Genomic DNA, 47115 nt, shown 5'->3' with positions numbered 1-47115 from the left:
CTCGACTTGCATGTGTTAGGCCTGCCGCCAGCGTTCAATCTGAGCCATGATCAAACTCTTCAATTAAAGTTTTGGTGTTTCCGAAGAAACGGCTCAGTGATTACTGATAAATTGACTGTGCCGATATAGCCGAAGCTATGTCGTATTGGTCACTCAGTTCACTGATAAATCTTTTGACTATCATTTCACGAGTGCCCACACAGATTGCATGGTCAAATTGTTAAAGAACTTGTTTTCACAACGTTTCTTTCGAACCGTTTTTCGTGACAACGGAGGCGCATTATAGGGAGATATTTTCCCGGCGCAAGGGGTTATTTTGATTTTTTTTATCAAAGATCACCAAGCGCACAAAAAACACCCAAAAGTGTGATAAATCGCACTTAAAACTGCTGAAAACGCTGCGCAAACTGCGAAACCTTGTCCCAGTCCGTGTATTCCACTTCTTTTCGGGTATCCGTTTCTCCGCCGGTTAATCGCATAATGAACTGAATCATCACCCGATCAAACCAACCGTATCGCGGGTAGCGCAAGGCGCCAGCGAATACTGCCTGTAGTTTGGGATGCCACGGCGACTTCTGCAGAAACTTCTTCATATAGACGCTGGTTTCCGGCGTATTCTTCCCTTCTTTGCGGGCCGTCAGATTGACGCAGAAAAAACCGGCTTTATGCGTTTCTAAAGCTTTTTGGTGGATATCGATGAATTGATACAGTTTCTTATTCAGATGACCATACCGGATCGAGGCGCCAATCAGCACTTTCTGGTAACCACTGAAATCAATGTCCGGGAGCGTGTTCAAATCCACCAGCTCACACTGGTACCCCTCACCGAGCGTCTGCTCTATATGGCGAAGAATTTTCACCGTCTGCCCATCGCTACTTGAATGAAGAAGTAACACCTTTTCCATTCTCTCTCCTTAGTTACGCCAGAATGTCGGCGTAAATAACACCAATAATGTAAAGATTTCCAAACGACCAAACAGCATGGCAATCACCAAGACCCACTTGGCCCCGTCATTAATTTCTCCAAAATGGACCGCAACCTGGCCAAGACCCGGCCCCAGGTTGTTGAGCGTCGCCGCCACTGCTGAAAAGGCCGTCAGCTCATCCAGCCCCGTAGCGATTAGCGCCAGCATACAAATCACAAACACCAGCGCGTAAGCGGAAAAGAATCCCCAGACCGCATCCACCACTTGTTGCGGCAGCGCCTTGCGGCCCACTTTAATGGTATAAACCGCGCGGGGGTGGACCAATCGCTTCAGCTCACGCTCGCCCTGCAGCATGAGCAGTAAAATTCGGATCACCTTAATGCCGCCCCCGGTCGAGCCAGCACAGCCGCCAATAAAGGAAGAGAACAGCAGCAGGACCGGCAGAAACAGCGGCCACTCCGAAAAACTGGTGGTGGTAAAACCGGCCGTGGTTGAAATCGATACCGTCTGAAACAGCGCTTGGTCAAACGTTTCAAATGTCGACCCGTAAGACTGGTGCTTGATCAGCAAGCCAAAGCAGATCAGGAACAGAATCAGCTGAATGCCAAGAAACGTCCGGAACTCCGGATCCCGCCAGTAGGTTCGCAGGTGTACCCCGCCATTGGCAAACGCAGCAAAATGCAGCGAGAAGTTACAGGCCGAAATCAGCAGAAATACAACCGTGATCAGGTTAATCGCCTGGCTGTCGAAATAGCCCATACTGGCGTCGTGGGTCGAAAACCCCCCGATGGCGATGGTCGAAAAACTATGTGAGATCGCGTCAAAAACCGTCATTCCGGCCAGCCAAAAGGCAACCGCACAACAGATGGTAAGCGTCAGATAGATGTACCACAGGGTTTTGGCGGTCTCCGCAATCCTGGGTGTCATTTTGGCATCTTTGACCGGCCCCGGGATTTCTGCCCGGTAAAGCTGCATCCCCCCGATCCCCAGCACCGGCAAAATGGCAACCGCCAGCACGATGATCCCCATGCCACCGAACCACTGCAGCAACTGGCGATAAAACAAAATCGCCTTCGGCAGTTCATCCAACCCCACAATCACCGTCGCCCCTGTGGTCGTCAGCGCTGAAAATGACTCAAAGAAAGAATCGGTAATGGATAAGTCGGGGGTTTTCGACAACAGAAACGGGATCGCCCCCGCACTGCCGATCACCGTCCAGAACAAGACAACAATGACAAAGCCGTCCCGGGCTTTCAATTCACGGCGGGAATGGCGATTCGGCAACCAGAGCAGGCCACCCCCGGCTAATAATAAGCAGAACGTGACGACGAACGGAAAACCGGCCCCGTCACGATAAATAAATGCCACCAGCGCCGGAGCCAGCATGGTGACACTGAAGAGGGCCAGCAACAGCCCGACGATTCTGATAATGGAACGAAATTGCATAGCCTACGCCGGCTCTCATCTGGTTATTCGGGTTATGATGTCGACACATGAGGTAACACAACCGGGCAGATCTGCCCACCGCTGCGGTTGGTCAGCTTGGCCATCAAGGCCGCCACGCAACGGCTATCCACTTCCATGGTCATCTCAATCTCTTGGCCAAAATCAGCAGTGAGCTGACGACCGGCATACTCGGCGAGCAATGACTCCACCAGCGACATCTGATTATACGCACAGCGCAGGTGAAGTACCGAAGTGATTACTTTTTCTTTGGTTTGCAGCACAGTTAGCGCTTGCTGGACTCCACCGCCATACGCTTTCACCAACCCGCCGGTGCCCAATTTAATGCCACCGGAATAACGGGTGACCACCGCGGTGATCTCACCGACGCCCGAGCCGCTCAGCTGCGCCAGGATCGGTTTGCCGGCTGTCCCCGACGGCTCGCCGTCATCACTGAATCCCCACGACATCGAGTCCGACGGCCGGCCGGCCACAAAGCCCCAGCAGTTATGACGGGCATCACTGTGCTTACTTTTGATCTGCTGTACGAACGTTTTGGCCGCCTCGATGCCCGGGGTATGCGCCAGGTAGGTAATAAAGCGGCTTTTCTTGATCTCTTCCTCAAATGTCACCGGCGCCGCCGGGACCGAATAAGGTTCCGATTCCATCTTTGTGATCACACTGCCAAGCGTAAAAAAATAATCGCTCAGGATAACACAACAAAGGCCTGAGCAAACTCACAATCCGGAATGCAACTTTCTTGCGCACCGGAAAAAGTTAAACATTTGTTTAAAATAAGTGTTGTAATTGTTTTTGGACGGGTTCAGACTATTCTTTAGCCTGACAACAGGTCAAACCAGTTAAATCAATTCGGCACAGAACCGGAATTCACGGAGATAGAACATGATTTACCAAGGTGAAACCCTATCCGTAAGCTATCTGGAAGATGGCATTGCGGAGCTTAAACTCAACGCCCCAGGCCCTATCAATAAGTTCGATTTAAAGACCCTGGAATGCTTCAACGAAGCCCTGAATGCCCTTTACCAACAGCCAGACCTCAAGGGCCTGCTGCTGACTTCGGTAAAAGATGCATTTGTTGTCGGTGCTGATATCAAAGAGTTTCTCGGCCTGTTTGCCAAACCTGCGGACGAGCTGTCGCAGTGGCTCACCTACGCCAATGACATTTTTAACAAACTGGAAGATTTGCCGGTCCCGACCCTGTCCGCCATTAACGGCCATGCCCTGGGCGGCGGCTGCGAGTGTGTGCTGGCGACCGACTTCCGTCTGGCAGACAACACCGCCCGCATCGGCCTGCCGGAAACCAAACTGGGGATCATGCCCGGTTTCGGCGGCACTGTGCGCCTGCCGCGCCTGATTGGCGCCGACTCTGCGATGGAAATCATTACGGCCGGTCAAGATAAGAAAGCCGCCGATGCCCTCAAGCTGGGGTTGGTCGATGGCGTAGTCGCACCGGAAGCCCTGAAAGATGCCGCCCTGGCCATGATCAAAGACGCCATTGCCGGCAAACTAAACTGGCAGCGTCGCCGCGCGCAGAAGAAAGCGCCGCTGACCCTGAACAAAATCGAAGCGACCATGAGCTTTACCATGGCCAAAGGCATGGTCAGCCAGGTCGCCGGTCCGCACTACCCGGCCCCGATCACCGCCGTGATCACCATTGAAGAGGCAGCCCGTTGCAGCCGCGATGAAGCGCTGGCCATTGAAAACAAACATTTCGTCACCCTGGCTAAGTCCGATGTAGCTAAAGCCCTGGTAGGAATTTTCCTCAACGACCAACTCCTTAAAGGCAAAGCCAAGCAGGCCGCCAAAGCGGGGAAAGCAACCCAAAAAGCAGCCGTCCTGGGTGCCGGGATCATGGGCGGCGGTATTGCCTACCAGTCAGCCCTCAAGGGCGTGCCGGTGCTGATGAAAGACATCGCCGATGCATCGCTGGATCTGGGGATGGGCGAAGCGGCCAAACTGCTCAACAAGCAGCTTGAGCGCGGCCGCATCGACGGCCTGAAGATGGCCAAAGTGCTCTCGGCCATCCATCCGAGCCTGCACTACACCGGCATTGAAGCCACCGACGTGGTAGTCGAAGCGGTGGTCGAGAACCCGAAAGTTAAAGCTGCGGTCCTGGCCGAAGTTGAAGCTCAGGTCGGCGAAGACACCGTAATTGCCTCCAACACCTCGACCATTCCGATCAACCAGCTGGCCCAGGCACTGAAGCGCCCGGAAAACTTCTGCGGCATGCACTTCTTTAACCCGGTCCACCGGATGCCGCTGGTCGAGATTATTCGTGGTGAGCACACGTCGGAAGCAACCATTGCCCGCGTCGTGGCCTATGCCGCCAAGATGGGGAAATCACCGATTGTCGTCAATGACTGTCCGGGATTCTTCGTCAACCGTGTCCTGTTCCCGTATTTCGCCGGGTTCAGCCTGCTGATGCGTGATGGCGCAGACTTCACCAAAATCGACAAAGTCATGGAGAAGCAGTTCGGCTGGCCGATGGGCCCGGCGTATCTGCTGGATGTGGTGGGGATTGATACCGCGCACCATGCTCAGGCCGTGATGGCCGAAGGCTTCCCGGATCGCATGGGCAAAGATTACCGCGACGCAGTTGATGTGATGTTTGACGCCGAACGTTTCGGCCAGAAGAACGGCAAAGGCTTCTATGCCTACACCCTCGATCGCAAAGGCAAGCCGAAGAAAACCGTCGATCCGGCAACCGCAGACCTGCTGGCCCCGGTCGTCAGTGCCACGGCAGAATTTGAAGCCGACGCCATCATTGCCCGAATGATGATCCCGATGGTCAACGAAGTCGTCCGCTGCCTGGAAGAAGGCATTATTGACAGCCCGGCAGAAGCCGATATGGCACTGGTGTACGGCCTGGGCTTCCCTCCGTTCCGTGGCGGTGTGTTCCGCTACCTGGATACCCTGGGACTGGCCAACTATGTCGCCATGGCCGAGCAATACGCGCACCTGGGCGCTGTCTATGAAGTTCCGGCCGGCCTGAAAGAGAAAGCCGCCAAGGGTGAAACCTACTACCACGTGCAGACCAACGCTTAAGGATGAGGGATAAGAAATGAATAACGTCGTAATTGTTGATTGTATCCGTACCCCAATGGGACGCTCGAAAGGCGGTGCGTTTCGCAACGTCAGAGCCGAGGATCTGTCTGCTCACCTGATGCAGGGGCTGCTGGCCCGTAACCCGCAGGTCGACCCGGCCGCGATTGAAGATATTTACTGGGGCTGTGTGCAACAGACCCTGGAGCAAGGATTCAACGTTGCCCGCAATGCTTCCCTGCTGGCTGGCATCCCACACACTGTTGGCGCAACAACCGTCAACCGTCTGTGTGGCTCTTCAATGCAGGCCCTGCATGATGCCGCGCGCACCATCATGGTCGGCGACGCTGAGATCTGCCTGATTGGCGGCGTGGAGCACATGGGCCACGTGCCGATGAACCACGGCGTCGATTTCCACCCGGGTCTGTCCAAGTCTGTCGCCAAGGCTGCCGGAATGATGGGCCTGACCGCGGAAATGCTGGGCCGGATGCACGGGATCAGCCGCGAGATGCAAGACAACTTCGCCGCCCGCTCCCACCAGCGCGCCTACGCAGCAACTCTGGAAGGACGCTTCAAGAATGAAATCTTGCCGACCGAAGGCCATGACGAACACGGCGCGCTGAAACTGTTCGATTATGATGAGGTCATTCGTCCGGAAACCACGGTCGAAACCCTGGCCGGTCTGCGTCCAGTCTTCGATCCGGTCAATGGCACCGTGACGGCCGGGACTTCCTCAGCGCTGTCTGACGGTGCATCGGCGATGCTGGTGATGAGTGAAGCCAAGGCCAAAGCCCTCGGTCTGACCATCCGCGCCCGGATCAAGTCCATGGCGATTGCCGGCTGCGATCCATCCATCATGGGTTACGGTCCGGTGCCGGCCACCCAGAAAGCCCTGCAACGGGCCGGCCTGACCATGAGCGACATCGATCTGGTCGAACTGAACGAAGCCTTTGCGGCCCAATCGCTGCCATGTGCCAAAGATCTCGGCCTGCTGGATCACGTCGATGAGAAAGTGAACCTCAACGGCGGCGCCATCGCCCTGGGCCACCCGCTGGGTTGCTCCGGCTCGCGGATCTCAACCACGCTGATCAACCTGATGGAGCATCAGGATGCTCAGTTCGGTCTGGCCACCATGTGTATCGGTTTAGGCCAGGGGATTGCCACCGTGTTCGAGCGCGTGGAATAAACCCAACTCAGTCGATGAAGCCCGCAACTGCGGGCTTTTTTTGATCTGGATTAACTATGCGCTTACCACATAGATCAGATGATTAAGTTTCATTTTTTTCATAGTTATTTGGCGTCTACACTCAAAGCCAATACAAGACGCTTAAAGATCTCGGAGCATCCCTATGTTTAAAGCTTTGGTACTGAACCAGCAAGACAAACAAACCCTGGCCGCCGTTGAGCAACTCGATGACAGCCAGCTGCCAGCAGGCAATGTCCTGATTGATGTCGACTACTCCTCCCTGAACTATAAAGACGGCCTGGCGATCACCGGTAAAGGTAAAATTATCCGCCAGTTTCCGATGGTGCCGGGGATTGATCTGGCGGGCACCGTGGTTGAATCGGAGGATGATCGCTACCAACCGGGCGATCAGGTGGTGCTGACCGGCTGGGGCGTCGGTGAAACCCATTGGGGCGGCATGGCAGAAAAAGCCCGTCTCAATGCCGACTGGCTGGTCCCGCTGCCGAAACACTTCGACGGCAAACAGGCGATGATGATCGGGACTGCCGGTTTAACCGCGATGCTGTGCGTCCAGGCCTTGGTCGATGCCGGCATTACCCCGGAATCCGGCGAAATCCTGGTCACCGGTGCCAGTGGTGGCGTCGGATCTGTCGCCGTCACCCTGCTGGCCCAATTGGGTTACCAGGTCGCTGCGGTGACCGGCCGGGCCGCAGAGAACGGTGAATGGCTCAAATCTCTGGGGGCCACCCGAATTGTTGAGCGCCGCGAGCTGGAAGAGCCGGCACGCCCGCTCGAGAAACAGCTCTGGGCCGGTGCCGTGGATACCGTCGGCAGCAAAGTGCTGGCCAAAGTGCTGGCTCAGATCGACTATCACGGCGCCGTCGCCGCCTGCGGCCTGGCGGGTGGATTCGACCTGCCGACCACCGTGATGCCATTCATCCTGCGCAATGTGTCGCTGCTGGGCATCGATTCGGTGATGTGTCCGTTTGATAAACGCCAACGCGCCTGGCAACGCCTGGGCGAGCTGCTGCCGGCAAGCTATTTTGAGCAGGCCTGCCGTGAAGTGAGCTTAGAAGAAGTAGCTGAGTGCGCCGAAGCGATCACCAACGGCCAAATCACCGGACGCGTGGTGATTAAGCCCTAAACGAATACCCACGACAACCATCAAAATGACGACCTTGGCCAGCTTCATGCTGGCCTTTTTGGCTGCGATCAGCCCTGACCATCAGCCTGCTCACCGGCCGTGTTCGACAGCCCCATCTCATCGACACGGCGGGCGATCAGCTTCCCGCACTCTTCCTTGATCAAATCCCGCAACCAGATTTGTGCAGCCGAATGCTCACAGCGCGGGTGCCAGATCAGGGAGTAGTCGAACGGCTCAAACGCGAACGGCAGCGGTTTGACCACCAGGTTGTGCTTTTCTGCTACCAAATAGGCCAAATCGGCCGGCACCGTCATGATCAACGGCATGGTCTCGACCACCGCCAGGGCGGCTTCTAGGTGATAGGCCCGCAGCGACAGTTTCCGCTCCGGGTAACCGCGCAGCGCCTCATCAATCAGTGCCTTCACTCCATCACTGATCGCGATCAACGCATGGGGATAGGCCAGGTAATCGGCCATGGTCAACGCCCGAGCGGCCAGCGGATGCTGCTGCGACAACAGGCAAGACACGCCAACCCGGCCGAGGTGCGCGCGACGCAGCGGCGCAATCGGCCCGGTCGGACGGCAAATGGCCATATCGCAGCCATCGGTGGTGAGCTGCGTAAGAATATGATCATGTTGCAGGGGAGCAAACTCCAGCGAGAGATGCGGGGCTTCCTGATAAATTCGAGGCAAGGCAAACGGCAGGATGGTTTGCATTGCATAGTCGGTGGTGGCAATCACAAACTGCTGCTCGCATACGTCGGGGCGAAAATCACTCGGCGTCAACAGGCTGCGCATCGCCTCAAGCGGCGCGTTCAGTTGCTCGCTCAGCTCCAGTGCACGATTGGTCGGGATCAGTCGTTGTCCCTGCCGGGTAAACAAGGGATCGCCCAGCAGCTCGCGCAGTCGCCCCAGGACTCGGCTCATCGCCGACTGACTTAAGTTCAGCCGTACCGCGGCTTTGCTGACACTACCTTCTTCCACCAGCACCTGGAGGGCGACCAGCAAATTGAGATCGCGGCGATAGATATCTTCCAGCTCCATATCACACCTGTACCCACTGCTAAACTGCCATTATCACCCGCCCCATAAAAAAAAACCCGCTATATAAGCGGGGAAGCCCAAGAAAACTGGGAGTGTAGTAGATGTGCAAATTCGTTAATTTTCTTCCTCGAGCTCGCTGGCATTGCTGAGCTCGAACCAAAGTCCTAGCGCGGCGGCAATCAGGCCCCCCAACGCGAAAATACTGGCATTGTCCGGTCCGCGGATCACAAGCGTACAAAACGTAATGAAACACAACAGACAATAAATGGTTAAGCGATCCATCTGAGTCAACATAGTTCCTCCTAATCCTTGAGAAGACGAACGTTAATGACTTGTTAAATACGTTACACGTTTTCGTTTGATTTGCCAAGCGTTATTGATTAATTCTTATCCATAAGTATGATTTGAGGCTTCGAAACCACCCGTATGAATTATGACTGCAACTTTTGACAACCCGACCCACAGCCTGGAAGCCCTTGGACTGCGCTGTCCTGAGCCTGTGATGATGGTCCGTAAGACGGTTCGGAAGATGGCCGAAGGTGAGACCCTGCTGATCACCGCCGATGATCCCTCGACTACCCGGGACATCCCAAGCTTTTGCCGCTTTATGGATCATACCCTGCTCGCCGCAGAGACCGATCAGCTCCCTTACCGGTACCTGATCCGCAAAGGCACCAACTAAAAAAGGCAGCTCAGAGAGCTGCCTTTTTCCTGTTTAACCCAATGGCTGGACCAATGCTGACAAACGCCCCGGTGGCGACCGTCGCCCAATACATTACTGATCAAAAGAATTACTGATCACGAGACGATTGCTTCGCACGCTCTAGCTCATGCCGCAGCTCGCGGATTTCCTTTTTCAGCGGCAACACATAGCGCAACCGCACCAGGGCGTCGACCGACAAGTAGGTCGTCACAATCGCCCCGACCACCATCGGCAACCACATCTCCGTCAGCACCATCCCCAGAATATTGAGCGCCAATGCGACGTGGAACAACCAGAACTGACTTTGGGGTGAAATTGCGAGAAAACGCGCCATAACTTCCTCCACGAACAGCCTATCGTAACTGGTTTTACCTTATCACGAGCCGGGCAGGCAGATTGCTGTTTGCTTCACAAATTGCAGTGATGTCATCGGGTTGTCACCTCCAGGGCTCCAATTGGTGTTTCACGTGAAACACCAACATCCCCCAGATCCCGAGTCCCCCAAAGACCAGGTTATAAGCCAAACACCGCAGCCAACGCCAGCGCGGCAAATAACGCAGCCGTCACCCGCCGGATCAGCCCCAACGGCATCCGATCAGCCGACAGCTTCCCAAGCAGGACCACCGGCACATTGGCCAGCAGCATCCCGATGGTGGTACCGACAACCACCAACAGCAGCCCGTCGTGAAACTTTGCCCCCAGCATAGTGGTCGCAACCTGGGTTTTGTCCCCGATCTCAGCAATAAAGAATGCGATAAAACTGGCAATAAAAGGACCGCGATTGGAAATTTTCTCGTCATCGTCGAGTTTGTCCGGCACTAAGATCCAACCGGCCATCAGGACAAAACTCACCACTAGGACCCATTTCAAGACTTCCGGGGTCAGATAGTCCGCAACCACGACACCGAGCCAGGCGGCCAGGGCATGATTGGCAAGTGTAGCGAGAAAAATCGCCAGAATGATGGGAACGGGTTTGCGATAACGGCTGGCCAGCAACAGGGACAGTAACTGGGTCTTATCCCCGATCTCAGCCAGGGCAACCGTAGTAATGGAAACAGCTAAAATGCTCACGACATGCTCTTGGGGGCGAGGATTATTTGTCAACCACGAGCAAACGCACATGCCCCACCCCGGTTCATGCTGGTTTGCCGATGGTCTCGCCAAACTCACACGTAGGGATATGTGAGTCATAATCGCCATGAAGATTTTGCTTCAATTATGTTGACGATTATCTCGTAGGTAGAGAGGCTACTCCCCAAAGGAGCAGGCATGATAAACAGAACCCTGAGCCAGATCAAGCCAGGAATTGTCGGGGCCGATCACAAGCACGTGTGCAAATACGCTGCCACCGACACTGCGGCGGCAGCAATACAGGCAAAGATTAAGACGTTGGGGACAGCACAATTTCAACCCGACGGTTTTCCGCCCGGCCTTGCTCTGAGCTGTTTGAGGCAATCGGGTGAGACTCGCCCATCCCTTTGGTGATCAGACGATTCGCTGCCACCCCTTCGCGCATCAGATAGTTGCTGACCTCACTGGCGCGAACCTGAGACAGGCGCTGGTTGTAAGATTCCGAACCGGAGCTGTCCGTAAAGCCATAAACATTCAGCATGGTCTTATCATACTCTTTCACCACCAGCGCGACATTCTTCAGCGCACTCATTGCGGCACTGCTCAGATCGGTCTGATCAAATCCAAAGGTGATGGCATTGGGCATGTTCAGCACAATGTTGTCCCCATCACGGCTCACGCTGATCCCGGTCGACTGGAGTTGCTGACGCAGTTTGGTTTCCTGCACATCCATGTAGTAACCCACGCCGCCGCCCAGCGCCGCGCCTGATGCCGCGCCAATCAAGGCGCCTTTGCCGCGATCGCTCTTGCTTGATGACGCCACACCAATGGCCGCACCGGCCAGCGCACCAATCAGGGCACCGCTGGAAGCTTTCGCCGTTTGCTCTTCCCCGGAATAAGGGTTCACCGTACTACAACCTGTTGCCGTCACGGCAGCTGCCGTGGCAAAAATAACATGCCGAACCCATTTGGCCGGCTTCTGTGTGATTTTGCTATCCATCATGGTTTCCATCTCTACTCGATTTCTGATCGATGTGATTGTTCTCGCCCCACCGCGTCAGGCGATGCAGCTGTGCCAAGATATTGTATTAAGTAGACGACATAGAACATCAGAGCAATGTCAAAAGATGATGAAATCTCACCGTTCAGCAGATTGAGCCAATCAATTGAGAGGAATGAAGGAAACACGGCCAAAAAACATGCAAGGACCCTACTCGGCCAAAGCCATGCAAGGTATACTGGATTGTTACATTGAATTCATTCATCCACTAATCTCGCGAAGCTGACAATGCAGAAATACGATATTAAAACCTTTCAAGGCATGATCCTCGCGCTGCAGGATTACTGGGGCCAGCAAGGTTGTACCATTGTACAACCCCTAGACATGGAAGTCGGTGCAGGTACTTCTCACCCGATGACCTGTTTACGTGCGCTGGGCCCTGAGCCGATTGCAGCAGCGTATGTGCAACCTTCTCGTCGTCCGACTGACGGCCGTTACGGTGAAAACCCGAACCGCCTGCAGCACTACTACCAGTTCCAGGTGATCATCAAGCCATCTCCGGACAACATCCAGGAACTGTACCTGGGCTCTCTGGAAGCACTGGGCGTTGATACCCAAATCCATGACATTCGCTTCGTGGAAGACAACTGGGAAAACCCGACCCTGGGTGCCTGGGGTCTGGGCTGGGAAGTGTGGCTCAACGGTATGGAAGTCACCCAGTTCACCTACTTCCAGCAGGTTGGTGGCCTGGAATGTAAACCCGTCACCGGTGAAATCACCTATGGTATCGAGCGTCTGGCGATGTACATTCAGGGCGTCGATTCGGTCTACGATCTGGTTTGGACCGATGGCCCGCTGGGTAAAGTGACCTACGGGGATATCTTCCATCAGAACGAGGTGGAGCAATCTACTTATAACTTCGAGCATGCTGATGTGGACTTCCTGTTCACCTTCTTCGACCAGTGCGAGAAAGAGTGTCAATCGCTGCTGGCTTTGGAGAAACCACTGCCGCTGCCTGCCTATGAGCGCATTCTGAAAGCCGGCCATGCCTTTAACCTGTTGGATGCCCGCAAAGCCATCTCCGTGACTGAGCGTCAGCGGTACATCCTGCGAATTCGCAACCTGACAAAACAAGTTGCCGAAGCCTACTACGCCTCCCGTGAAGCGCTGGGCTTCCCAATGTGCAAAAAGAACCCGTAAGGAAGTGGCATGAGCGATAAAAATTTCCTGATTGAACTTGGCACCGAAGAGTTGCCGCCAACGGCACTACGCACTCTGGCCGAAGCCTTTGCGGACAACTTTGCCACCGAACTGAATGACGCCGATCTGGCCCATCAGGGGATCCAGTGGTATGCCGCCCCACGCCGCCTGGCCTTGAAAGTGACCGCCCTGGCCGGCAGCCAGCCGGATAAAGTGGTTGAGAAACGCGGCCCGGCAGTCAGTGCTGCCTTTGACGCCGATGGCAACCCGACCAAAGCCGCACAAGGCTGGGCCCGCGGTAACGGCATCAGCGTTGAACAGGCTGAGCGCCTGGCGACCGATAAAGGCGAATGGCTGCTGTACAAGCAAGAAGTCAAAGGTCAATCGACCCAAGCCTTGGTCGCAGAGCTAGCGGCGAATGCCCTGGCGAAACTGCCGATCCCAAAACCAATGCGCTGGGGTGACAAAGACACCCAGTTCATTCGTCCGGTGAAAACCCTGACCATGCTGCTGGGTGACGAACTGATCCCGGGGACGATTCTGGGTGTGAATTCTGACCGCGTGATCCGTGGCCACCGTTTTATGGGCGAATCCGAGTTCACCATCGACCATGCCGATCAGTATCCGGCCATCCTGGAAGAGCGCGGCAAAGTCATGGCCGACTACGAAGCACGTAAAGCCCTGATCCTGGCTGACGCTCAGAAGGCAGCACTGGAAGTGGGCGGTACCGCTGATCTGGAAGATGACCTGCTGGAAGAAGTCACCTCACTGGTAGAGTGGCCGGTCGTGCTAACGGCATCTTTTGAGGAAGAGTTCCTGAAAGTGCCGGCAGAAGCACTGGTTTACACCATGAAAGGCGACCAGAAGTACTTCCCGGTCTACGATGACAACGGCAAGCTGCTGCCGAAGTTTATCTTCGTCTCCAACATCGTTTCCAACGATCCGAAACAAGTGATCGACGGCAACGAAAAAGTTGTTCGCCCACGCCTGGCCGATGCGGAGTTTTTCTTCAACACCGACCGCAAACGCCCGCTGGTGGAGCGCCTGTCTGAACTCGACAGCGTGCTGTTCCAGAAACAACTCGGCACCTTGCGTGACAAAACCGATCGCATCACCGCCCTGTCGGGTTACATCGCCCAGCGAATTGGTGCCGATGTTGAGCATGCTGAACGTGCAGGCCTGCTGTCGAAGTGTGACCTGATGACCTCGATGGTCTTCGAATTCACCGACACCCAAGGGGTGATGGGCATGCACTATGCGCGCCACGACGGCGAAGCAGAAGACGTTGCCCTGGCGCTGAACGAGCAATACATGCCACGCTTCGCCGGTGACAGTCTGCCGAGTACCGGTGTGTCTGCCGCCGTCGCTATGGCCGATAAGCTAGATACCCTAGTCGGTATCTTTGGCATTGGTCAGGCACCGAAAGGCAGTGACCCGTTTGCTCTGCGTCGTGCTGCCCTGGGTGTCCTGCGTATCATCGTCGAGAAAGGCTACAACCTGGATCTGATCGACCTGATTGCCAAGGCCCATGAACTGCTGGCAGACAAGCTGACCAACCGAAACGTAGAAAGCGAAGTGCTGGACTTCATGCTGGGCCGCTTCCGTGCCTGGTACCAGGACGAAGGCCACAGTGTTGACGTGATCCAGGCCGTTCTGGCCCGTCGCCCGACCCAGCCTGCAGATTTCGACAAGCGTGTGAAAGCGGTGAGCCATTTCCGCTCGCTGGATGCCGCAGAGTCTCTGGCTGCGGCCAACAAGCGTGTGGGGAATATTCTGGCGAAATTTGACGGTGAGCTACCGACCCACATCGACAGCAGCCTGCTGGTTGAACCTGCCGAGAAAGCGCTGGCCGAGAAAGTTGAAGCCAAACTGGCTGCTCTGGCACCGGTCTTTGCCGCTGGCGATTACCAGCAAGCACTGTCAGAACTGTCGACCCTGCGTGAATCCGTCGATGCGTTCTTCGATAGCGTGATGGTGATGGCTGAAAACGAGCAACTGAAAGTGAACCGTCTGACCATGCTGAACCTGCTGCGGAACGAATTCCTGAAAGTTGCCGATATCTCGCTGCTTCAGAAATAAGCGGACACTGTTCGATCAACCCCGTGCTTGCACGGGGTTTTTTTATATCTGCGCCAAACGGCTTGCTGTCCTGTTGTCTCTACCATCAACCGCGAAACTCCCCCTAATTTCATATCCCCAGCATTCTCTTACCACCGACAAAGCTGCGTGCTGGCTCAGTCAGACCCAGCGTCATGTGATTGATTTCTCAACCGGGGCTCACACGTCGGGGATGGTTTCACGTGAAACAGCCAACCTGTCGGTTTGCTCACTTTCCCTTCTCCGCACAATAAGGTATGTTGATTCCTGCACACAAGTTATACAGTTAGCGTATAACTAAATATAAGAACAAATTACTAAGGTCGGAAGTAAACATGGAGTTTTCTACATTCGGAGAAAAGTTTGCCCGTTATTCTGGGATCACTCAGCTAATGGATGACTTAAATGACGGCTTACGTAACCCTGACGCCATTATGCTCGGTGGCGGCAACCCAGCTCAGATCCCGGAGATGCTCGACTATTTCAAGCAACTCACGGCAACGATGCTGACCAGTGGCGAGCTGACAGCCGCCATGACCAACTATGACGGCCCGCAAGGGAAAAACGTCTTCATCCAGGCGCTGGCGGATCTACTCAAAGCCACCTATGGCTGGAATATTTCGGCAAAGAACATCACCCTGACCAACGGGAGCCAGAGTGCGTTCTTTAATCTGTTCAACCTGCTGGCGGGTGAATTTGAAGGCGGACGCCATAAGAAAATTCTGCTGCCACTGGCACCGGAATATATCGGTTATGCTGATGCCGGGATCAGCGAAGAGATGTTTATCTCCTATCGTCCGGAAATCACCCTACTCAACAATGGTCAGTTCAAATACCATGTTGATTTCAATCAACTGACGGTTGATGACCGCATTGGGGCGATTTGCGCCTCCCGCCCCACCAACCCAACCGGCAACGTGCTCACCGACGAAGAGATCAACCATCTGGACGAACTCGCCCGGCAGCATGGTATTCCACTGATTATCGACAATGCTTACGGGATGCCGTTCCCGGATATCATTTTCGAAGACGTCACCCCGTTCTGGAATGAGAACACCATCCTGTGTATGAGCCTGTCGAAACTAGGGCTGCCCGGCGTACGATGCGGTATTGTCGTCGCCAGTGAGGAGATCACGACCGCACTGACCAATATGAACGGCGTCGTCAGCCTGGCGCCGGGCAGTATCGGTCCGGCGATTGCTCACAAGATGATCGAACAGCAGGACTTACTGCGCCTGAGCGAGCAAGTGATCAAACCTTATTACCAGCAGAAATCGCAGCATGCGATCCAGCTGCTACAAGATGCCATCAGCGATGAGCGCTTTCGGATCCACAAACCCGAAGGCGCGATGTTCCTCTGGCTCTGGTTTAAAGAGTTGCCAATCACCACGATGGAACTGTACCGCCGGCTCAAAGCGCGCGGCGTCCTGATCGTCCCTGGCGAGTATTTCTTTATCGGGTTGGACGAAGACTGGAGCCACGGCCATGAGTGCCTGCGCATGAACTATGTCCAGGACGATGAGACCATGCAGCGCGGCATTGCGATCATTGCCGAGGAAGTCATGAAAGCCTACCAGGCGTAATCACGATTTCAGGGCAGCCTACGTGCTGCCCTGTGTTTTACCTGAGACCTGCCACCGCGAGAGTATTCCCCCTTCAGTAACAATTAATCAGGCTGTCCAAGCGCTTGTCACTGCACAACATATTGACCTGAATCATTCCCTTTGCGCGTCAAGCCTCATCTACCGGTCATATCTAAGTATTACAAAGAACGACCCACCACATCAGCCAAAATCAAACGCCACACTCATCAGGCTCAAGGGATGCAATCTGACCGATGCACCGTACTTGTTTCACGTGAAACAGGGCCTGGTTTGAGTCAGAGCTTCAAAACGAATGGTGCAGCTTCCCGGGGAAACAGTACACAGTTGACCATCAACATAAACCCACTCTTTATCCATCCGATAGCGATCGCTCCGAGTTCGCCCTGTGCCCCAGTAACTCAGCCAGAGATTCACGCCAACGCGAAACTGCATGTTCATAATAAACCGTCGATCGTGTTAACTATGCCAGTCGTATCCTGTACGCCATCACCAACATCCCCCCCATCAAACCGATACTCTTTCAATGTTTCACGTGAAACCACCACAACCGGATATCACGATTGGCTTGGCTTGGCTTGGCTTGGCTTGGCTTGGCGGATATCCCACCGGCTTCAAAGAAAATACGCAATGACGACCCCGCAAAGACAGGATTCCAACCGTTCACACACAACCGAAACGCAGCCACGAGCTTAGATGGTCGTGACACCTTGTCGGCAATACATCATCGCAATGAAGCCAGCCCAACTGACACGTAGTTTCACGTGAAACATCGAGTAGGGTGAGGCGTTGCCGCCTCATCCCTCTCACAGAACCGTACGTACGGGCCTCGTATACGGCTCATGCACATTTCCATTCAGCGTAAGTGCTGAACACATACCCCGTCCTCACCTGCTCAAGATTGACTAACCCGAGGTCGTTGAACCACTGGTTTGGCATAGCTCGCGAGCGGGCTCGCCGCGCTTCTCCAGCCCGACATCTGGATGTGGCTGAACGGGGGTTTATACCCCCGTTGCTTCAACCACCGGTGAAGCCTGCTCGACTTCTTCCAGAGTTTGAGTTGGATGCTGCGCAACCGCCTTCTCAGCCAAGCGGCTGTTTTCTTGAACTCCCAGCTGGCATTGGCGATCCGAAAATACTGACTAAAGCCTCTGAGCACTGGATTAAGCTCGCTGATCACCTGCCCTAATGGCTTGCCGCCATTACGTCGGGTCAACCTTTTCAGCTTCGCTTTGAACCCTTGCAGCTTCTTGGGTTGAATACGGGTATATCGACTCCCGATTTCTACACCGAGGAACTTCACCGCTGTGGGCGATGTGGGACTTGTGCTGGTTCACCGTCAGCTTCAGATCTTTTTCCAGGATCTTCGTGGCCTGCCTGAGTGCATTCTCTGCACCCGACCGGCTACGACAGATAATCAGAATATCGTCTGCATAGCGGACTATCCTGTGGCCTCGTCTTCTCATTTCCTGATCGAACGCGTCCAGATAGATATTCGCGATCAGCGGGCTGATCACCCCGCCCTGCGGACTTCCGACGTCTGTGGCATGCCATTGCCCATTGACCATCACCCCGCTTTTCAGAAACTGCCTGAGCAGTTCCAATACACTGCCATCGGTGACCCGTTTACGGATGCTTGTCAGGATGAACTCGTGGTCGAGTTTATCGAAGCATTTCGACAGGTCCATGTCCACGACATGTTCTAATCCATAGCGCCGGATGAACATCGTCGCTTTGTTGATGGCGTCGTGACAACTTCTCTGAGGCCGGTAGCCAAAACTAGATGGATGGAACTGCACCTCAAAGATTGGGGTGAGCACGTCATTCAGGGTTTGTTGGACGACTCTGTCCCGAACCGTCGGGATACCCAGCAGCCTGACCCCGCCATCATCTTTCGGGATTTCCACCCGTCTGACAGGCTGAGGCCGATACTGCTTAGTTTTAAGCTCAAGGAGAAGCTGGTCGAGGTTATCACTCAGATTTGAGGCGAAGTCGCTCAGGCTCTGCATATCAATTCCTGCCGCGCCTTTTGCTTTCCACACCTTTTTAAATCCCCTGTACAGCCGCGCCTTATTCAGCAGATGACCATACAGACTGTAATAGACTCTCATCTTCTCCCTTTGGGTTGTGTGCCGTGTGGGGCAGAATGCCTTCTTTTCATGCTGGCTTGTTTCATCGGACTGTATAGCCTTCTAGCGCAATGGCAATCTACTACAGTGAGCTCAAATTACTGCCGTGTACGGTTTCATCCCTCAGTGCCCTGCTCCCAGTTTACCGAGCGGGAATACCCCGGTCGCGAACCGGTTTGTGTACCATGAAAAAAAACATCTGCTCATCACAGACTTAAAATGTACTTCCTCCCTTCGCAACACGGCACGCTTTTGGCGATACCGTGCCCCATCAGACGCAGTGCCGATGGTCAGCCCGGTTTTACCCTCCACGCCATTACTGAGCTTCAACGGCCGGGCCTTTCTCACTACTACGGATTCACCGAGCCGTCGGACCGCTGCCACCTCACACCAACACGAGCTTTAGCTTTCACCTTGTGCTCGTGCTTCCGGCGTTTGCCCGGATGCGGTGTCAGGCTTCCCCAGTTACTGCACTGGCTCCCTGTTAACGATCCCACCCTCAAGCACAGCTCAGGTCTGACTGAGTATCGGGCTTCGCGCTATTTCTCACGCTTACCCACCTAAACTGCCCAATCAGGTTCACTTGCGTTGTGTACCGTTAACTTCCTATCGCTTCCTTCAGACCCAGCCGTTGGCCAGCTACGCCCTCGCTTAAGGCGCCTACTTTTGGTGCGATTCGGATTATCTTCCCCTCAGCCGGGGCGATTCAGGCTTCTTTCAGCCTGACGGGTTTGCCAGCTTCGCTGGGCAAACAAAAAAGGCCTGCATCATGCAGGCCTTCACTCTCTACTCGGTTATAGGTCTGAGACCATCCCGGCTTATTCGCTTTCCAGCAAACGCTGGCCGTTAATGGCAATTTTGCGGGGTTGATCCTCTTCCGGCACTTCGCGTTCAAGCTCAATATGCAGCAAACCGTTTTCCATGTCGGCACCGGTCACTTTCATATGATCGGCCAGCTGGAACTTACGCTCGAAATCACGCTCGGCGATCCCTTGATAGAGATACTGACGTTCATCGCCTGCATCCTGGCTATCGCGAGTCCCGCGGACAATCAGCTTGTTCTGCTGTTGAGTAATATCGAGTTGCGATTCGGCAAAGCCTGCAACGGCCATCGTGATCCGGTACTGATTCTCGGCACGCTGCTCAATGTTGTACGGAGGATATCCACCATTATTGGTGTTGAGGTTTTGCTCCATCTGGTTGAACAGACGATCAAAACCAATGGCGGAACGATATAGAGGAGTGAAATCTAATGTACGCATAATAACTATCCTTCTTTGAAGCAATAACTATAAACAATGTTGATGAAGCTGCTCTCCAACCGGACAAGCGTTGCAAGGCCCAAACGCTGGCACCTTCTGCTTCATCAATTGATATAAGGTCGCCCAAAACAGATTCAAGACTGCACGCAAAAAATTTTTCAATTTTTTCTCCCGGTCCACCACAGCACCACAGCCAAGCGTTGGCTATCAGCCAGGCAACATGCGTGGCAAAGCCAGACCATCCCGGTGCTGATGTCTTGCGCCCCCACTCGTAGCTATCACCAACCCCACCCTATAGCGTTCGCCGCAAAGCGCCGCGGTTGCATGACCCCTTTCCGAACCCGAGAGCGTGACAGCATGCCAACCGTGTCATGGCTTCCTGGCCGCCGAAAACAAAAACGCCGCTCATCAGAGCGGCGTTTTCTTCGTAGCGGTCGTGTTGCTTAATGCTTAAACGTCCAGGTTGGCGTTCAGGGCATTTTCTTCAATGAAGTGGCGACGCGGTTCAACCTGATCCCCCATCAGGGTGGTGAACAGCTCATCGGCCGCAACGGCATCGTTGATGGTGACCTGCATCATCCGGCGGGTTTCCGGATCCATGGTGGTTTCCCACAGCTGATCCGGGTTCATCTCACCCAGACCTTTGTAGCGCTGACGGCTCAGGCCACGGCTTGAGTCTTTCACCAGCCAGTCCAGGGCTTCCTTAAACGAGCTGACAGCTTGCTTGCGCTCACCACGCTGAACATAAGCGCTTTCTTCCAGCAGGTTATGCAGCACTTCAGACAGATCCGCCAGCTTGCTGTACTCCTTCGAGTTCAGCAGATCATAGCTCAGCAGATATTCATGATCGACGCCATGAGTACGAACCACGACTTTCGGCAACCATACGTTGTGCTCTTCATCGTGCACCACGTCAAAACGGAACTGGCTTTCACCCGTTTGCTTGGCATTCAGCGCATTCACCAATGTGTCAGTCCAACGCTCCACCTCGGCTTGATCTGCCAGCATGTCCGTGGTCAAGCGAAGCTGATAGGTAAATTCGTTCAGCATCTGCAACGGATAACGGCGGCTCATTCGCTCCACCAGCTTGGACGCAGCATTGAACTGTTTCACCAGCTCTTCCAGAGCCAAACCCGTAATTGGCGGTACGCCTTCTGCGGAGTACAGGGCTGCATTGTCGAGCGCCAGTGCGATCTGATACTGCACCATGTCTTCATCGTCTTTGATGTACTGCTCTTGCTTGCCTTTTTTCACTTTGTACAGCGGTGGCTGCGCAATGTAGATATGGCCACGCTCAATCAGCTCCGGCATTTGACGGTAGAAGAAGGTCAGCAGTAGCGTCCGGATGTGCGAGCCGTCGACATCGGCATCGGTCATGATGATGATGCTGTGATAGCGCAGCTTATCCGGATCATATTCATCACGGCCAATGCCACAGCCCATAGCAGTGATCAGGGTGGCCACTTCCTGGGAAGACAGCATCTTATCGAAACGGGCTTTCTCGACGTTCAGGATCTTACCCTTCAGCGGCAAAATCGCCTGATTCTTCCGGTTACGCCCCTGCTTGGCCGAACCACCGGCCGAGTCACCCTCCACAATGTAGAGTTCGGACAGTGCCGGATCTTTTTCCTGGCAATCCGCCAGTTTGCCCGGCAGGCCAGCCAGATCCAGCGCCCCTTTACGGCGTGTCATTTCACGCGCTTTGCGGGCGGCTTCACGGGCGCGGGAGGCATCAATAATCTTCGAGCACACGGTTTTCGCATCACTCGGGTTTTCCAGCAGGAACTCGCTCAGCTTCTCGCCCATAATGGATTCAACCGCCGGCTTCACCTCGCTGGAAACCAGCTTGTCTTTAGTCTGGCTGGAGAATTTCGGATCCGGTACCTTGACCGAGACGACCGCTGTCAGACCTTCACGGGCATCATCCCCCGAAGTCGCCGTCTTGGCTTTCTTCGAATACCCTTCCTTGTCCATGAAGTTATTCAACGTCCGCGTCAAAGCACCACGGAAACCAGCCAGGTGGGTCCCGCCGTCACGCTGTGGAATGTTGTTGGTAAAGCAGTAAATGTTTTCCTGGAAACCATCGTTCCATTGCATCGCCACTTCTACCCCAATGCCGTCTTCGCGGGTGAACTCAAAGTGGAACACCTTCGGATGGATCGGTGTTTTGTTGCGGTTCAGGTGCTCAACAAACGCCCGGATCCCGCCTTCATACATGAAGTGGTCCTGCTTGTCTTCTTCACGCTCGTCAATCAGTCGGATAGACACGCCGGAGTTCAGGAACGACAACTCGCGCAGGCGTTTGGCCAGGATTTCGTAGTGGAATTCGATATTGGTGAACGTCTCAGCACTTGGCCAGAAACGGATGCGGGTCCCGGTGCGATCGGTCTCGCCAATCACGGCCAGCGGCGCCTGCGGCTCACCATGGTGATAAATCTGCTGGTGGATCTGGCCACTCCGGTGGATGGTCAGTTCAACTTTTTCGGACAGAGCGTTCACCACGGACACCCCCACCCCGTGCAGGCCACCGGATACTTTGTACGAGTTATCGTCAAACTTACCGCCGGCGTGCAGCACGGTCATGATGACTTCCGCGGCAGACACCCCTTCTTCCGGGTGCATTTCGGTTGGAATACCACGGCCATCATCGCTCACCGACACCGAGCCATCTTCGTGGATCGTGACAATGATATCTTCACAATGGCCAGCAAGAGCTTCGTCGATAGAGTTATCGACGACCTCAAACACCATATGGTGCAAGCCAGTACCGTCATCGGTATCGCCAATGTACATCCCTGGGCGCTTACGTACCGCATCAAGGCCCTTCAGGACCTTGATACTTGATGAATCGTAGTTGTTGGACATTGAGTTACTCTCGCTTAAATTATCCTGCGGTTATTTTACCGTGTTCCACATGAAACATCTTGCCCTTTTCATCATGCATATCGGCAATCTGCTCAGGGCTGATGGCACTGATGAACACCTGGGCGCCAGTTTCTTTTAACCGTTGCGCCAACAGCGCACGCCGATGGCTATCGAGCTCAGATGCAAAGTCATCGATCAAGTAAATACACGGTTTACCGGTTGATTCAGTCAGGTGCAGCCCCTGGGCCAAGCGCAATGCGCAGACCATGAGTTTGAGCTGCCCCCGAGATAACACGTCTTCGACCGGAGTCCCGGCCACTTTCAAACGCAAGTCGGCCTTGTGCGGGCCACTTGCGGTATAACCCAGCTGACAATCACGTTCAAAATTGCGCTTGAGCAGCTCGGCATACGGGGTATCTTTTTCCCAGCCGCGGTAGTACCCCAGCTGGATATCATATTCAGGCAGGAAATGCTGGCAAATCTCCGCGGCTTTTTGCTTCACGGCATCCAGATACTGGTTGCGCCATTGGCTGATCTCTTCGGCCAACACCGCCAGTTCCTGATCCCAGTAGCTCAGCTCACGGTAACTGCGCGCCGTTTTCAGCAGCGCATTGCGCTGCTTGGTCAGCCGTTTGATCCGGCTCCACGCATGATAAAACTGGGGCTCGACGTGAAACACGCCCCAATCAATAAAGGCGCGGCGATATTTAGGACCGCCAATCAGCAGTTCAAAGCCTTCCGGGGTGATCAGTTGCAGCGGCAGAATTTGCGCCAGCTGGGCCAGCTTCTGCCCGCCTTCGCCACCAATTTTAACTTCGGTGGTGCCATCGCGCTTCTTCCCGATCCCGAGGGGGAGCTCCAGCCCGGCAGCCGTCTGCATCCGGCCATGCACAAACAACTCGGGCTGTTCATGGCGGATCACGCGGCTGGTCAGGTGGCTGCGAAACGATCGCCCGTGCCCGAGGTAGTGGACGGCCTCCAGCACGCTGGTTTTGCCGCTGCCGTTGGCGCCGACCAGAAAATTAAAGCCGGGTGACAAACTCAGGTCGCAGTCTTCAATGTTCCTGAAGTCTTTGACCATCAGCCGTGTCAGTACCATTGCTTACAGTCGGATCGGCATGACGACGTACATGGCGTCATCTTGAGCGCTGTCTTCCAGCAAGGCACTGGCTGTGGCATCGGTCAGCGACCAGCGGACCTGCTCACACTTGAGGGTATTGAGAACATCCAGCACGTAGCTGACGTTGAAGCCAATTTCCAGCGGTTCCCCCTGATAATCGACATCCAAAAACTCTTCCGCTTCTTCCTGCTCCGGGTTATTGGCGGTGATCCGCATCTCGCCCGGTGACAGGTTGACCCGCACGCCGCGGAATTTCTCGTTCGACAAAATCGCCGCCCGGGAAAATGCTTTGCGCAGCTCATCACAGCTGGCTTCGACAAACTTGTTGCTGCCTTTCGGCAACACCCGGCGATAGTCCGGGAAACGGCCATCGACCAGTTTGGAGGTGAAGACAAAGTTATTGACCACCGCGCGCAGGTTCGAGTTGCCGATCTGCAGCGTGACTTCAGCATCCGGCGTATCAAGCAGGCGCATCAGCTCCAGAACCCCTTTGCGCGGCAGGATGATTTGCTTCTCCGGCAGCACCTGTCCGGTGTCGATCGCACAAACCGCCATCCGGTGACCGTCCGTCGCCACCGAGCGCAGATACTGGCCATCGGTTTCGAACAACATACCGTTGAGGTAATAACGGACATCCTGATGGGCCATGGAAAACTGGGTGCTGTCGATCAGCTGGCGCAATTGCCCTTGCGGCAACGACAGCTCGACTTCGCTTTGCCAGTCATCAATATTCGGGAAATCAGCCGCCGGCAGGGTCGTCAGGGAATAACGACTGCGGCCGGAGCGGATCATCACCCGATCGCCTTCCAGGCTGATGGCAATCGGAGCACCATCCGGCAGCCCGCGGCAGATATCGAGAAACTTCCGTGACGGGACGGTGATCGCGCCCGGTTCACAATCTGCTTCCAGGGCCACTTTCGCCACCAACTCAACTTCCAAATCGGTGCCGGTCATCGACAGGCAGCCGTCTTCAACCTGCAGCAGCAGGTTGCCCAGGATCGGCAGAGATGGGCGTCCGCCCAGGGCACCAGAGACCTGCTGCAGCGGCTTTAATAAATATTCGCGTTCTACGGTAAATTTCATATCAGGACGACAGGGTTCTAATCAGGTTGGAATAGTCTTCTTTAATATCGTGGCTCTCTTCACGCAGCTGTTCAATTTTCCGACAGGCGTGCAGCACCGTGGTATGGTCGCGCCCCCCAAAGGCATCGCCGATTTCCGGCAAGCTATGGTTGGTCAGCTCTTTGGCCAAGGCCATCGCCATCTGGCGCGGGCGGGCCACCGAGCGGGAGCGACGTTTGGACAGCATATCAGCCATCTTGATTTTATAGTATTCCGCGACCGTCTTCTGGATATTATCAATGGTGACCAGTTTTTCCTGCAGCGCGAGCAAGTCGCGCAAGGCTTCCCGGACAAAATCAATGGTGATCGCCCGGCCGGTAAAGTTGGCATTGGCAATGACCCGGTTCAGGGCCCCTTCCAGCTCCCGGACGTTCGAGCGCAGTCGCTTGGCAATAAAGAACGCGACCTCATCCGCCAGGCGAATGTGATGATCCTCGGCCTTCTTCATCAGGATCGCGACCCGGGTTTCCAGCTCCGGCGGCTCAATCGCCACGGTCAGGCCCCAGCCAAAACGTGATTTAAGGCGATCCTCCACCCCGCTGATCTCCCGCGGGTAGCGGTCCGAGGTCAGGATGATTTGTTGGTTGCCTTCAAGCAGGGCGTTAAAGGTGTGGAAAAACTCTTCCTGCGAGCGCTCTTTGTTGGCAAAAAACTGAATGTCATCGATCAGCAGCGCATCAACACTGCGGTAGTAACGCTTGAATTCTTCAATCGCGTTGTTCTGCAGCGCCTTGACCATATCCTGGACAAAACGCTCCGAATGCATGTACACCACCCGGGCATTGGGCTTGCGATCGGCAATCGCATTGCCCACCGCGTGCAACAAGTGCGTCTTACCCAGGCCGGTGCCGCCATACAGGAACAACGGGTTATAAGCTGCGCCTGGGTTATCGGCCACCTGGCGACAAGCCGCCAGCCCCAGCTGGTTCGACTTACCTTCAACGAAGTTATTGAAATTATGCTTCGGATTCACATTCGAGCGGTAGCCGGACTGCGACTCCGGCTGGACTGGCGAAGGCGCTGGCTCCCAGTGCCGCGTCGGGGTGTCATCCACCATCGCCGGCGCTGGCTGCAAGACGCGCGCGGCTGCAACCGGCGGAGGCGGCGGTGCCGTCACCGGGCGGCTGCCCACTTCAAACCGCAGGATCGGCACATCGTTGCCGCAAAATTCGTTCAGCAGCCGATTGATATTATTGAGGTACTTGTCCCGGACCCAATCTAAGACAAACCGGTTCGGCGCAAATAAAGTCAGCGTATTATCGGTAAGCTCGGCCTGAAGCGGTCGAACCCACATACTGAATTCTGTCGCAGGGAGTTCTTCCTGAAGGCGTTGAAGGCACTGCAACCAAAGCGAAGATGACAAGCTCGACTCCACACTGAAAAATAAAACACGAAAGGGATGCAATTTTATACCTGCTGGCGCCGGATCGCCAGCAAAGAGATCGCGATCCAGTGAATAAGATCCGACTTATACACATTGATCGCACAATAATTCCTAAGATCAACACAATTTCACCGCCCTTTACCCACAATACTATTAACAATCGCGGCGGGGCGCGGATCCTCGTGCGAACTATTTGTTATGTCTAATAACTCCTAGTTATTAAAGGATCGCCCCATTAAAAGATAGCATTATCAATAAACAAGCCGTCCACGACCGTATCTTGAGGAGCAAACTGGATGAAACGCTGGATTAAAACAACCTTGACCGCCGTAGCACTCACGCTGACCGCCAGTCAGGCAGCCATGGCTGCGACCGATGTCAAAGTCGGCATGTCAGGCCGCTACTTCCCGTTTACCTTCGTCAAGCAGGATCAGCTGCAGGGTTTTGAAGTCGACCTGTGGAACGAAATCGGCAAGCGCAACGATTACCAGGTGGAGTTTGTCACGGCCAACTTCTCCGGCCTGTTCGGCCTGCTGGAAACCGGCCGGATTGATACCATTTCGAACCAGATCACCATCACCGAAGCCCGCCTGGCCAAATACCTATTCGCTGACCCGTATGTGATCGACGGTGCCCAGCTGGTGGTCCGTAAAGGCAACGACAGCATTCACAGCACTGCTGACCTGGACGGCAAAACCGTCGGGGTGAACCTGGGTTCAAACTACGAGCAGCTGCTGCGCGAGCTCGATAAAGACGGCAAGATCAACATCAAGACCTATGAAACCGGGATCGAGCACGATGTCGCCCTGGGCCGGACCGACGCGTTCGTGATGGACCGCCTGTCATCGGTTGAGCTGATCAAAAAAGCGAACCTGCCGCTGCAACTGGCCGGCGAACCGTTCGAGCGCATTGAAAATGCCTGGCCGTTCCTGAAAACGGAGAAAGGCGAGAAACTGCGCAATGAGGTGAACCAGGCGCTGAAAGCCATGCGTGAAGACGGTACCCTGACGGAGATTTCTCGCAAGTGGTTTGATGCCGACATTACCCGCTAAGCAATCGCTCAAGACATTTCCCAATAAAAATCCTTATACTAAAAGGCTCACCGCAAGGTGGGTCTTTTGTCGCTTCTATTCACCCAATTGACTACGGAATACCGATTTACTATGGGTTTTGACTTTGACTACATGCTGTCGCTGATGCCGATCCTGCTGAAATATTTGGGGACCACCCTGAATATGGCCGTCTGGGGTCTGGTATTCGCCCTGGCCCTGGCCCTGGTCCTGGCCCTGCTGCGTATCTATCGCGTCCCGGTGCTGGATCAGTTCAGCCAGCTCTATATCAGCTTCTTTCGCGGCACCCCGCTGCTGGTGCAGCTGTTTCTGCTCTACTACGGCCTGCCGCAGGTCTTTCCGGTGTTCGTCGGTCTCGATGCCTTCAGTGCTGCCGTGATCGGCCTGAGCCTGCACTTTGCCGCCTATAAGGCCGAGACCATCCGGGCAGCAATTATCGGTGTCGACCGCAGCCAGATGGAGGCCAGTCTGTCGATCGGGATGACCGAGCTGCAGTCCATGCGCCGGATCATCCTGCCGCAAGCCAGCCGGGTGGCCCTGCCGTCGCTGATGAACTACTTCATCGACATGATCAAATCGACGTCGCTGGCCTTTACCCTGGGCGTGGCTGAAATCATGGCCAAGGCCCAGATGGAAGCGTCGTCCAGCTTTAAGTTTTTTGAAGCCTTCCTGGCCGTGGCGCTGATTTACTGGGGGATCGTCCTGGTCCTGACCCGGTTCCAGAACTGGGCGGAAACCAAACTCAACAAGGCATACACACGATGATCAAGATTAGCCACCTGGCCAAGCGCTTTGGCGACAGCACAATTTTTTCCGGCATCGATCTCACGATCGAAAAAGGCGAAATCGTGGTGGTGATCGGGCCGTCCGGCACCGGAAAGTCGACCCTGCTGCGCTGCCTCAATTTCTTGGAAACGGCCGATGACGGCCAAATTACCATTGGCGATGTCACGGTTGACTGCCCTCAGGCAGCCAAGCGCGACATCCTGGCCCTGCGCAGCAAGACCGGCTTTGTGTTTCAGAACTACGCCCTGTTTGCTCATCTGACGGCCCGTCAGAACATTGCCGAGGGCCTGATCACCGTCAAAGGCTGGACCAAGCCTGACGCCTTTGCGCGCGCCCAACAGATCCTCGATGACATCGGCCTGGGGGATAAAGGCGATCACTACCCGGCGGCCCTCTCCGGCGGCCAGCAACAACGGGTGGGGATCGGCAGGGCCATGGCTCTGGAAGCCGAGCTGCTGCTATTTGACGAGCCGACCTCGGCGCTCGATCCGGAGTGGGTCGGTGAAGTTCTGACCCTGATGCAGAAGTTGGCCACCCGCCATCAGACCATGCTGGTGGTCACCCATGAAATGCAGTTTGCCCGGGAAGTCGCCGATCGGGTGATCTTCATGGCCGACGGCGAGTTTGTCGAGCAGGGCAAGCCGGATCAGATCTTTACCAATCCGCAGGATCCGCGGCTGAAAAAGTTCCTGAATAAGGTCGGGATCCGCGAAGGATCCTTGCACTCAACGCCACAAACAGTATAATTCAGCGCCCGTAGTTTGCTGCGGGCATAATCATTGACTATTTTCAGGCCAATGATTACAATTCCGCCTCTTTGTTTAGAGGTACCGATTGTTCGCAGTCGGAACTTGGAAACGAAAACTTAAAAACTGATCAGTTAATTTAAGGTAAAACCCATGAAACGCACTTTTCAACCTTCAGTTCTAAAGCGCAAGCGTACTCACGGCTTCCGTGCACGCATGGCTACTAAGAACGGCCGCGCTGTAATTAATGCACGTCGCGCCAAAGGCCGTAAGCGTCTGTCTAAGTAATCTTTGATTATTTTGACTAAGCACGCCTTCTCTCGGGAGTTACGTCTGTTAACTCCCGAACATTATAAAAATGTCTTCCAGCAAGCTCACCGCGCTGGCTCTCCACACTTAACCATTCTTGCTCGCCCTAACGGCCTTGACCATCCGCGTCTCGGTTTGGCTGTCCCGAAAAAACAGATCAAAACTGCCGTCGGCAGAAACCGCTTCAAACGTCTTGTCCGCGAAAGCTTTCGCTGCAAGCAAGCTGATCTGCCAGCCTGTGATTTTGTCGTTATTGCCAAGAAAAGTGCCCATGAGCTCAGCAACGAAGAGCTGCTTAAGTTGCTAGATAAGCTATGGCATCGCCTGTCTCGCCGCTCGCGTGGCTAGTCATTAGACTAGTCCGCTTTTACCAACTGGCTATCAGTCCTCTCATCGGACCGCGCTGCCGCTTTACCCCGACCTGTTCTCAATACGCACTTGAATCAATAAAAGCGCATGGAGCGTTAAAAGGGTGTTGGTTCGCGACGAAACGTCTATTAAGATGTCATCCTTTAACTGACGGGGGTTATGACCCCGTTCCGCCAACCAAGCATAACGACAGAGATAAGTAACGATGGATTCCCAACGCAATATTCTGTTAATTGCCCTACTCTTTGTTTCGTTCCTGCTGTACCAGCAGTGGACCATGGACAATGCCCCTCAACCACAAGGACAGGGTGTAGCGCAACAAGTCAACAACAGTGGTGATGTTCCCTCACATTCCGGTGATGGCCAGCCAATTACTGACCAAAACACATCCGATAATCTAATCACCATCAACACAGATGTACTGGCGCTGACTGTCGATACGCTTGGCGGTGACGTCATTGAAGCCAAACTGCTGGCCTATGACAACGAACTCGATTCCGCTGACCCGTTTGTGCTGCTGAAAAATGAAGCGGGCCATACCTTCAACGCTCAATCCGGCCTGATTGGTGCCAACGGGATTGACACCACAGCCGGCCGCGCCCAACTGAGCGTCAGCGCTGACAGCTTCACGCTGGCAGACGGCCAGGACGAGCTGCGTGTCCCGATGACCTACAGCAAAGACGGTATTGAGTACACCAAGACTTACATCCTGAAACGCGGCAGCTACGCAGTGGATGTGGCCTACACCATCAACAACCCGACAGACAATGCCGCGACCGTGCAGATGTACGCTCAGCTGAAGCAGAACCTGCTGGATGACGGTGGCAACCTGGCGATGCCGACTTATCGTGGCGGTGCCTACTCGGCGGATGACACCAAATACGAAAAGTACAGCTTCGACGATATGCAGGACAAGAACCTGAACCTGACCATCGCTGAGCAAGGCTGGGCCGCGATGATGCAGCACTACTTTGTGTCTGCCTGGATCCCGCGTACCAACGAAGCAACCAACCTGTACACCCGCACCGGTAACGGCCTGGGTTATATCGGTGTCCGGATGCCGGTGACTACCGTCGCCCCTGGCAGTGAGCAAACACTCACTGCGACCCTGTGGGTCGGTCCGAAACTTCAGGATCAGATGGAAGCGACTGCGCCGAACCTGAACCTGACCGTTGACTACGGTTGGCTGTGGTTCATCGCCAGCCCACTGCACAGCCTGCTGTCGTTCATTCAGGGCCTGGTCGTGAACTGGGGTGTGGCGATCATCATCCTGACCTTCATCGTTCGTGGTGCCATGTACCCGCTGACCAAAGCACAGTACACCTCCATGGCGAAAATGCGCATGCTGCAGCCAAAACTGCAAGCGATGCGTGAGCGCCTGGGCGATGACCGCCAGCGCATGAGCCAGGAAATGATGGAGCTGTACAAGAAAGAGAAGGTCAACCCACTGGGTGGCTGTCTGCCAATCTTGCTGCAGATGCCAATCTTCATCGCCCTGTACTGGTCCCTGATGGAGTCGGTTGAACTGCGTCACGCGCCGTTCTTCGCCTGGATCCATGACCTGTCAGCCCAGGACCCGTACTACGTCCTGCCGATCCTGATGGGTGTGACCATGTTCCTGATCCAGAAGATGAGCCCGACCACCATCACCGATCCGATGCAGCAGAAGATCATGACCTTCATGCCGGTGATGTTCACCTTCTTCTTCCTGTGGTTCCCGTCCGGTCTGGTGCTGTACTGGCTGGTGTCGAACGTGGTAACGCTGATCCAGCAAACGCTGATCTACCGTTCGCTGGAAAAACAAGGCCTGCATTCTAAGTAATGTCAGCCTCAAGCATTCAAAAGGCGGCCATCGGCCGCCTTTTTTGTTTCGCCACGCCCGGACCGGTTGCTAGCGCTGGGCATTCGCCACGAGTCTGATTACAATTGCAGCATAGACCCCCGCGATTTAGTCAGCGAATTACAAAGCAAGCTCACATGATGAACGAATATACGGACACCATTGTCGCGCAGGCCACCCCACCGGGGCGTGGCGGCGTCGGCATTATTCGCGTCTCCGGCCCCAAGGCCAAAGACGTCGCCCTGGCCGTCGCCGGCCGGGCCCTCAAACCCCGCTTCGCGGAATACCTGCCGTTTAAAAATGAAGACGGCAGCGCGCTGGATCAGGGCATTGCCCTGTTCTTCCAGGGTCCGAACTCCTTTACCGGAGAAGATGTGCTTGAGTTGCAAGGCCACGGCGGTCCGGTACTGATGGATATGATGATCCGCCGTATCCTGCAAATTGACGGCATTCGCGCCGCGCGACCGGGAGAGTTCTCCGAGCGTGCCTTTATGAACGACAAACTGGATCTGGCCCAGGCAGAAGCCATTGCCGATCTGATTGATGCCAGCTCCGAAGAAGCCGCGAAAAGTGCGTTCCAGTCGCTCCAGGGCGCTTTCTCGACCCGGGTCAACGCGCTGGTGGAAGCCCTGATCCATTTGCGTATCTACGTCGAAGCGGCCATCGACTTTCCGGAAGAAGAAATCGACTTTCTCTCGGACGGTAAAGTCAGCGGCGATCTGAACGACATCATCGCCCGGCTGGACGACGTGCGTCGTGAAGCCAACCAGGGCGCGATCATTCGCGAAGGGATGAAGGTGGTGATCGCCGGACGTCCGAATGCCGGTAAATCCAGCCTGCTCAACGCACTGTCCGGCAAGGACAGCGCAATTGTCACCGACATTGCCGGGACCACCCGGGACGTGCTGCGCGAGCACATCCATATTGATGGCATGCCGCTGCACATCATCGATACCGCCGGGTTGCGTGAAGCCTCGGACGAAGTCGAACGGATCGGAATTGAGCGGGCCTGGGAGGAAATCCGCCAGGCCGATCGGGTGCTGTTTATGGTCGACAGTACCACTACCGATGCCACGAATCCGGCCGACATCTGGCCGGACTTCGTCGAACGTCTGCCGGAAAATCTCGGCCTGACCGTGATCCGCAACAAAGTGGAGCTGACCGGTGAGCCAAGCGGCATCTGCAACGTTAACAACCCGCCGCTGATCCGCCTGTCTGCCCGTACCGGCGACGGCGTCGACAGCCTGCGTGAGCATCTGAAAGCCTGCATGGGCTTCCAGGGCACTACCGAGGGGGGCTTTATGGCCCGCCGCCGCCACCTCGAAGCCCTGGAGCGCGCAGCGAGCCATCTAGAGACCGGCCGTGACCAACTCGAAGGCTTCATGGCCGGCGAGATCCTGGCCGAAGAGCTGCGCCTGGCCCAGCAACACCTCAGCGAGATCACCGGGGAGTTCACCTCCGACGATCTGCTCGGCCGGATCTTTACCTCTTTCTGCATCGGGAAGTAATCCCCACAGCCGCCTGCCCCACAGGCGGCTGTTATCCCAGCTCTTGCGCCCCGCTCAGTCATACCGGTCTTCCCCTGTCACAGGGAATCTTCAAGCGCCCTCAGGAGCGCTACAGACGCTTCCAGCCCCGCAACCACATCTTCGCCAACTTGCGCCGCGCACGCAGCATCCGCCGGATTCAGGCTGGCATTGCCAGCCATCTCCCGCACAGGCAACACCGCAACCGGCCTTAGTATCCCCGTCGGATCCCCGCACCGGGATCCCGCCGCCGTATTCGCCGCGATCGCAGACAGGATCCGGCCAACATCCCCGAACGGGGATCCCTCAGCCCGCGCGATCCGGATCCCCTTGTGTATAACACTGTGGCTGAAAGCTGAAAAACCCCACAGATTCCCGCTTTTCTCCAGCGTCAAAGCCAGTACAATGCCTGTGAATAATTTATCCAGCGAGGGAACCATGAGCCATATCACCCTAATTACCGGCAGTACCTTGGGCGGCGCCGAATACGTTGCGGACCACCTGGCCGAGCTGCTTGAGCAAGACGGCCACAGCACGGACATCATCAACCAGGCTAACCTGGCCACGCTCAATACCGAGAGCATCTGGCTGGTGGTCTGCTCCACCCACGGGGCCGGCGAATATCCGGATAACTTCCAGCCCTTTGCCGAGCAACTCACGTCTGAACAGCCGGATTTGAGTCCGCTCCAATACGGGATCATCGGCCTGGGCGATCGCAGTTACGATACCTTTTGCGCGGCTGCTAAAAATATCGATCAGTTGCTGGGATCCCTGGGGGCAAACCGGCTGGGAGAGCGACTGGAAATTGATGTGTCCCAGGATCCGGTCCCGGAAGATCCGGCAGAAAGCTGGCTGGAAACCTGGAAAAACCACCTGGCCGGTTAAATAATCGACAAAAATAACACCCAAATTGAGTCTGAGATTTACTTTTTTCTGTGGATAACTATAGATCTAAACGGTGATCAACCCATAGTTATCCATTGAATAAGATCCAAGCCCCCCACCACTTGTTGATAACTCGTCTTTTTGATCCCAGCTAATCCTCGGGAAGATCCATGGCGCTCCACAGCAAATGATCCTCCCTAACACCATGATCATTAGGATCATTTCACGCTTATCCACACGATCCGGCGATCTATATAATAGATCCAACAAAAGATCTTTAAAAAAGATCTTATATATATTTAAGAACCGCTTTTCCCAGGATCAAATGATCATCACGAAAGATTCTCTCAGCCTCAGAAAAAGGATAGAATGATCCACCTTTGCTCGCAGATACGCGTTGGCGATTTTGAATACCTGAGGTAGTTTCATGTTTTACCAGGATAACTTTGATGTCATCGTCGTTGGTGGCGGCCATGCCGGTACCGAAGCCGCTTTGGCAGCTGCCCGAATGGGACAAAAAACCTTACTTTTAACGCATAACATCGATACGCTGGGGCAAATGTCATGCAACCCAGCCATTGGCGGGATCGGGAAAGGACACCTGGTTAAAGAAGTGGACGCCCTGGGAGGCCTGATGGCCCAGGCAATCGATAAGGGCGGGATCCAGTTTCGGACCCTCAACTCATCGAAAGGCCCGGCTGTTCGTGCCACCCGCGCTCAGGCGGATCGTGCCCTGTACAAGGCTGCCGTCCGTGAAAAACTGGAAAATCAGCCGAACCTGATGCTGTTCCAGCAGGCCGTGGATGATCTGATCGTCGAAAATGATCGCGCCGTTGGCGTTGTCACGGAAATGGGGCTGAAATTTCGCGGCAAGACCGTGGTGTTGACCGTCGGGACCTTTTTGGGCGGGAAGATCCATATTGGTCTGGATAACTACAGCGGCGGTCGCGCCGGGGATCCGCCGTCGATCGCCCTGGCCCGTCGTCTGCGTGAACTGCCGTTTCGCGTGGATCGCCTGAAAACCGGGACACCACCGCGTATTGACGCACGCACCGTTGATTTCAGCCAACTTGAAGCCCAGCACGGGGATAATCCGACGCCGGTGTTCTCTTTTATCGGCAAAGCTTCGGATCATCCGCGTCAGATCCCGTGTTTTATCACCCATACCAATGAGCAGACCCATGAGGTGATCCGCAACAATTTGGATCGCAGCCCGATGTATTCCGGGGTGATCGAGGGGATCGGTCCGCGTTACTGCCCGTCGATCGAAGACAAGGTGATGCGTTTTGCCGATAAAAACAGCCACCAGATCTTTATTGAGCCGGAAGGCCTGACCACACACGAGCTGTACCCGAACGGGATCTCCACCAGCCTGCCGTTTGATGTGCAAATGCAGATTGTTCGCTCGATGAAAGGCTTTGAAAATGCCGCCATCATGCGTCCGGGCTATGCCATCGAATACGATTTCTTCGACCCTCGCGATCTCAAGCAGACGTTTGAAACCAAATTTATTGCTGGCCTGTTCTTTGCCGGTCAGATTAACGGCACCACAGGTTACGAAGAAGCCGCGGCCCAGGGCCTGCTGGCCGGGATGAACGCTGCATTGCAAGCCCAGGACCGCGAAGGCTGGAGCCCGCGTCGCGACCAGGCCTACATGGGGGTGTTGATTGACGACCTGTCCACCATGGGCACCAAAGAGCCGTACCGGATGTTCACCTCCCGTGCCGAATACCGCCTGTTGCTGCGCGAAGACAATGCCGATCTGCGTCTGACCGAAATCGGCCGCGAGTTCGGTCTGGTCGATGATGAGCGTTGGGCGCGCTTTAACCAGAAAATGGAAAACATCGCGCAGGAGCGCCAGCGCCTGAAAGGGATCTGGATCACGCCGAACTCGGATCGGGTGGATCAAGTCAATGTGATCCTCAAAACGCCGATCGCCCGCGAAGCCAGCGGTGAAGATCTGCTGCGTCGTCCGGAAGTGGACTACAAGCAGTTGACGGATATCGAGATGTTCGGTCCGGCACATGAAGACGCACAGGCTGCAGAGCAGGTGGAAATCCAGGTCAAATACCAGGGCTATATCGACCGCCAGAAAGAGGAAGTGGAAAAATCTCTGCGCCATGAGAAAACCAAGCTGCCGCTGGATCTGGACTACAGCCTGGTGAAAGGACTCTCCAATGAGGTGATCAGCAAACTCAATGATGCCAAGCCGGAAACCATCGGCATGGCCTCGCGGATCTCCGGTATTACCCCGGCGGCGATTTCACTGCTGCTGGTGTATCTGAAAAAACAAGGCATGCTGAAAAAAGGCGAATAGGAGTCCGTAGTGAAACAGCGTTTGGCACAACTGATTGCCCAGACTGATCTCCAGGTCACAGATCGACAACTGGACCAACTGGTGGGGTATGTAGCCCTGCTGCATAAATGGAATAAAGCGTATAATCTGACCTCGGTCCGCGATCCTCATGAGATGTTAGTGAAACATATCATGGATAGTATTGTGGTCAGCCCGCACCTGGTCGGCGAGCGCTTTATTGATGTCGGTACCGGCCCGGGGCTGCCCGGGATCCCGCTGGCCATCATGAACCCGGACAAAGACTTTACCCTGCTCGACAGCCTGGGCAAGCGGATCCGGTTTATCCGTCAGGTGCTCCATGAATTGGAGATCGCCAATGTGACGCCGGTCCAAAGCCGGGTCGAAGAATTCCAGCCTGAGCAAGGCTTTGATGCAGTATTGAGCCGGGCATTTGCGTCCATGAGCGATATGGTGTCCTGGTGTCACCACTTGCCGGCCGCGCACGGCTGTTTTATAGCCCTCAAGGGGCAGTTTAATCAACAAGAGGTGACAGACCTACCTGAGTGGTGTTCTGTGACTGAAGTCAAATCTTTGCAAGTTCCGGAGCTGGAAGGCGAACGCCATCTAGTAATCTTGACAGCAAAGGACTAAGGATGAGGATTTTTCGTGGGAAGAGTCATAGCTGTAGCCAATCAGAAGGGAGGTGTGGGTAAAACCACCACTTGCGTTAATATTGCGGCATCACTGGCGGCGACGCAACGTAAAGTACTGGTCATCGATCTCGATCCGCAGGGAAATGCCACCATGGCCAGCGGTGTCGATAAGTATCAGGTCGATGCAACAGCCTATGACCTTCTGGTCGAAGAAACCCCATTTGAACAGGTCGTCTGTACGGACACCACCGGCGGTTATCATCTGATAGCCGCCAATGGTGATGTGACGGCCGCTGAAATCAAACTGATGGAAGTGTTTGCCCGCGAAGTACGCCTGCGTAATGCTTTAGAGGGAGTTCGTGGTAACTATGATTTCATCTTTATCGATTGTCCCCCCGCTTTGAACCTTCTTACAATCAATGCGATGGCAGCTGCCGATTCCGTGCTGGTCCCGATGCAGTGTGAGTATTTCGCGCTGGAAGGGCTGACCGCCCTGATGGATACCATCAGCAAGCTGACTGCGGTGGTCAACAGTGATCTGAAAATCGAAGGTTTGCTGCGGACCATGTATGATCCGCGCAACCGTCTGGCCACTGAAGTCTCCGAGCAGATCAAGAAACACTTTGGTGAGAAAGTCTACCGCACCGTGATCCCGCGTAATGTCCGGCTGGCCGAAGCGCCGAGCCATGGCCGACCGGCCATGTACTATGACAAGTATTCCAGCGGTGCCAAGGCCTATCTGGCCCTGGCCGGCGAAATGATTCGCCGCGATGAAACCGAGCGCCGGGCCGGTGCGGTGGATGCATAAAGGGTTAAGACATGAACATGAGTAGACGGGGCCTGGGAAAAGGTCTGGACGCGTTGCTGGCAACCAGCTCAGTCGCCCAGGCCAAGCAGCAGCGAGCCGAGCAGGCGCAGACCCTCGCGGCCGATGGTCGGTTACTGGAGCTGGCCGTTAGCCAGTTGCAGCCGGGACAGTTCCAGCCGCGAAAAGAGATGGCGGAAGAGGCGCTGGCCGAGCTGGCGGATTCCATTCGTGCACAAGGGGTGATCCAGCCGATTGTGGTACGGGAAATTGCGCCGCAGCAATTTGAAATCGTGGCCGGCGAACGACGTTGGCGGGCTGCCCGTCAAGCCGGGCTTCAGAAAGTCCCTTGTATTGTTAAGGTCATTGATGACCGGGCAACCGTGGCGGTGGCACTGATTGAGAATATCCAGCGTGAAGATCTCAATGCCATTGAAGAAGCCCAGGCGCTGGCGCGGTTACTGGATGAGTTTTCCCTGACGCACCAGCAGGTGGCCGAAGCGGTGGGTAAATCCCGGACCACGGTGTCCAATCTGCTGCGGTTGAATCAACTGGCTGAGCCGGTGAAGCGTATGGTCGAGCAGCATCAGCTGGAAATGGGCCATGGCCGCGCCCTGCTGGCGCTGGCACCGGAGCAGCAGCTGGAAGCGGCGCAACTGGTTGTAGCTAAGATGTTAACCGTGCGTGAAACGGAAAAATTGGTCAAACGGTTGCAGCAGCCGGCAGCAACTCCGGCAACGCCACCTGCGGATCCCAAACTGCAGGCGGCAGAAAATCACCTGAGTGAACACTTCGGCACCCAGGTCGCCATTAACAGGCAGAAAAACGGGAAAGGAAAAATCACTTTCAGTTTTGATGAATCCCACAAATTAGAGCAATTTATTGCAATGTTTGGTCACGAAATGTGACGTAAAACGTAGTGATAATGTTGCAAAAATTACCACGGCGTGATCAGGTTATTGTGTTGTAAAATCTAACACTTTTTTTTGCTGTGATTAGATTGCATTCAGCTTGATGAGCCGTATAATTTTCGCAGTTTTCCCGGCACGACGTATGTGCAGTGGAACGGACTCGAGGAATGAATACATGGTATCGGCGCTGGTGAGACCGGGACGCCAACTGGCGAAACGGTTGTTGTTGTTACAATCTGGCGTCGTATTGACAACGGCAATTATGGCAGTGTTTGCTGTCAGCGTTGACTGGGGAATCTCCGCACTAATCGGTGGTGGCATCTTTGTGATTGCCAATGCCGTCTTTGCGACCTGTGCGTTTTTGTTTAGCGGTGCCCGCAAGGCACGGCTGATCATGGCGTCCATTTACGGTGGCGAAGTGCTCAAAATTCTCATCACAGTTATCTTGTTTGCGGTTGTTTACCTGTATGTCGAGGTGGAACTTGTTCCCCTCAAACTAACCTATTTGCTGGCTCTCGGTATTAATATCTTTGGGCCGGTTTTATTCATTAACAACAACAAATAGGATGAGTTATGGCTGCGCCAGGTGAAGCGCTTACGCCGTCGGGCTACATTACCCACCACCTGACCAATCTGGCAGTGGGTGATGGCAGTTTCTGGACGGTTCACATAGATAGCCTTGTATTCTCTGTCCTGACCGGGGTGGCCTTTTTATGGCTGTTTCGTTCAGTAGCGAAGAAGGCAACGTCGGGAGTTCCAGGCAAGCTACAGTGTCTTGTGGAAATCTTGGTAGAGTTCGTTGACACCAACGTCAAAGATACTTTCCATGGCCGCAACCCGCTGATTGCTCCGCTGGCTCTGACCATCTTCTGTTGGATATTCCTGATGAATACGATGGACCTTGTGCCTATCGATTTCCTCCCGTATCCGGCAGAGCATTGGTTAGGTATTCCTTATCTTAAGGTTGTACCAACTGCTGATGTCAACATCACCATGGCAATGGCACTGGGTGTGTTCGCATTGATGATCTACTACAGCATCAAAGTGAAAGGCCTGGGTGGCTTTGTCAAAGAACTGGCACTTCACCCGTTCAATCATCCGGTCATGATCCCGTTCAACCTGCTTCTTGAAGTTGTATCGCTGCTAGCGAAGCCGATTTCACTGGGTATGCGTCTGTTCGGTAACATGTTTGCCGGTGAGGTGGTGTTTATCCTTATCGCGGCACTGATGCCGTGGTGGGCACAATGGCTGGGCTCGCTCCCGTGGGCTATTTTCCACATCCTGGTCATTACAATTCAATCATTCGTGTTTATGATGTTGACTATTGTGTACCTGTCTCAGGCGCATGAAGACAATCATTAACGATTTTTTGTAAATTATTCAATTTTTTACTGGCACTTTAGCCGACAACTATAAACTGGAGATAGTGATGGAAACTTTACTAAGCTTTTCTGCAATTGCCGTGGGCATCATTGTAGGTCTTGCTGCACTGGGTACTGCGATTGGCTTCGCACTGCTGGGCGGTAAATTCCTTGAAGGCGCAGCGCGTCAACCTGAAATGGCTCCAATGCTGCAAGTTAAGATGTTCATCATTGCAGGTCTGCTTGATGCGGTTCCAATGATCGGTATCGTTATTGCTCTACTATTCACATTCGCGAACCCATTCGTTGGCCAACTAGCTGGCTAATTAATAACGAACGGACCCATAGCAACCCTTTTTAAGGAGATGCCGTTGTGAATATGAATGCAACTTTGCTGGGTCAGGCTATCGCGTTCTTCCTGTTCGTCGTGTTCTGCATGAAATATGTATGGCCACCGATCATGGAAGCGATTGAAGAGCGTCAGAAAAAAATTGCTGACGGTTTGGCAGCCGCTGACAGGGCTGCCAAAGATCTGAACCTGGCGCAAGCGAATGCTTCTGAACAACTAAAAGAAGCAAAACAAACTGCAACTAACATTGTTGAGCAAGCGAACAAACGCAAAGCTCAAATCATCGAAGAGGCCAAGGCGGAAGCCCAAGCCGAGCGTGAAAAAATTCTGGCACAAGGTCTTGCTGAGATCGAAGCCGAACGTAACCGCGCTCGTGATGATCTACGCAAGCAAGTTGCGACTCTGGCTGTGATTGGTGCTGAGAAAATCATCGAGCGTTCCATCGACAAAGATGCGCACGCTGATCTTCTTAACAAAGTCACTGCACAACTGTAATTAAAGGGGCAAGCACATGTCTGATTTGACTACTATCGCACGCCCCTACGCTAAAGCAGCCTTTGATTTTGCGGTTGAGAAAGGTGAGCTGGCCCAATGGGCTGAGATGCTCACCTTTGCTGCCGAAGTCGCCCACAATGACACCATCCGCGATATTTTGGATAGTGGCTATGCGGCTGACAAGCTGACTGAGATCTTCATTTCAGTCTGCGGCGAGCAACTCAACGAGTTCGGTCAGAACCTGATCAAGGTGATGGCTGAAAACGGACGCCTGAAAGCGCTCCCTGATGTCTGCGACGAGTTCCTGTTCCTGAAAAACGAACACGAAAAGACGATCGATGCCGAAGTAACTTCTGCAGTTACTCTGGACGAGAGTCAACTTGCCGCGATCAGAGAGAAATTAGAAGCGCGTCTGGAGCGTAAGGTTAAGCTGAATTGCAGTGTAGACGAGGCCCTGATTGCCGGGGTTGTTATTAGAGCTGGAGACTTGGTCATCGATAACTCTGTGCGCGGCAAACTAGCCCGCCTGAGCGATGCTTTGCAGTCTTGATTTGGGGAATTGGAGCATGCAACTTAATTCCACGGAAATTAGCGCACTGATCAAGCAGCGTATTGAAAAATTCAACGTTGCCAGTGAAGCGCGTAACGAAGGTACCATCGTCTCGGTAAGCGACGGTATCGTTCGTATCCATGGCCTTGCAGACGTAATGCAAGGTGAAATGATTGAATTACCAGGTGGCCGTTTTGCACTGGCACTGAACCTTGAGCGTGACTCGGTTGGTGCGGTTGTCATGGGCCCATATGCTGACCTTCAGGAAGGCATGAAAGTTACAGGGACTGGTCGTATCCTTGAGGTACCAGTTGGTCCTGCACTGCTTGGCCGTGTCGTCAACACGCTGGGTGAGCCAATTGACGGTAAAGGTCCAATTGAAACTGAGACATTCTCTCCAGTTGAAGTGATTGCACCAGGCGTAATCGACCGTAAATCGGTTGATCAGCCAGTCCAGACCGGCTACAAAGCGGTTGACTCAATGATCCCAATCGGCCGTGGCCAGCGTGAGCTGATCATCGGTGACCGTCAGATCGGTAAAACGGCACTGGCAATCGATGCGATCATCAACCAGAAGAACTCTGGTATCTACTCTGTATACGTGGCTATCGGCCAGAAAGCGTCGACGATTGCCAACGTTGTGCGCAAGCTGGAAGAGCACGGTGCACTGGAAAACACCATCGTTGTTGTTGCATCTGCTTCTGAAGCGGCTGCGCTGCAATACCTGGCGCCATACTCTGGCTGTGCCATGGGTGAATACTTCCGTGACCGCGGCGAAGATGCCCTGATCGTTTACGATGACCTGTCTAAGCAGGCTGTTGCTTACCGTCAGATCTCTCTGCTGCTACGCCGTCCACCAGGCCGTGAAGCCTTCCCAGGTGACGTTTTCTACCTCCACTCTCGTCTGCTAGAGCGTGCTGCGCGTGTTAACGAACACTACGTAGAAAAATTCACCAATGGTGAAGTGAAAGGCCGCACCGGTTCTTTGACGGCTCTGCCAATCATCGAAACGCAAGCGGGTGACGTGTCGGCATTCGTACCGACCAACGTTATCTCGATCACTGATGGTCAGATCTTCCTGCAAACAGAACTGTTCAACGCCGGTATCCGTCCAGCGGTTGACCCAGGTATCTCTGTATCGCGTGTCGGTGGTGCTGCCCAGACCAAGGTTATCAAGAAACTGTCTGGTGGTATCCGTACTGCCCTGGCACAGTACCGTGAGCTGGCAGCATTTGCTCAGTTCTCGTCTGATCTTGATGACGCAACGAAGAAGCAGCTGAACCACGGTCAGAAAGTGACCGAGCTGATGAAGCAGAAGCAGTACGCGCCAATGTCTGTGTTTGAGCAGGCGGTGGTGATCTTTGCTGCGGAAAAAGGCTACCTGAACGATGTTGAGCTGGACAAGCTGGCAGACTTCGAAGCCGCGTTGCTTTCTTATGCCAAAGCTCAATACGCTGAGTTGGTATCTCAGGTTGATGAAACGGGTGCGTGGAACGACGAAATCGAAGCTCAGTTTGTAAAACTGGTTGAAGATTTCAAAGCGACCCAGACTTGGTAATTGGTTGGTGATCGCTTGCGATCACCTACTAACGGAGAGTAACGATGGCCGGCGCAAAAGAGATTCGTAACAAGATCGGTAGTGTGAAAAACACTCAGAAGATCACCAAAGCGATGGAGATGGTTGCTGCATCTAAAATGCGTAAAACGCAGGATGCCATGGAATCATCACGTCCATACGCACAAACTATGCGCAAAGTGATCGGTCATATCGCCCTTGGTAGCCTCGAGTATAAGCACCCTTATCTTGAGGAGCGTGAAGCCAAGCGCGTTGGTTACATCATTGTTTCAACTGACCGCGGTCTGTGTGGCGGCCTGAACATTAACTTGTTCAAGCAAGCCCTGACAGACATCAAAGGCTGGTCAGACAAAGGTGTTGAGGTGGATCTGGCCCTGGTTGGGGCAAAAGCCACAGCATTCTTTAACAGCTATGGCGGTAATGTCCAAGCGCAGGTCTCTGGCCTGGGTGACAAACCATCAGTGGATGAGCTGATTGGTACCGTCGGCGTGATGCTGAAGAAATATGATGAAGGCCAATTGGATCGCTTGTACCTGGTTTACAACAAGTTTGTAAATACCATGGTGCAGCAACCAGTGATTGATCAATTGCTGCCTTTGCCTAAGTCGGAAGACGAAGAAATGCAGCGCAGCCATGCTTGGGACTATATCTATGAGCCTGAGCCGAAAGCCCTGCTGGATACCCTGCTGGTTCGCTATGCCGAATCTCAGGTCTATCAGGGTGTGGTCGAGAACCTGGCCTGTGAACAGGCCGCTCGAATGGTTGCGATGAAAGCAGCAACAGATAATGCAGGTAACCTGATTGACGAACTGCAACTTGTGTATAACAAAGCCCGTCAGGCGGCGATTACACAAGAGCTGTCGGAAATCGTATCTGGTGCCTCCGCTGTTTAAGGCAAAGAATTTTTAAGTTTAGAGGATTAACGATGGCTACAGGTAAGATCGTACAGATCATCGGTGCGGTAGTCGACGTAGAGTTCCCACAGGACTCTGTACCGCAGGTATACGACGCCCTGCACGTTGATGCAAAAGAAAACGGTACGCTGGTACTGGAAGTTCAGCAGCAGCTAGGTGGTGGTGTAGTACGTGGTATCGCAATGGGTAGTTCTGACGGCCTGCGCCGTGGTCTGTCTGTTGCAAACACAGGCCGCCCAATTGAAGTACCAGTTGGTAATGCCACTCTGGGACGTATCATGAACGTTCTGGGTCAACCAATTGATGAGTGTGGCGAGATCGGTGAAGAAGAGCGTTACGCGATTCACCGTACAGCGCCAAGCTACGAAGAGCAGTCCAACGTGACTGAACTGCTGGAAACAGGTGTGAAGGTTATCGACCTGATTTGTCCATTCGCCAAGGGTGGTAAAATCGGCCTGTTCGGTGGTGCGGGTGTAGGTAAGACCGTTAACATGATGGAGCTTATCAACAACATCGCCCTGAAACACTCCGGTCTGTCTGTATTTGCCGGTGTTGGTGAGCGTACCCGTGAAGGTAACGACTTCTACTACGAGATGCAGGAAGCCGGCGTTGTTAACGTTGAGAACCCAGCTGAATCGAAAGTAGCCATGGTTTACGGCCAGATGAACGAGCCACCAGGTAACCGTCTGCGTGTTGCCCTGACGGGTCTGACAATGGCTGAGAAATTCCGTGACGAAGGCCGTGACGTTCTGCTGTTCATCGATAACATCTACCGTTATACCCTGGCCGGTACTGAAGTATCAGCACTGCTGGGCCGTATGCCATCTGCGGTAGGTTACCAGCCAACACTGGCTGAAGAGATGGGTGTGCTGCAGGAGCGTATCACGTCAACCAAGACCGGTTCGATCACATCTGTTCAGGCGGTATACGTCCCTGCGGATGACTTGACTGACCCGTCTCCGGCGACCACGTTTGCCCACTTGGATGCAACCGTTGTACTGTCTCGTCAAATCGCGTCTCTGGGTCTGTACCCGGCGATCGACCCACTGGATTCAACATCTCGTATGCTGGACCCGCTGGTTGTTGGCCAAGAGCACTACGACATTGCGCGTGGCGTTCAGAGCACCCTGCAGCGCTATAAAGAGCTGAAAGACATCATTGCGATTCTGGGTATGGATGAGCTGTCTGAAGAAGACAAGCAAGTTGTATCCCGTGCACGTAAGATTGAGCGTTTCCTGACTCAGCCTTACCACGTTGCTGAAGTCTTCACGGGCGACCCGGGTATCTATGTAGCGCTGAAAGATACGCTGCGTAGCTTCAAGGGGCTTCTGGCGGGCGAATACGATGACATCCCAGAGCAGGCATTCATGTACTGCGGCGCGATCGAAGACGTATTGGAAAACGCGAAGAAGCTTTAAGCTAAGTAGGAGGCGACATGGCAGCGATAACCTTCCATCTGGATGTAGTAAGTGCAGAGAAAAAGCTGTTCTCAGGCCGCGCTGAAAACATCCAGGTGACCGGTAGCGAAGGTGAACTGGGTATTCACGCAGGACACACACCGCTGCTGACCGCGATTACGCCTGGCATGGTTCGAATCGTCAAACAGCATGGCCACGAAGAGGTGATCTACCTTTCCGGTGGGATGCTGGAAGTCCAGCCGGGGACGGTCACCGTTCTGGCTGACACCGCGATCCGTGGTGAAGATTTGGATACGGCTAAGGCGCAAGAAGCGAAACGTCAAGCTGAGGAGCGTATCCACAATCAGCATGGCGATATCGACTTTGCTCAAGCGGCCAGTGATCTGGCGAAAGCGATTGCTCAGCTGCGTGTGATCGAGCTGACGAAAAAAGCGCGTTAATCAGGTGCATACCTGACAAAAAGCGACCCTCGGGTCGCTTTTTTTATACCTGTCAGTTATCAAAGCGCTGGGAGCAGGTAGCAAATTAAAGCTTTTTTCCTTAACCCGCCCCCTGGAAGCCGATACAATGCCTCCAGCGAACCCTAAATTATGCATCAAGAAGGATAGAATCATCATGAGCTTCAGTGCTGTGATCCTGGCCGCGGGCAAAGGAACCCGCATGTACTCAAATTTACCGAAGGTCTTGCATACGCTGGCCGGCAAACCCATGGTCAAGCATGTCATTGATACCTGCGACGGTGTCGGGGCGAAGCACATTCACCTGGTCTACGGCCACGGTGGCGATCTGATGAAAGCGGCACTGGCGGACGAGTCGGTGAACTGGGTACTACAGGCAGAGCAACTGGGGACCGGCCATGCGGTGAACCAGGCGTGTCCGGATCTGGCTGATGATGAAAAAGTGCTGATCCTCTATGGCGATGTGCCGCTGATCAGCAGCGAAACCCTGGAGAACCTGCTGGATGCCCAGCCGGATGGCGGCATTGCCCTGCTGACGGTGGTGTTGGACGACCCGACGGGATATGGCCGGATTGTGCGCCGCAATGGCCCGGTGGTGGCGATTGTCGAGCAAAAGGATGCGACCGAAGAGCAGAAGCTGATCAAAGAGATCAACACCGGCGTGATGGTGGCCAATGGCCATGATTTGAAACGCTGGCTGGCGGCGCTGAAGAATGACAATGCCCAGGGCGAGTATTACCTGACCGACATTATTGAAATTGCCCATGATGAAGGCCGGGCGGTGGAAGCCGTGCACCCGGTGAAGGCGATTGAAGTCGAAGGGGTGAACAACCGGGTGCAGCTGGCCAAACTGGAGCGTGCTTATCAGGCGATGCAGGCGGAGCGTCTGCTGGAGCAAGGCGTGATGCTGCGTGATCCGGCCCGATTTGACCTGCGCGGTGAGCTGCAGTGTGGCACCGATGTCGAAATTGACGTCAACGTGATCATTGAAGGCAGTGTCTCGCTCGGCAACAATGTCGTCATTGGTGCAGGCTCGGTGCTGAAAGATTGCGAAATTGATGATAACACCGTGGTGCGCCCTTACAGCATTATTGAAGGCGCGACGGTTGGCGAAGACTGTACTGTGGGGCCGTTTACCCGCCTGCGTCCGGGAGCGGAGCTGGTGGGCGACTCGCACGTCGGCAATTTCGTGGAAATGAAGAAAGCGCGTCTGGGCAAAGGCTCGAAGGCCAATCACCTGACCTACCTGGGGGATGCCGAGATTGGCGACCGGGTGAACATCGGTGCGGGGACCATTACCTGTAACTACGACGGCGCCAACAAGTTTAAAACTGAAATTGCCGATGATGTGTTTATCGGCTCCGATACGCAGCTGATTGCGCCGGTTAAGATTGCCAAAGGGGCAACTGTGGGCGCCGGTGCGACCATCAACCGAGATA

General features: G+C 54.4%; 44 protein-coding genes, 1 rRNA gene, 1 pseudogene and 1 riboswitch. Of the genes and pseudogenes, 30 read left to right on the top strand and 16 right to left on the bottom strand.

The annotated features are described in order from the left end of the window. From VV869_RS23020 to VV869_RS23005, 4 genes are all read right to left on the bottom strand, one after another. A 16S ribosomal RNA gene (locus VV869_RS23020) occupies positions 1–66 on the bottom strand; the annotation flags it as partial. Positions 67–380: 314 nt separating this feature from the next. Further along, positions 381–905 (bottom strand): menaquinone-dependent protoporphyrinogen IX dehydrogenase, encoded by a 525-nt coding sequence (gene hemG, locus VV869_RS23015; RefSeq protein ID WP_337737275.1) that lies wholly within the window; start codon positions 903–905, stop codon positions 381–383. Positions 906–914: 9 nt separating this feature from the next. After that, complete coding sequence (locus tag VV869_RS23010) at positions 915–2372, bottom strand: TrkH family potassium uptake protein (protein ID WP_337737274.1); 1458 nt, start codon at positions 2370–2372, stop codon at positions 915–917. Positions 2373–2404: 32 nt separating this feature from the next. Next, the gene (locus VV869_RS23005) at positions 2405–3037 is read right to left on the bottom strand and encodes a YigZ family protein (RefSeq protein ID WP_337737273.1); all 633 of its coding nucleotides are present in this window, start codon (positions 3035–3037) and stop codon (positions 2405–2407) included. A gap of 235 nt (positions 3038–3272) precedes the next feature. On the opposite strand from VV869_RS23005, the gene fadB reads away from it, so the two are divergent. The 3 genes from fadB (at position 3273) to acuI (ending at position 7762) form a co-directional block, all read left to right on the top strand. Continuing rightward, on the top strand, positions 3273–5435 hold the full coding sequence (gene fadB, locus VV869_RS23000; RefSeq protein WP_337737272.1) for a fatty acid oxidation complex subunit alpha FadB: 2163 nt from the start codon (positions 3273–3275) through the stop codon (positions 5433–5435). Between the two features lie 16 nt (positions 5436–5451). Further along, on the top strand, positions 5452–6618 hold the full coding sequence (fadA, locus tag VV869_RS22995) for an acetyl-CoA C-acyltransferase FadA (protein ID WP_337737271.1): 1167 nt from the start codon (positions 5452–5454) through the stop codon (positions 6616–6618). A 163-nt stretch (positions 6619–6781) separates the two neighbouring features. After that, positions 6782–7762, top strand: a complete 981-nt coding sequence (gene acuI, locus VV869_RS22990; protein ID WP_337737270.1) for an acrylyl-CoA reductase (NADPH) — start codon at positions 6782–6784, stop codon at positions 7760–7762. A 68-nt stretch (positions 7763–7830) separates the two neighbouring features. Here acuI and VV869_RS22985 read toward each other — a convergent pair whose 3' ends face one another. Then, positions 7831–8805 carry a LysR family transcriptional regulator gene (locus tag VV869_RS22985; RefSeq protein ID WP_337737268.1) on the bottom strand — a complete coding sequence of 325 codons (975 nt, stop codon included), beginning with the start codon at positions 8803–8805 and terminating at the stop codon, positions 7831–7833. A gap of 114 nt (positions 8806–8919) precedes the next feature. Continuing rightward, the gene (locus VV869_RS22980) at positions 8920–9099 is read right to left on the bottom strand and encodes a hypothetical protein (RefSeq protein ID WP_261601362.1); all 180 of its coding nucleotides are present in this window, start codon (positions 9097–9099) and stop codon (positions 8920–8922) included. A gap of 139 nt (positions 9100–9238) precedes the next feature. Here VV869_RS22980 and tusA point away from each other — a divergent pair, with 139 nt between their 5' ends. Further along, a complete protein-coding gene (gene tusA / locus VV869_RS22975) occupies positions 9239–9487 on the top strand; it encodes a sulfurtransferase TusA (RefSeq protein WP_261601361.1) in 249 nt (82 codons plus the stop codon). A 109-nt stretch (positions 9488–9596) separates the two neighbouring features. On the opposite strand, the gene VV869_RS22970 is transcribed toward tusA, so the two are convergent. From VV869_RS22970 to VV869_RS22960, 3 genes are all read right to left on the bottom strand, one after another. Then, positions 9597–9842: a hypothetical protein gene (locus tag VV869_RS22970; RefSeq protein ID WP_337737267.1), complete on the bottom strand. Its 246-nt coding sequence runs from the start codon at positions 9840–9842 to the stop codon at positions 9597–9599. A 179-nt stretch (positions 9843–10021) separates the two neighbouring features. Further along, positions 10022–10579 carry a TMEM165/GDT1 family protein gene (locus VV869_RS22965; protein WP_337737266.1) on the bottom strand — a complete coding sequence of 186 codons (558 nt, stop codon included), beginning with the start codon at positions 10577–10579 and terminating at the stop codon, positions 10022–10024. Between the two features lie 91 nt (positions 10580–10670). Beyond that, a riboswitch (yybP-ykoY riboswitch) is annotated at positions 10671–10770 on the bottom strand. Between the two features lie 119 nt (positions 10771–10889). Next, a complete protein-coding gene (locus VV869_RS22960) occupies positions 10890–11579 on the bottom strand; it encodes an OmpA family protein (RefSeq protein WP_337737279.1) in 690 nt (229 codons plus the stop codon). Positions 11580–11867: 288 nt separating this feature from the next. Between VV869_RS22960 and glyQ the strand changes: the two genes are divergently transcribed. The 3 genes from glyQ (at position 11868) to VV869_RS22945 (ending at position 16459) form a co-directional block, all read left to right on the top strand. After that, on the top strand, positions 11868–12779 hold the full coding sequence (gene glyQ / locus VV869_RS22955; RefSeq protein ID WP_337737265.1) for a glycine--tRNA ligase subunit alpha: 912 nt from the start codon (positions 11868–11870) through the stop codon (positions 12777–12779). 9 nt (positions 12780–12788) lie between these two features. Continuing rightward, the gene (glyS, locus tag VV869_RS22950) at positions 12789–14858 is read left to right on the top strand and encodes a glycine--tRNA ligase subunit beta (RefSeq protein ID WP_337737264.1); all 2070 of its coding nucleotides are present in this window, start codon (positions 12789–12791) and stop codon (positions 14856–14858) included. 353 nt (positions 14859–15211) lie between these two features. Continuing rightward, entirely contained in the window at positions 15212–16459 is a 1248-nt protein-coding gene (locus tag VV869_RS22945; RefSeq protein ID WP_337737263.1) for a valine--pyruvate transaminase, read from the top strand. Between the two features lie 858 nt (positions 16460–17317). On the opposite strand, the pseudogene ltrA reads toward VV869_RS22945, so the two are convergent. The 6 genes and pseudogenes from ltrA to dnaA all read right to left on the bottom strand — a co-directional run bounded on the left by ltrA (position 17318) and on the right by dnaA (position 26338). Then, positions 17318–18588, bottom strand: a pseudogene (gene ltrA, locus VV869_RS22940) (group II intron reverse transcriptase/maturase). 836 nt (positions 18589–19424) lie between these two features. Further along, the gene (locus VV869_RS22935; RefSeq protein WP_337737262.1) at positions 19425–19868 is read right to left on the bottom strand and encodes an Hsp20 family protein; all 444 of its coding nucleotides are present in this window, start codon (positions 19866–19868) and stop codon (positions 19425–19427) included. Between the two features lie 450 nt (positions 19869–20318). Beyond that, positions 20319–22733 carry a DNA topoisomerase (ATP-hydrolyzing) subunit B gene (gene gyrB, locus VV869_RS22930; protein WP_337737261.1) on the bottom strand — a complete coding sequence of 805 codons (2415 nt, stop codon included), beginning with the start codon at positions 22731–22733 and terminating at the stop codon, positions 20319–20321. 19 nt (positions 22734–22752) lie between these two features. Next, entirely contained in the window at positions 22753–23832 is a 1080-nt protein-coding gene (gene recF / locus VV869_RS22925; protein ID WP_337737260.1) for a DNA replication/repair protein RecF, read from the bottom strand. 3 nt (positions 23833–23835) lie between these two features. Beyond that, positions 23836–24936, bottom strand: coding sequence for a DNA polymerase III subunit beta (gene dnaN, locus VV869_RS22920; protein WP_337737259.1), 1101 nt, complete (start codon positions 24934–24936; stop codon positions 23836–23838). A gap of 1 nt (position 24937) precedes the next feature. Further along, positions 24938–26338 (bottom strand): chromosomal replication initiator protein DnaA, encoded by a 1401-nt coding sequence (dnaA, locus tag VV869_RS22915; RefSeq protein WP_261601350.1) that lies wholly within the window; start codon positions 26336–26338, stop codon positions 24938–24940. Positions 26339–26655: 317 nt separating this feature from the next. On the opposite strand from dnaA, the gene VV869_RS22910 reads away from it, so the two are divergent. From VV869_RS22910 to mnmE, 8 genes are all read left to right on the top strand, one after another. Further along, positions 26656–27411: an amino acid ABC transporter substrate-binding protein gene (locus VV869_RS22910; RefSeq protein ID WP_337737258.1), complete on the top strand. Its 756-nt coding sequence runs from the start codon at positions 26656–26658 to the stop codon at positions 27409–27411. Positions 27412–27522: 111 nt separating this feature from the next. Continuing rightward, positions 27523–28194: an amino acid ABC transporter permease gene (locus VV869_RS22905; protein WP_337737257.1), complete on the top strand. Its 672-nt coding sequence runs from the start codon at positions 27523–27525 to the stop codon at positions 28192–28194. Beyond that, positions 28191–28961: an amino acid ABC transporter ATP-binding protein gene (locus VV869_RS22900; protein WP_337737256.1), complete on the top strand. Its 771-nt coding sequence runs from the start codon at positions 28191–28193 to the stop codon at positions 28959–28961. The genes VV869_RS22905 and VV869_RS22900 overlap by 4 nt, the downstream gene beginning before the upstream one ends. Before the next feature lie 153 nt (positions 28962–29114). After that, a complete protein-coding gene (gene rpmH, locus VV869_RS22895) occupies positions 29115–29249 on the top strand; it encodes a 50S ribosomal protein L34 (protein WP_081669218.1) in 135 nt (44 codons plus the stop codon). A 3-nt stretch (positions 29250–29252) separates the two neighbouring features. Further along, positions 29253–29618, top strand: coding sequence for a ribonuclease P protein component (rnpA, locus tag VV869_RS22890; protein WP_443147362.1), 366 nt, complete (start codon positions 29253–29255; stop codon positions 29616–29618). Continuing rightward, positions 29585–29842 carry a membrane protein insertion efficiency factor YidD gene (yidD, locus tag VV869_RS22885; protein ID WP_261601346.1) on the top strand — a complete coding sequence of 86 codons (258 nt, stop codon included), beginning with the start codon at positions 29585–29587 and terminating at the stop codon, positions 29840–29842. The genes rnpA and yidD overlap by 34 nt, the downstream gene beginning before the upstream one ends. 2 nt (positions 29843–29844) lie before the next feature. Further along, positions 29845–31461, top strand: a complete 1617-nt coding sequence (gene yidC, locus VV869_RS22880) for a membrane protein insertase YidC (RefSeq protein ID WP_337737255.1) — start codon at positions 29845–29847, stop codon at positions 31459–31461. Between the two features lie 158 nt (positions 31462–31619). Further along, positions 31620–32987: a tRNA uridine-5-carboxymethylaminomethyl(34) synthesis GTPase MnmE gene (gene mnmE, locus VV869_RS22875; RefSeq protein ID WP_337737277.1), complete on the top strand. Its 1368-nt coding sequence runs from the start codon at positions 31620–31622 to the stop codon at positions 32985–32987. Positions 32988–33064: 77 nt separating this feature from the next. Here mnmE and VV869_RS22870 read toward each other — a convergent pair whose 3' ends face one another. Further along, complete coding sequence (locus tag VV869_RS22870; protein WP_337737254.1) at positions 33065–33445, bottom strand: hypothetical protein; 381 nt, start codon at positions 33443–33445, stop codon at positions 33065–33067. On the opposite strand from VV869_RS22870, the gene mioC reads away from it, so the two are divergent. The 15 genes from mioC to glmU form a co-directional block, all read left to right on the top strand. Then, positions 33444–33890, top strand: coding sequence for an FMN-binding protein MioC (mioC, locus tag VV869_RS22865; RefSeq protein WP_337737253.1), 447 nt, complete (start codon positions 33444–33446; stop codon positions 33888–33890). The two genes, VV869_RS22870 and mioC, sit on opposite strands and share 2 nt — an antisense overlap. Positions 33891–34317: 427 nt before the next feature. Beyond that, positions 34318–36207 carry a tRNA uridine-5-carboxymethylaminomethyl(34) synthesis enzyme MnmG gene (gene mnmG / locus VV869_RS22860; protein ID WP_337737252.1) on the top strand — a complete coding sequence of 630 codons (1890 nt, stop codon included), beginning with the start codon at positions 34318–34320 and terminating at the stop codon, positions 36205–36207. Positions 36208–36216: 9 nt separating this feature from the next. Beyond that, positions 36217–36837: a 16S rRNA (guanine(527)-N(7))-methyltransferase RsmG gene (rsmG, locus tag VV869_RS22855; RefSeq protein WP_337737251.1), complete on the top strand. Its 621-nt coding sequence runs from the start codon at positions 36217–36219 to the stop codon at positions 36835–36837. A 15-nt stretch (positions 36838–36852) separates the two neighbouring features. Continuing rightward, positions 36853–37647, top strand: coding sequence for a ParA family protein (locus VV869_RS22850; RefSeq protein WP_337737250.1), 795 nt, complete (start codon positions 36853–36855; stop codon positions 37645–37647). Between the two features lie 17 nt (positions 37648–37664). Then, entirely contained in the window at positions 37665–38552 is an 888-nt protein-coding gene (locus VV869_RS22845; RefSeq protein WP_337737276.1) for a ParB/RepB/Spo0J family partition protein, read from the top strand. 178 nt (positions 38553–38730) lie between these two features. Further along, positions 38731–39120 carry a F0F1 ATP synthase subunit I gene (locus VV869_RS22840; protein ID WP_337737249.1) on the top strand — a complete coding sequence of 130 codons (390 nt, stop codon included), beginning with the start codon at positions 38731–38733 and terminating at the stop codon, positions 39118–39120. Positions 39121–39128: 8 nt separating this feature from the next. Continuing rightward, positions 39129–39917: a F0F1 ATP synthase subunit A gene (gene atpB, locus VV869_RS22835; protein ID WP_337737248.1), complete on the top strand. Its 789-nt coding sequence runs from the start codon at positions 39129–39131 to the stop codon at positions 39915–39917. Positions 39918–39984: 67 nt separating this feature from the next. After that, positions 39985–40242: a F0F1 ATP synthase subunit C gene (atpE, locus tag VV869_RS22830; protein WP_005302247.1), complete on the top strand. Its 258-nt coding sequence runs from the start codon at positions 39985–39987 to the stop codon at positions 40240–40242. Between the two features lie 47 nt (positions 40243–40289). Further along, positions 40290–40760, top strand: coding sequence for a F0F1 ATP synthase subunit B (atpF, locus tag VV869_RS22825; protein ID WP_337737243.1), 471 nt, complete (start codon positions 40290–40292; stop codon positions 40758–40760). Between the two features lie 16 nt (positions 40761–40776). After that, complete coding sequence (gene atpH / locus VV869_RS22820) at positions 40777–41310, top strand: F0F1 ATP synthase subunit delta (RefSeq protein ID WP_337737242.1); 534 nt, start codon at positions 40777–40779, stop codon at positions 41308–41310. Positions 41311–41326: 16 nt separating this feature from the next. Then, a complete protein-coding gene (gene atpA, locus VV869_RS22815; RefSeq protein ID WP_337737241.1) occupies positions 41327–42868 on the top strand; it encodes a F0F1 ATP synthase subunit alpha in 1542 nt (513 codons plus the stop codon). Positions 42869–42912: 44 nt separating this feature from the next. Continuing rightward, positions 42913–43779: a F0F1 ATP synthase subunit gamma gene (atpG, locus tag VV869_RS22810; protein WP_337737240.1), complete on the top strand. Its 867-nt coding sequence runs from the start codon at positions 42913–42915 to the stop codon at positions 43777–43779. Between the two features lie 32 nt (positions 43780–43811). Beyond that, complete coding sequence (gene atpD, locus VV869_RS22805) at positions 43812–45218, top strand: F0F1 ATP synthase subunit beta (protein WP_337737239.1); 1407 nt, start codon at positions 43812–43814, stop codon at positions 45216–45218. A gap of 17 nt (positions 45219–45235) precedes the next feature. Further along, complete coding sequence (locus tag VV869_RS22800; RefSeq protein ID WP_337737238.1) at positions 45236–45658, top strand: F0F1 ATP synthase subunit epsilon; 423 nt, start codon at positions 45236–45238, stop codon at positions 45656–45658. Between the two features lie 175 nt (positions 45659–45833). After that, positions 45834–47115, top strand: a 1282-nt coding sequence (gene glmU / locus VV869_RS22795) for a bifunctional UDP-N-acetylglucosamine diphosphorylase/glucosamine-1-phosphate N-acetyltransferase GlmU (RefSeq protein WP_337737237.1), incomplete at its 3' end; no start/stop codon positions are given.

It is taken from the genome of Photobacterium sp. MCCC 1A19761, assembly GCF_037389125.1.
GTDB lineage: Bacteria > Pseudomonadota > Gammaproteobacteria > Enterobacterales > Vibrionaceae > Photobacterium.
Note: the sequence above shows the minus strand (reverse complement) of the source record. Positions and strands in the feature narration are given on the sequence as shown.

Bases quoted from the DNA above. Each gene is read 5' to 3' on its own strand.
- mnmG (WP_337737252.1), top strand. From the start codon at position 34,318: ATGTTTTACCAGGATAACTTTGATGTCATCGTCGTTGGTGGCGGCCAT.
- mnmE (WP_337737277.1), top strand. From the start codon at position 31,620: ATGAACGAATATACGGACACCATTGTCGCGCAGGCCACCCCACCGGGG.
- atpA (WP_337737241.1), top strand. From the start codon at position 41,327: ATGCAACTTAATTCCACGGAAATTAGCGCACTGATCAAGCAGCGTATT.
- VV869_RS22800 (WP_337737238.1), top strand. From the start codon at position 45,236: ATGGCAGCGATAACCTTCCATCTGGATGTAGTAAGTGCAGAGAAAAAG.
- atpB (WP_337737248.1), top strand. From the start codon at position 39,129: ATGGCTGCGCCAGGTGAAGCGCTTACGCCGTCGGGCTACATTACCCAC.
- VV869_RS22960 (WP_337737279.1), bottom strand. From the start codon at position 11,579: ATGGATAGCAAAATCACACAGAAGCCGGCCAAATGGGTTCGGCATGTT.
- glyS (WP_337737264.1), top strand. From the start codon at position 12,789: ATGAGCGATAAAAATTTCCTGATTGAACTTGGCACCGAAGAGTTGCCG.
- yidD (WP_261601346.1), top strand. From the start codon at position 29,585: ATGGCATCGCCTGTCTCGCCGCTCGCGTGGCTAGTCATTAGACTAGTC.
- atpG (WP_337737240.1), top strand. From the start codon at position 42,913: ATGGCCGGCGCAAAAGAGATTCGTAACAAGATCGGTAGTGTGAAAAAC.
- VV869_RS22845 (WP_337737276.1), top strand. From the start codon at position 37,665: ATGAGTAGACGGGGCCTGGGAAAAGGTCTGGACGCGTTGCTGGCAACC.
- VV869_RS22970 (WP_337737267.1), bottom strand. From the start codon at position 9,842: ATGGCGCGTTTTCTCGCAATTTCACCCCAAAGTCAGTTCTGGTTGTTC.
- VV869_RS22910 (WP_337737258.1), top strand. From the start codon at position 26,656: ATGAAACGCTGGATTAAAACAACCTTGACCGCCGTAGCACTCACGCTG.
- VV869_RS22840 (WP_337737249.1), top strand. From the start codon at position 38,731: ATGGTATCGGCGCTGGTGAGACCGGGACGCCAACTGGCGAAACGGTTG.
- recF (WP_337737260.1), bottom strand. From the start codon at position 23,832: ATGGTACTGACACGGCTGATGGTCAAAGACTTCAGGAACATTGAAGAC.
- VV869_RS23010 (WP_337737274.1), bottom strand. From the start codon at position 2,372: ATGCAATTTCGTTCCATTATCAGAATCGTCGGGCTGTTGCTGGCCCTC.
- rpmH (WP_081669218.1), top strand. From the start codon at position 29,115: ATGAAACGCACTTTTCAACCTTCAGTTCTAAAGCGCAAGCGTACTCAC.
- atpE (WP_005302247.1), top strand. From the start codon at position 39,985: ATGGAAACTTTACTAAGCTTTTCTGCAATTGCCGTGGGCATCATTGTA.
- VV869_RS23005 (WP_337737273.1), bottom strand. From the start codon at position 3,037: ATGGAATCGGAACCTTATTCGGTCCCGGCGGCGCCGGTGACATTTGAG.
- yidC (WP_337737255.1), top strand. From the start codon at position 29,845: ATGGATTCCCAACGCAATATTCTGTTAATTGCCCTACTCTTTGTTTCG.
- acuI (WP_337737270.1), top strand. From the start codon at position 6,782: ATGTTTAAAGCTTTGGTACTGAACCAGCAAGACAAACAAACCCTGGCC.
- gyrB (WP_337737261.1), bottom strand. From the start codon at position 22,733: ATGTCCAACAACTACGATTCATCAAGTATCAAGGTCCTGAAGGGCCTT.
- atpD (WP_337737239.1), top strand. From the start codon at position 43,812: ATGGCTACAGGTAAGATCGTACAGATCATCGGTGCGGTAGTCGACGTA.
- VV869_RS22905 (WP_337737257.1), top strand. From the start codon at position 27,523: ATGGGTTTTGACTTTGACTACATGCTGTCGCTGATGCCGATCCTGCTG.
- VV869_RS22935 (WP_337737262.1), bottom strand. From the start codon at position 19,868: ATGCGTACATTAGATTTCACTCCTCTATATCGTTCCGCCATTGGTTTT.
- VV869_RS22980 (WP_261601362.1), bottom strand. From the start codon at position 9,099: ATGTTGACTCAGATGGATCGCTTAACCATTTATTGTCTGTTGTGTTTC.
- VV869_RS22870 (WP_337737254.1), bottom strand. From the start codon at position 33,445: ATGGTTCCCTCGCTGGATAAATTATTCACAGGCATTGTACTGGCTTTG.
- VV869_RS22985 (WP_337737268.1), bottom strand. From the start codon at position 8,805: ATGGAGCTGGAAGATATCTATCGCCGCGATCTCAATTTGCTGGTCGCC.
- hemG (WP_337737275.1), bottom strand. From the start codon at position 905: ATGGAAAAGGTGTTACTTCTTCATTCAAGTAGCGATGGGCAGACGGTG.
- tusA (WP_261601361.1), top strand. From the start codon at position 9,239: ATGACTGCAACTTTTGACAACCCGACCCACAGCCTGGAAGCCCTTGGA.
- fadA (WP_337737271.1), top strand. From the start codon at position 5,452: ATGAATAACGTCGTAATTGTTGATTGTATCCGTACCCCAATGGGACGC.
- mioC (WP_337737253.1), top strand. From the start codon at position 33,444: ATGAGCCATATCACCCTAATTACCGGCAGTACCTTGGGCGGCGCCGAA.
- glyQ (WP_337737265.1), top strand. From the start codon at position 11,868: ATGCAGAAATACGATATTAAAACCTTTCAAGGCATGATCCTCGCGCTG.
- dnaN (WP_337737259.1), bottom strand. From the start codon at position 24,936: ATGAAATTTACCGTAGAACGCGAATATTTATTAAAGCCGCTGCAGCAG.
- atpH (WP_337737242.1), top strand. From the start codon at position 40,777: ATGTCTGATTTGACTACTATCGCACGCCCCTACGCTAAAGCAGCCTTT.
- fadB (WP_337737272.1), top strand. From the start codon at position 3,273: ATGATTTACCAAGGTGAAACCCTATCCGTAAGCTATCTGGAAGATGGC.
- VV869_RS22945 (WP_337737263.1), top strand. From the start codon at position 15,212: ATGGAGTTTTCTACATTCGGAGAAAAGTTTGCCCGTTATTCTGGGATC.
- VV869_RS22900 (WP_337737256.1), top strand. From the start codon at position 28,191: ATGATCAAGATTAGCCACCTGGCCAAGCGCTTTGGCGACAGCACAATT.